Annotated in this window: 58 protein-coding genes, 1 pseudogene and 1 other annotated feature (2 of these 60 running past the window's edge); of the genes and pseudogenes, 29 read left to right on the forward strand and 30 right to left on the reverse strand. The window is 55.6% G+C overall.

Annotation, left to right across the window (positions count from 1 at the left end; translation table 11 throughout):
- From FHN83_RS25025 to pspA, 12 genes are all read right to left on the reverse strand, one after another.
- Positions 1–1,085 carry the beginning of a glycoside hydrolase family 65 protein gene (locus FHN83_RS25025; RefSeq protein WP_139565315.1) on the reverse strand. 1,195 nt of this gene lie to the left of the window's left edge, so 1,085 of the gene's 2,280 nt are visible here — the first part of the coding sequence; the start codon lies at positions 1,083–1,085; its stop codon lies off the left edge, out of view.
- The gene (locus FHN83_RS25030; RefSeq protein ID WP_139565316.1) at positions 1,079–2,137 is read right to left on the reverse strand and encodes a Gfo/Idh/MocA family protein; all 1,059 of its coding nucleotides are present in this window, start codon (positions 2,135–2,137) and stop codon (positions 1,079–1,081) included. The genes FHN83_RS25025 and FHN83_RS25030 overlap by 7 nt, the downstream gene beginning before the upstream one ends.
- An 11-nt stretch (positions 2,138–2,148) precedes the next feature.
- Complete coding sequence (locus tag FHN83_RS25035) at positions 2,149–2,937, reverse strand: sugar phosphate isomerase/epimerase family protein (protein ID WP_139565317.1); 789 nt, start codon at positions 2,935–2,937, stop codon at positions 2,149–2,151.
- Between the two features lie 17 nt (positions 2,938–2,954).
- Positions 2,955–4,007, reverse strand: a complete 1,053-nt coding sequence (locus tag FHN83_RS25040) for a zinc-dependent alcohol dehydrogenase (protein ID WP_139565318.1) — start codon at positions 4,005–4,007, stop codon at positions 2,955–2,957.
- 28 nt (positions 4,008–4,035) lie between these two features.
- Positions 4,036–4,878 (reverse strand): carbohydrate ABC transporter permease, encoded by an 843-nt coding sequence (locus FHN83_RS25045; RefSeq protein ID WP_032611132.1) that lies wholly within the window; start codon positions 4,876–4,878, stop codon positions 4,036–4,038.
- Positions 4,865–5,746 (reverse strand): carbohydrate ABC transporter permease, encoded by an 882-nt coding sequence (locus FHN83_RS25050; RefSeq protein WP_039031881.1) that lies wholly within the window; start codon positions 5,744–5,746, stop codon positions 4,865–4,867. The genes FHN83_RS25045 and FHN83_RS25050 overlap by 14 nt, the downstream gene beginning before the upstream one ends.
- A 20-nt stretch (positions 5,747–5,766) precedes the next feature.
- Positions 5,767–7,059 carry an ABC transporter substrate-binding protein gene (locus FHN83_RS25055; protein ID WP_139565319.1) on the reverse strand — a complete coding sequence of 431 codons (1,293 nt, stop codon included), beginning with the start codon at positions 7,057–7,059 and terminating at the stop codon, positions 5,767–5,769.
- 14 nt (positions 7,060–7,073) lie between these two features.
- Positions 7,074–8,771, reverse strand: coding sequence for a sugar phosphorylase (locus FHN83_RS25060; RefSeq protein ID WP_139565320.1), 1,698 nt, complete (start codon positions 8,769–8,771; stop codon positions 7,074–7,076).
- A 188-nt stretch (positions 8,772–8,959) separates the two neighbouring features.
- Entirely contained in the window at positions 8,960–9,181 is a 222-nt protein-coding gene (gene pspD / locus FHN83_RS25065) for a phage shock protein PspD (RefSeq protein ID WP_039031878.1), read from the reverse strand.
- 14 nt (positions 9,182–9,195) lie between these two features.
- Positions 9,196–9,552 (reverse strand): envelope stress response membrane protein PspC, encoded by a 357-nt coding sequence (gene pspC / locus FHN83_RS25070; protein ID WP_039031877.1) that lies wholly within the window; start codon positions 9,550–9,552, stop codon positions 9,196–9,198.
- Entirely contained in the window at positions 9,552–9,776 is a 225-nt protein-coding gene (pspB, locus tag FHN83_RS25075) for an envelope stress response membrane protein PspB (RefSeq protein WP_039031876.1), read from the reverse strand. The genes pspC and pspB overlap by 1 nt, the downstream gene beginning before the upstream one ends.
- A gap of 51 nt (positions 9,777–9,827) precedes the next feature.
- A complete protein-coding gene (gene pspA / locus FHN83_RS25080; protein WP_139565321.1) occupies positions 9,828–10,496 on the reverse strand; it encodes a phage shock protein PspA in 669 nt (222 codons plus the stop codon).
- Between the two features lie 167 nt (positions 10,497–10,663).
- Here pspA and pspF point away from each other — a divergent pair, with 167 nt between their 5' ends.
- The 10 genes from pspF to pdeR all read left to right on the forward strand — a co-directional run bounded on the left by pspF (position 10,664) and on the right by pdeR (position 23,408).
- Positions 10,664–11,638 (forward strand): phage shock protein operon transcriptional activator, encoded by a 975-nt coding sequence (gene pspF, locus FHN83_RS25085; protein ID WP_138369195.1) that lies wholly within the window; start codon positions 10,664–10,666, stop codon positions 11,636–11,638.
- Positions 11,639–11,726: 88 nt separating this feature from the next.
- Entirely contained in the window at positions 11,727–13,367 is a 1,641-nt protein-coding gene (gene sapA / locus FHN83_RS25090) for an ABC transporter substrate-binding protein SapA (RefSeq protein ID WP_139565322.1), read from the forward strand.
- The gene (gene sapB / locus FHN83_RS25095; RefSeq protein ID WP_039031872.1) at positions 13,364–14,329 is read left to right on the forward strand and encodes a putrescine export ABC transporter permease SapB; all 966 of its coding nucleotides are present in this window, start codon (positions 13,364–13,366) and stop codon (positions 14,327–14,329) included. Before sapA ends, sapB begins: the two co-directional genes overlap by 4 nt.
- Positions 14,316–15,206 (forward strand): putrescine export ABC transporter permease SapC, encoded by an 891-nt coding sequence (gene sapC, locus FHN83_RS25100; RefSeq protein WP_039031871.1) that lies wholly within the window; start codon positions 14,316–14,318, stop codon positions 15,204–15,206. Before sapB ends, sapC begins: the two co-directional genes overlap by 14 nt.
- Positions 15,206–16,198: a putrescine export ABC transporter ATP-binding protein SapD gene (sapD, locus tag FHN83_RS25105; RefSeq protein ID WP_039031870.1), complete on the forward strand. Its 993-nt coding sequence runs from the start codon at positions 15,206–15,208 to the stop codon at positions 16,196–16,198. Before sapC ends, sapD begins: the two co-directional genes overlap by 1 nt.
- Position 16,199: 1 nt before the next feature.
- Positions 16,200–17,006, forward strand: a complete 807-nt coding sequence (sapF, locus tag FHN83_RS25110) for a putrescine export ABC transporter ATP-binding protein SapF (protein WP_138369197.1) — start codon at positions 16,200–16,202, stop codon at positions 17,004–17,006.
- Between the two features lie 124 nt (positions 17,007–17,130).
- A complete protein-coding gene (gene fabI / locus FHN83_RS25115) occupies positions 17,131–17,919 on the forward strand; it encodes an enoyl-ACP reductase FabI (RefSeq protein WP_039031868.1) in 789 nt (262 codons plus the stop codon).
- A gap of 161 nt (positions 17,920–18,080) precedes the next feature.
- Positions 18,081–19,073, forward strand: coding sequence for a CMD domain-containing protein (locus FHN83_RS25120; RefSeq protein WP_139565323.1), 993 nt, complete (start codon positions 18,081–18,083; stop codon positions 19,071–19,073).
- 89 nt (positions 19,074–19,162) lie between these two features.
- Positions 19,163–21,097, forward strand: a complete 1,935-nt coding sequence (locus tag FHN83_RS25125) for an exoribonuclease II (protein ID WP_138369198.1) — start codon at positions 19,163–19,165, stop codon at positions 21,095–21,097.
- Positions 21,098–21,416: 319 nt separating this feature from the next.
- Positions 21,417–23,408, forward strand: coding sequence for a cyclic di-GMP phosphodiesterase (pdeR, locus tag FHN83_RS25130; protein ID WP_139565324.1), 1,992 nt, complete (start codon positions 21,417–21,419; stop codon positions 23,406–23,408).
- On the opposite strand, the gene FHN83_RS25135 is transcribed toward pdeR, so the two are convergent.
- Positions 23,405–24,274, reverse strand: a complete 870-nt coding sequence (locus tag FHN83_RS25135) for a crotonase/enoyl-CoA hydratase family protein (protein ID WP_139565325.1) — start codon at positions 24,272–24,274, stop codon at positions 23,405–23,407. The two genes, pdeR and FHN83_RS25135, sit on opposite strands and share 4 nt — an antisense overlap.
- Positions 24,275–24,466: 192 nt before the next feature.
- Between FHN83_RS25135 and FHN83_RS25140 the strand changes: the two genes are divergently transcribed.
- The 3 genes from FHN83_RS25140 (at position 24,467) to osmB (ending at position 25,956) form a co-directional block, all read left to right on the forward strand.
- On the forward strand, positions 24,467–24,649 hold the full coding sequence (locus FHN83_RS25140; RefSeq protein ID WP_072036731.1) for a hypothetical protein: 183 nt from the start codon (positions 24,467–24,469) through the stop codon (positions 24,647–24,649).
- A gap of 68 nt (positions 24,650–24,717) precedes the next feature.
- Positions 24,718–25,473, forward strand: a complete 756-nt coding sequence (locus tag FHN83_RS25145; RefSeq protein WP_039031863.1) for a DNA-binding transcriptional regulator YciT — start codon at positions 24,718–24,720, stop codon at positions 25,471–25,473.
- Positions 25,474–25,737: 264 nt separating this feature from the next.
- Positions 25,738–25,956, forward strand: coding sequence for an osmotically-inducible lipoprotein OsmB (gene osmB / locus FHN83_RS25150; protein ID WP_039031862.1), 219 nt, complete (start codon positions 25,738–25,740; stop codon positions 25,954–25,956).
- A gap of 117 nt (positions 25,957–26,073) precedes the next feature.
- Here osmB and yciH read toward each other — a convergent pair whose 3' ends face one another.
- From yciH to pgpB, 5 genes are all read right to left on the reverse strand, one after another.
- The gene (yciH, locus tag FHN83_RS25155; protein WP_039031861.1) at positions 26,074–26,400 is read right to left on the reverse strand and encodes a stress response translation initiation inhibitor YciH; all 327 of its coding nucleotides are present in this window, start codon (positions 26,398–26,400) and stop codon (positions 26,074–26,076) included.
- The gene (gene pyrF, locus FHN83_RS25160) at positions 26,400–27,137 is read right to left on the reverse strand and encodes an orotidine-5'-phosphate decarboxylase (protein ID WP_039031860.1); all 738 of its coding nucleotides are present in this window, start codon (positions 27,135–27,137) and stop codon (positions 26,400–26,402) included. The genes yciH and pyrF overlap by 1 nt, the downstream gene beginning before the upstream one ends.
- A 182-nt stretch (positions 27,138–27,319) precedes the next feature.
- Positions 27,320–28,489 carry a lipopolysaccharide assembly protein LapB gene (gene lapB, locus FHN83_RS25165; RefSeq protein WP_039031859.1) on the reverse strand — a complete coding sequence of 390 codons (1,170 nt, stop codon included), beginning with the start codon at positions 28,487–28,489 and terminating at the stop codon, positions 27,320–27,322.
- A gap of 6 nt (positions 28,490–28,495) precedes the next feature.
- The gene (locus tag FHN83_RS25170) at positions 28,496–28,804 is read right to left on the reverse strand and encodes a LapA family protein (protein WP_039031858.1); all 309 of its coding nucleotides are present in this window, start codon (positions 28,802–28,804) and stop codon (positions 28,496–28,498) included.
- A 151-nt stretch (positions 28,805–28,955) separates the two neighbouring features.
- The gene (gene pgpB, locus FHN83_RS25175) at positions 28,956–29,720 is read right to left on the reverse strand and encodes a phosphatidylglycerophosphatase B (RefSeq protein ID WP_139565326.1); all 765 of its coding nucleotides are present in this window, start codon (positions 29,718–29,720) and stop codon (positions 28,956–28,958) included.
- Positions 29,721–29,917: 197 nt separating this feature from the next.
- Between pgpB and ribA the strand changes: the two genes are divergently transcribed.
- The gene (gene ribA, locus FHN83_RS25180) at positions 29,918–30,508 is read left to right on the forward strand and encodes a GTP cyclohydrolase II (RefSeq protein ID WP_039031856.1); all 591 of its coding nucleotides are present in this window, start codon (positions 29,918–29,920) and stop codon (positions 30,506–30,508) included.
- 44 nt (positions 30,509–30,552) lie between these two features.
- Here ribA and acnA read toward each other — a convergent pair whose 3' ends face one another.
- From acnA to topA, 6 genes are all read right to left on the reverse strand, one after another.
- Positions 30,553–33,228 carry an aconitate hydratase AcnA gene (acnA, locus tag FHN83_RS25185; protein ID WP_039031855.1) on the reverse strand — a complete coding sequence of 892 codons (2,676 nt, stop codon included), beginning with the start codon at positions 33,226–33,228 and terminating at the stop codon, positions 30,553–30,555.
- Between the two features lie 155 nt (positions 33,229–33,383).
- Positions 33,384–33,485: a small membrane protein YmiC gene (gene ymiC, locus FHN83_RS28735; RefSeq protein WP_231568169.1), complete on the reverse strand. Its 102-nt coding sequence runs from the start codon at positions 33,483–33,485 to the stop codon at positions 33,384–33,386.
- Positions 33,486–33,610: 125 nt separating this feature from the next.
- The gene (locus FHN83_RS28335) at positions 33,611–33,781 is read right to left on the reverse strand and encodes a hypothetical protein (protein ID WP_072036729.1); all 171 of its coding nucleotides are present in this window, start codon (positions 33,779–33,781) and stop codon (positions 33,611–33,613) included.
- 2 nt (positions 33,782–33,783) lie between these two features.
- Positions 33,784–33,924 (reverse strand): YmiA family putative membrane protein, encoded by a 141-nt coding sequence (locus FHN83_RS25190; RefSeq protein WP_218015341.1) that lies wholly within the window; start codon positions 33,922–33,924, stop codon positions 33,784–33,786.
- 336 nt (positions 33,925–34,260) lie between these two features.
- Positions 34,261–35,235: an HTH-type transcriptional regulator CysB gene (cysB, locus tag FHN83_RS25195; RefSeq protein ID WP_032611190.1), complete on the reverse strand. Its 975-nt coding sequence runs from the start codon at positions 35,233–35,235 to the stop codon at positions 34,261–34,263.
- Between the two features lie 186 nt (positions 35,236–35,421).
- Positions 35,422–38,016 (reverse strand): type I DNA topoisomerase, encoded by a 2,595-nt coding sequence (topA, locus tag FHN83_RS25200; RefSeq protein WP_039031854.1) that lies wholly within the window; start codon positions 38,014–38,016, stop codon positions 35,422–35,424.
- A gap of 396 nt (positions 38,017–38,412) precedes the next feature.
- Between topA and FHN83_RS25205 the strand changes: the two genes are divergently transcribed.
- Positions 38,413–38,664, forward strand: coding sequence for a YciN family protein (locus FHN83_RS25205; protein WP_039031853.1), 252 nt, complete (start codon positions 38,413–38,415; stop codon positions 38,662–38,664).
- 35 nt (positions 38,665–38,699) lie between these two features.
- On the opposite strand, the gene sohB is transcribed toward FHN83_RS25205, so the two are convergent.
- Positions 38,700–39,746: a protease SohB gene (gene sohB, locus FHN83_RS25210; protein ID WP_138369204.1), complete on the reverse strand. Its 1,047-nt coding sequence runs from the start codon at positions 39,744–39,746 to the stop codon at positions 38,700–38,702.
- Positions 39,747–39,995: 249 nt separating this feature from the next.
- Here sohB and FHN83_RS25215 point away from each other — a divergent pair, with 249 nt between their 5' ends.
- Both FHN83_RS25215 and cobO read left to right on the forward strand, forming a co-directional pair.
- The gene (locus FHN83_RS25215; RefSeq protein WP_039031851.1) at positions 39,996–40,757 is read left to right on the forward strand and encodes a YciK family oxidoreductase; all 762 of its coding nucleotides are present in this window, start codon (positions 39,996–39,998) and stop codon (positions 40,755–40,757) included.
- Positions 40,754–41,344, forward strand: a complete 591-nt coding sequence (cobO, locus tag FHN83_RS25220) for a cob(I)yrinic acid a,c-diamide adenosyltransferase (protein WP_039031850.1) — start codon at positions 40,754–40,756, stop codon at positions 41,342–41,344. The genes FHN83_RS25215 and cobO overlap by 4 nt, the downstream gene beginning before the upstream one ends.
- A 32-nt stretch (positions 41,345–41,376) precedes the next feature.
- Here the strand turns inward: cobO and rluB are convergent, their stop codons facing one another.
- The 4 genes from rluB to rnm form a co-directional block, all read right to left on the reverse strand.
- Positions 41,377–42,252 (reverse strand): 23S rRNA pseudouridine(2605) synthase RluB, encoded by an 876-nt coding sequence (gene rluB, locus FHN83_RS25225; RefSeq protein WP_039030662.1) that lies wholly within the window; start codon positions 42,250–42,252, stop codon positions 41,377–41,379.
- Between the two features lie 357 nt (positions 42,253–42,609).
- The gene (locus FHN83_RS25230) at positions 42,610–42,978 is read right to left on the reverse strand and encodes a hypothetical protein (RefSeq protein WP_139565327.1); all 369 of its coding nucleotides are present in this window, start codon (positions 42,976–42,978) and stop codon (positions 42,610–42,612) included.
- Positions 42,979–43,215: 237 nt separating this feature from the next.
- A complete protein-coding gene (locus FHN83_RS25235; RefSeq protein ID WP_039030663.1) occupies positions 43,216–43,836 on the reverse strand; it encodes an L-threonylcarbamoyladenylate synthase in 621 nt (206 codons plus the stop codon).
- Entirely contained in the window at positions 43,833–44,729 is an 897-nt protein-coding gene (rnm, locus tag FHN83_RS25240; RefSeq protein ID WP_176556531.1) for an RNase RNM, read from the reverse strand. The genes FHN83_RS25235 and rnm overlap by 4 nt, the downstream gene beginning before the upstream one ends.
- 144 nt (positions 44,730–44,873) lie before the next feature.
- Positions 44,874–44,968 (forward strand) — a sequence feature (Trp leader region).
- A 24-nt stretch (positions 44,969–44,992) separates the two neighbouring features.
- Between rnm and FHN83_RS25245 the strand changes: the two genes are divergently transcribed.
- From FHN83_RS25245 to FHN83_RS25280, 8 genes are all read left to right on the forward strand, one after another.
- The gene (locus FHN83_RS25245) at positions 44,993–46,555 is read left to right on the forward strand and encodes an anthranilate synthase component 1 (protein ID WP_039030665.1); all 1,563 of its coding nucleotides are present in this window, start codon (positions 44,993–44,995) and stop codon (positions 46,553–46,555) included.
- Positions 46,555–48,150 (forward strand): bifunctional anthranilate synthase glutamate amidotransferase component TrpG/anthranilate phosphoribosyltransferase TrpD, encoded by a 1,596-nt coding sequence (trpD, locus tag FHN83_RS25250; RefSeq protein ID WP_139565329.1) that lies wholly within the window; start codon positions 46,555–46,557, stop codon positions 48,148–48,150. The genes FHN83_RS25245 and trpD overlap by 1 nt, the downstream gene beginning before the upstream one ends.
- A 3-nt stretch (positions 48,151–48,153) precedes the next feature.
- Positions 48,154–49,512, forward strand: coding sequence for a bifunctional indole-3-glycerol-phosphate synthase TrpC/phosphoribosylanthranilate isomerase TrpF (gene trpCF / locus FHN83_RS25255; RefSeq protein WP_139565330.1), 1,359 nt, complete (start codon positions 48,154–48,156; stop codon positions 49,510–49,512).
- A gap of 10 nt (positions 49,513–49,522) precedes the next feature.
- Complete coding sequence (trpB, locus tag FHN83_RS25260) at positions 49,523–50,716, forward strand: tryptophan synthase subunit beta (protein WP_139565331.1); 1,194 nt, start codon at positions 49,523–49,525, stop codon at positions 50,714–50,716.
- Positions 50,716–51,525, forward strand: coding sequence for a tryptophan synthase subunit alpha (trpA, locus tag FHN83_RS25265; RefSeq protein ID WP_139565332.1), 810 nt, complete (start codon positions 50,716–50,718; stop codon positions 51,523–51,525). Before trpB ends, trpA begins: the two co-directional genes overlap by 1 nt.
- 156 nt (positions 51,526–51,681) lie before the next feature.
- Positions 51,682–52,893 (forward strand): selenium metabolism membrane protein YedE/FdhT, encoded by a 1,212-nt coding sequence (gene yedE / locus FHN83_RS25270; RefSeq protein ID WP_039030670.1) that lies wholly within the window; start codon positions 51,682–51,684, stop codon positions 52,891–52,893.
- On the forward strand, positions 52,890–53,123 hold the full coding sequence (yedF, locus tag FHN83_RS25275; protein WP_039030671.1) for a sulfurtransferase-like selenium metabolism protein YedF: 234 nt from the start codon (positions 52,890–52,892) through the stop codon (positions 53,121–53,123). The genes yedE and yedF overlap by 4 nt, the downstream gene beginning before the upstream one ends.
- A gap of 102 nt (positions 53,124–53,225) precedes the next feature.
- The gene (locus FHN83_RS25280) at positions 53,226–53,498 is read left to right on the forward strand and encodes a DUF883 family protein (protein ID WP_052246198.1); all 273 of its coding nucleotides are present in this window, start codon (positions 53,226–53,228) and stop codon (positions 53,496–53,498) included.
- A gap of 32 nt (positions 53,499–53,530) precedes the next feature.
- Here FHN83_RS25280 and ompW read toward each other — a convergent pair whose 3' ends face one another.
- Complete coding sequence (gene ompW, locus FHN83_RS25285) at positions 53,531–54,163, reverse strand: outer membrane protein OmpW (protein ID WP_039030672.1); 633 nt, start codon at positions 54,161–54,163, stop codon at positions 53,531–53,533.
- 221 nt (positions 54,164–54,384) lie between these two features.
- Between ompW and FHN83_RS25290 the strand changes: the two are divergent.
- The 4 genes and pseudogenes from FHN83_RS25290 to yciA all read left to right on the forward strand — a co-directional run.
- Positions 54,385–54,477: pseudogene (locus FHN83_RS25290) on the forward strand (YkgJ family cysteine cluster protein); the annotation flags it as partial.
- 25 nt (positions 54,478–54,502) lie between these two features.
- Positions 54,503–55,246, forward strand: a complete 744-nt coding sequence (locus FHN83_RS25295; protein WP_039030673.1) for a YciC family protein — start codon at positions 54,503–54,505, stop codon at positions 55,244–55,246.
- Between the two features lie 56 nt (positions 55,247–55,302).
- Positions 55,303–55,842: a septation protein A gene (locus FHN83_RS25300; protein ID WP_039030674.1), complete on the forward strand. Its 540-nt coding sequence runs from the start codon at positions 55,303–55,305 to the stop codon at positions 55,840–55,842.
- A gap of 55 nt (positions 55,843–55,897) precedes the next feature.
- Positions 55,898–56,206, forward strand: partial view of an acyl-CoA thioester hydrolase YciA gene (gene yciA / locus FHN83_RS25305; protein WP_139565333.1) — the 5' portion only. It continues 87 nt past the right edge of the window; only the first 309 of its 396 coding nucleotides appear in the window; it begins with the start codon at positions 55,898–55,900; its stop codon lies beyond the right edge, outside the window.

Genomic DNA, 56,206 nt, shown 5'->3' on the forward strand with positions numbered 1-56,206 from the left:
CAGCGATAGCGCAGCAGGCTGCGGGCAACCTGCGGACGGGTAAAGAGATGGAACGGCAGCAGGAATATTTCGGTATCCCAGAAGACGTGCCCTTTATACCCTTCCCCGGTGAGCCCTTTGGCCGCAATACTGCTTCGCTCGTCATGGGCAGGCGTCATGGCGGTGAGATGCCAGACGGCATAGTCCAGCGCCCTCTGATCCCACTCCTGCGTCGAAGCCACCTCCACCCGGCTGTCGCGCCACACTTTCTCCCAGGCGCTGGCTGAACACGCCAGCAGTGTAGCGTATCCCTGTGACGCGCAGGCCTGGAGATCGGCCAGAGCATTACGGGCGAAAGTCTCCGTAGACAGCGCCCTGTCGCGTCGGTGAGTCACCCACACCAGTTTCTGCAGAGTGACAGTTTCCCCCGGCGAGGCGGTCAACGCATGATGCGCGGTGATGCGGCGATTTTTGGCGGTAAAGCTGCTGTCGCTGTCCTTTGAGAGACGACAACAGGCTGAGATCGCCACCTCTGCGGCACGATCCTGGGTTTCATACACCCCCTGCAGGTAGTGCTGGTCAAATACCCTGACCGAGATCTCATCCAGATGCTGCCTGCCGCTGTTGGTCTGGGTCGCATCGATGCCGGTTTTTAAAACAATCTGCGAGGACGCGTCCAGCGGGGTGATCGACAGTTGCATCGCCACCAGCGGTAGTGCATCCAGTGACACAAAGCGACGGCTTTCCAGACGATAGCGCCTGCCTTCAGGTGAGCGCCAGATCAGGCTGCGATGCAGTTCGCCGTTAGCAAAGGCCAGCTCGCGTTGCCAGCTCAGGATCTCCCCGGACAACAGGGTAAAATTCTTGCCATCCAGCTCAACTTCAATACCGGTAATATCCGGCAGATTAACCAGCTCGCAGGTCTCGTTACGCCCCGCGCGATGATACAGACCCGCAAGATACATCCCCCGGGTTTGCTGAGTGTATTCTTCTTCATGAGTGGCGCGAATGCCCATATAGCCGTTACCGCAGGCCATGATGGACGCGTATTTATTCAGGCTGTGTGGACAAAACGCCGGATCGGTTAAGAGAGACAGGTTCAGCATAACGTCACGCTTTCCCCTTTTTCCGCCGCTTCATACAGCGCAGCGACTAACTGCTGGATAACCAGCCCCTGCTCGGCATCGGCGATCATCACCGGCTCTCCCATCACGTGACGGACAAAGGCTTCCATGCTGCGTAAATGGCGCCGATCGTCAGCCTCTTCACGCTGGCTCAGGATATGTAAAACCCCCGCCTCGTCGTTATAAATGTGTGCCGGGAACAGCGTTGCTCCGGCTTTCTCACCGCAGAATGAGACATTCATGATCGACTGCTCGCGGATATTGAGCGCAAACGACGTGTCCAGACGCAGCACGCCGCCATTGCAGAACTCAATGGTGCCAAACAGGGCATCCTCCACGGTGAACTGAGCGGGATCCCACTCACCGAACTGGCCGCTGTTTTTACGGTTCCCCAGCTTCTGGAAACTGTGCGCCGTCACCCGTTTGACTGCCGGGAAACCCAGCACATACATTGCGGCATCAAGCATATGGATGCCGATATCGATCAGCGGCCCACCGCCCTGTAGCGATTTGTTGGTAAAAACGCCCCAGCCCGGCACACCGCAGCGGCGCAGCGCCTGCGCCGTGGTGAAGTAAATTTCACCGAATGTCCCGTTCAGCACCGCCTCGCGCAGCAGCTGCGTGTCGAGCGCAAAACGGTGGTGGAAATCATACGCCAGCACTTTTCCCGCTTTGCGCGATGCGATGCGCATCCGATCGGCCTGCTGCGGCGTCATGGCGGGCGGTTTTTCACACATCACATGGCATCCGGCCTCCAGCGCCGCCATGGCGTGTTCAAAGTGGAAGCGGTTCGGTGAACAGACGCTCACCACATCAGGCTTGACCTCCCGCAGCATCTCTTGCGCGTCCTGCCATGCCGAAGGGATAGCATGTCGCTGTGCAAACGCCTGAGCCTGTTCGAGGCGGCTGTCCATGACAGCCACCATCTGAACATCACTGCGGGTGGCGTAATACGAGGCATGCACTTTGTCTGCAACCTGCCCGGCGCCAATAATGGCGACACGCAGAGGCAAAGGTGTTGAAGCACTCATCACGCTGCTCATCCTTAGCATTCACGCAAATAATTGAGTGAGTCCTGATAAGCCCGGGCAGGATCGTCGGCACGCACACGGCATTCATAGACCACGTAACCCTGATAGTTGTCAGCGCGTAACTGATCGAACAGGGTGGCAAAGTCCAGGCTGCCGCTGCCCGGCTGATAACGATGGTTATCGGCAATGTGCACGTGGCCCAGCAGATCCCGGTTCTGGTGCAGGGCATCCGTTATCGCGTCTTCTTCAATGTTCATATGATAAAAATCGCCGATGATCTCAACGTGTTTGAGGGCGTTCTCTTCGATATAGCGACGCGCGTCGGCCAGGGTGTTGATCATGTGGTCCTGGTAGCGGTTCAGCGGCTCCAGATAGACGGTCGTCCCGGTGCGCGCCGCCACCTCATCCAGCCAGCGCAGCGAGGCGCTGACCGCTTTGCGATCGCCGTCGAGGCTGCGCGGTGAGGTCATCGGCGGCAGACGGAAGGTAAACATTCCCCAGGCGGCGGGCACGATAATCCCCTTCCCGCCCACCTCGGCGAGCGCTTCCAGAATACGTTCAATCTGCTGTAAACCGTTAAGGCGACGTTCTTCGATGAAGTCCCCGATCCAGCCGTCATAGCCGCCACAGGCCGTGGTCACGGGTAAGCCGGTGGCCTTGATGGCCGCTTTAACCTCGTCGAGATTATCCACCAGCAGCCTGCCGTCAATCTCATAGCCATCAAATCCCATGGCTTTGATGTACAGGAATTTTTCGAGGATCGTGGTCGGGAAAAAGGCCTGGTTTTGCGTTGCGATTTTCATTAATTGCTCTCCTTAGCTTAGAAAGTGACGCCCATTTTGATGCTCAGCTCCGGGTGCCGGTCGACATACTGCATGTAGCTCTCCGCGCTGGTCGTGAACGTCACCACCGGGTCGATCAGATCCTCGCAGTTGAGATAACCGTTCATCAGCAGTTCCCAGCAGGTCTCTTCGATACGCTTGCGGTCCCAGCGCGGATAATCCGGATTTGGCTCGCTGCATGCGCGGGAGAAAACGATCTTCGCATTATTGAAATGGGCTTCACGTCCTAAGTTGAACCCTTCTGCAAAGGGCTTCGCGAAGGCGACATAGGAGATCGTTCCACCGTAGGCCAGGCCACGCAGGGCAGACTGCAGCGCATCGGCATAGCCGCTGGTTTCGATAATGACGTCGGCCCCCTGCTTACCAGTCAGTTTTTTGATCTCCAGTCCGACATCAGTATTTAGCGGGCTCAGACAGTAATCCGCCCCGTTACGGCGGGCGATATCGCAGCGGTGTGCAACAGGATCGACCCCGATGACCACGGAAGCCCCGGCTTTTTTTGCCAGCTGGATGGCAATCTGGCCGATCGCGCCCAGACCGACCACCACCACGAAATCACCGACCCGCACGTTGGCATCGCGAACGCCACTCATGGCGAACTGCGCCGGGTCATAGCAGACGGCATTTTTCCACGAGGCGCCCTGCGGCATTTTGCGCAGCTTGTAGTTGTTGACGGCATTGACGATCACCGTCTCCTGTAACGGCCCGTAGCAGCAGACGCTGTCGCCGATCTGGTACGCCGTCACATCAGCACCGCATTCGACGATCTCGCCCACAATCATATTGCCCAACTGGAACTTGCCGAATTCGATCCCACGGGCTGCGCCTTCTTCACGCGGGGTAAACATCTGCCACTCCGCGTTGAACTCTTCATCAATAAAGGGGCTTGCCGCCCGAAAATCCACCACTTCGGTGCCGTGCTTCGGGGCACCAAAACGGGCGCGAATTTTTACTTCGTGTGCCGCAACCGGACGATCTTCATACTCCACCAGCGCTGCCACACGAGGCGCTGTCGCTACTAACTTTTTCATGACCTACTCCTTGATTAACCTGGCCGCCTCAGCCCTTAACGCCACCGGCGGTCAAACCACTTTTAATAAAACGTTCAGACAGCGCATACATGATCACCACCGGCAGTGCCGTCACCAGCGAGGCCGCCATCATCCGCCCCCAGATGTAATCCGGGGTGCTGAAGAGCGTGTTCAGCCCAACTGGCAGGGTGAAGTTGCTGGCGCTGGAGAGGAAAATGGAAGCAAACAGATAGTCGTTCCACGCCACCATGAAGCAGTAGACAAAGACCGAGACCAGCCCGGAAATGGCCAGCGGCACGGTGATGCGAAAGATGATTTGCAGCCGGTTGAGGCCATCCATCATCGCGGCTTCTTCTATCTCGTCCGGAATGGTGTCGAAATAGCTGCGCAGCATGAATACCGCCGTCGGCAATGTCTGGGTCACCATGGTAATGATCAGCGCCAGTTCGGTGTCATAGATGCCTAACGCGGTGATAATTTTGAACAGCGGCACCACCAGCAAAATGCCGGAGAACATATAGACGGTGTAAAAGCTCGCATTGATGGTCGCCCGGCCTTTGAAACGCAGTTTGGACAGGGCGTACGCGCCAAGCGTGCCGAGGAAAACGGCAATAACCGACGAGGTGAGCGACACCACCATGCTGTTGCGGAAGTAATCCACAAACGGGAAGATCAGCGGATTAAAGATGTCGACATAATGCTGCAGCGTCCACGCCTGCGGCAGAATGGTCGGGTGCAGCGATATCGCCTCCTTCGCGCTTTTGAATGAGGTCATCAGCATCACGAAGAACGGGAACAGCGTGATAATCAAAAACACCGCCAGTCCCAGATAAAAACCAATACGGCCCAGTACGCGTTTATTTGTTGCCATTGAGGTTTACCCTTTTTCTGGTCAGCAGAATGACGGCGAAGATGATCACAAACAGCACCACAGAAATAGCGGCGGCTTTCCCGAGGTCGTTGAAGGCAAAGGCGGTTTTGTAGAGATAAACGCCCAGAATATCGACCTTGGTGGTCAGCAGATACACATCCGCAAACATGTAGAACATCCAGATGGTTCGCAGGGTGATGACCGTGGCCAGCACCGGCATAATCGCCGGCAGCGTGACGATGCGAAACCTCTGCCAGGCGTTGGCTCCGTCCATCTCTGCCGCTTCGTACAACGACTTATCGATGGTCTGCAAAATCGCCAGGAACGAGATAAAGGCGTACGGGAAATAGCGCCAGATGGCGAACAGCACCACCAGCACAAAACTGCTGCCCGGGTTGTCGAACCACAGCGGGGCCTGGTCATAGAGATGCAGCAGATCCACCCCCAGGTAGTTCACAATGCCGTAGCCGTTGTTGAACATGTACTTCCAGGCGAACACCAGCGAGATCGACGGCGTCACGTAGGAGAGGATCACCAGGGAACGCGCCGTTTTGCGCAGGCGAAACTCCCGGTTAAAGAAGATGGCGACGGCCAGCCCCAACCCGGTACTCCCCAGCACCACCAGCGCCGTATACCAGAAGGTCATCCATAACGAGTGCCAGAAGGCCGGGTCACTCAGGATGCGGATGTAGTTATCCAGCCCGACAAACACGGCGCTCACCCGCGGATTTAACGGCAAGCGTAAGAAACTGATTTCAATGTTGGAAATCATTGGCCAGGCCACCAGGCCCCCCAGCAAAATCAGGCTGGGGGCCAACAGCAGCATGGCGAAAGGCATATCTGAACGACCAGAAAACAACGTCTTCATAATTCCCTTCCGCAGCGCGCCTATCGTTGTGGAATTAGGTCAGTCAGTCGCTTCTGACTGTTGCTTAACGTTGCGCTGAGGTCCTGTTGCCCCACCGTCACGTTATGCACCATAGAGCTGATGATGCCGGACCCCGTTACGTCGCCCATGCGGGTGAAGTTCTTGTCGCCCACCGCGCCAAACACCTGCACATTCGGGAACTGCGAGATCAGTTCGTAAGGCAGCTGGCCAAAGGCTTTAATCACCTCGTTGTTTTTCCAGGTATCGGTACCGACCACCAGCTTATTCACCGGCAGCGCGGCGCCCGGAGACATCATCACCCAGTCCGTGGCGTTTTGAGCCTGCTCCATCCAGATGACAAACTTCTCTGCCGCTTTGGTCTCTTCTTCGGCCTGTCCGGTGGTGATGGTCAGCGACGTGACCATGCCGTAGACGGCGGAAGATTTTTCAGTCGGCACGACAAACCCAAGGTTGGCGGGATCTCCATCTTTGTAGACCGCCGGAAGGATATAGGTGGAGTAAACGGCCATCGGCGCAGAGCCGTTCATAAAGGCGTCCTTGATCTCCATAACGTCGTTCGAGCCCGGCATGGTTGTTGCTGCCAGACGTTTATAAAACGCCAGCGCGTTGGACATTTCCGGTGTATCGATTTCGACATCGCCTTTGGCATTAAACACGTTTGCACCACCCGAGAGGGCAAACTGCGAGAACGCTTGCTCCGTCATGACGCTTTCCGCGGTTGGCAGGGCGATGCCGTAATGTTTTTTGGCCGGATCGTTGAGCTTCTGGCTGGCTTTCAGCAACTCTTCCCAGTTATGTGGCTCCTCAATGCCCGCAGCCGCGAGGACATCTTTGTGATACCAGACGCCGGACAGCCAGGCGCTGATGGGCACCCCTGTCCAGGCTTCGCCGTCTTCCGTGCGCACCACCCGCAGGATGCCGTCGTAGAAAGTGTTTTCGCCCACGGCTTTAATGGCTTCGCCGATCGCCACGCGATCCAGCAACTGCTCCTTGTCCATGACCTTGGCGTAATCATGGCTGACTTCGATCACTTCAGGCAGCGCGCCGGTACGAGCCAGGGTAATCACCTTGGTGTTGTAGGCATCCTCTTCCACCGGGACCTGTTTCACCCTGATGGATGGATTCTCTTTTTCGAATTTCTCAATCAGTTTGGTGATAACTGCCTGACGCTCCTGTTCCACCGACGAGTGCATAAACTCGATGGTGACCGACGTTTTTTTATCTTCCTTGCAGCCTGTTAACAGGGCGCACGAAACCAGTGCTGATATCAGCACAATCCTGGGCATTTTCATTTTTAAGGTCCTTTTTAGTTTTCTTTAATCCACATGACCTGCCATGGATTAAGGGTCAGAGTAGTACCGTTAATAGCGTTTCCGGCGATCAATTCCCTGCCGGTATTAATATCTGTATAAAGGTTTTGATATTGATTGCTGAAGTTAAACAAGGCCGTAATGCGCTCGCCGTTCGTTGCGGTGCGAATAATCTTAAAAATATGCTCACCGACGGTTTCAAACATTGCTTCACTGTCCGGATGGAATGCTTTTTCCGCCCGGCGCAGCGCGATTAACTCGCTTAATTTATGATATATACCATGTCGGATATTATTATGATCAACGAGCTCGCCGTCGATTTCCCCGGCAACGTATTTTCTGCGGTTAATCGCCCTGTTATATCCCAGACGCTCAACTCCGCCATAATCATTACGTGAACCAAGAATACTCTGAATATAGATTGCCGGAACGCCAGGGAAACTTAATAGCACAGCGTGCGCCAGTATAAATCGGGCTATGCGTTGATGATTGTCACTCTCCTTATGGCTTAGCGCATCGAGATAAGTGACATTTATTTCATACGGGCTTCGCGTGCCATCAGGATTATTTTTCCAGTTAACCAATGCACCTTCATTCTGGAGTAGTTCTACCAGAGAGAGAATTTCGGTCTCAGGTAAGATACCGCGTAGCGGATTGAGACCTATGCCGTCGTGCGACGCCAAAAAGTTGAACCAGGTAGTTTGCTGCGAAGGCAGCTTCAGCGATGCCGCCCACTCGCAAAGAGCCCGGACATCCTGACGATGAACGGCATGCAGGACAAGCGGAGGTAATGAGAACTGATACACCATCTGCGCTTCATTTTCGCCATCACCAAAGTAAGAGATGTTGTCTTTGTGCGGTACGTTGGTCTCGGTGATCAGCACCGTGCCCGGCGCTACCCTGTCAGAAATGGCGCGGAAAAGCTGGATAAGACGGTGGGTATTCTCAAGATGAATGCAGCTTGTGCCTGGTATCTTCCACATAAACCCGACAGCATCCAGACGGATATAGCTCGCCCCTTCAACAAGGTAATGAAGCAGCACATCCACCATTGCGATCAGCACCTGAGGCGAGGCGAAATTGAGATCGACCTGGTCCTCGCTGAAGGTGGTCCACAGGTGTCGGACGGTTCCGTCATGAAGGGTGAAAGGCGTCAACAGCGGCAATGCCCGGGGGCGCGTGACAGCCGACAGGTCGGTTTCAGGATCGACTGAAATAAAGAAATCTTCATAGCCAGGCGTTTGATTAAGATAATTTGCAAACCACTGACTTTTTGCCGACATATGGTTGCACACGAAATCAAACATTAAATTAGTTGACTGCTTTAATTCAGCAATATCATTCCATGTTCCAGTTTCAGGGGCGACGGCGTGATAATCAATCACGGAAAAACCATCGTCAGAAGACCAGGGATAAAAAGGCAGAAGATGGACATGAGAAAAGGAACGAGCCAGCCACTCATTATAAAATTGGGTAAATACCGGCAGTGCTCCCTTCCCTTTCGCAGTGAACTGATCGGCATAGGTAATCAGGACAACATCTTTTTCATCCCAACCCGTTTTACGCTTTTCAGTAATTACAGAGCAAGCTTTTTCGATTTTCTCAAACAGCACAGCCAGGTGCGCTTCAGAAAAAGAACCCCCGTAAACCAAACTGATTAAATCGTTAATTTTAGTGTTCACATTGTTTTCCATGGTAGCGGTCCCACGGAATGGCAATCTACTCCCATGAAAAATGTCTGTCAACGGACCAGCAGGCAGAAAAAGAGGTTCGCAAACCAGCTCAGCGCATTAATGTGAACTGCCGCAAATAAAGAGGGAAAAACGGTGAAAAGCGTTACAAGTCCTTTCCGGATTAAGGAAAGGACTCATTCAATGGGGGATCAGGAGAAATAACGGCGGGAAACGCGGGTCGCGAGCTTCTTCAGTAACGGTTCCAGCGCGACGGCCAGCAACATTCTTACCGGCTTACGGGCGACCGATTTAATTGCCCAGCCCGCTACGCCCGCCGGGCCGTAACGCAGTGCGGTCAGTAATACCAGTTTCCCTGCGATTTTCATGCCCGGCTTAACGCGCTGCCCGGCCTGTTGCCAGCGTTGGTTCATATCAGGTCTCTCAGTTAAAGCTGACGAAAACGGCTTCGCAGCGTAAAGGTGTCCGAGGTGACGTACCGCTCCATTTCCCGCAGGCGCTTTTCGCCTGCCGACAGTTCGGCATCCACCGCATCCAGTAATTCACTGCTGGTGGGGGCATTTTCATCGCTCATCGCGCCGTCCGGCATCGGGTCCAGCACGAAGGATAAGATGATATAGGCCACCAGGGTAATAAAGGCCAGGCCAAAAAAAATGGAGAGCACCGTCACCACGCGTACCAGTTTCACCGGCACGTCGAGGTAATGCGCCAGCCCGGCACAGACGCCGCGTACCATCCCCTGCTGGGGTATACGCCATAATTTTTTATTCAGGTTCAGAGCCATTAGCGATCCCTCCAGTTCGGATGTTCCGCATCCAGGATCGCTTCCAGCGCCTGAATACGTTCGCGCATTTTATTTGCGTCCTGAGTTAATTGCGCCAGGCGCTGGTGTTCGCTTTGCGACAGCTCTCCCCGGGAAGAACGGTTACTGTAGTGCAGCCACAACCAGATCGGCAGGACAAACAGCACGAAAATGGTCAGCGGAATGGCAAGAAAAAGCGCGCTCATGTCTACTCCTTGTTTTATGAGTGGCGGCGCCAGCAGGCGCCGCAGTCGTTATTATTGATTGTCTTGTTTCATTCTGGCCTTCAGTGCGGCCAGTTGCTCGCTGATTTCATCATCCGCTTTCAGATCGGCAAACTGCTGATCCAGCGTTTTCTGTTTGCCAAAGCTGTGGCTTTCCGCCTCGGCTTCCATCTGATCGATACGGCGTTCAAAGGACTCGAAGCGGGCCATCGCTTCGTCAATCTTGCCGCTGTCGAGCTGACGGCGCACGTCGCGCGAAGAGTTGGCGGCCTGGTGACGCAGCGTCAGGGCCTGCTGACGGGCACGGGTTTCGCTCAGCTTGTTCTCCAGCTCCGCAATCTCTTTCTTCATGCGAGTGAGCGTTTCATCCACCAGGGTCACTTCCTGCTCCAGGGTAGCGACGATATCGGTCAGCTTCTGTTTTTCGATCAGCGCAGAGCGGGCCAGATCGTCTTTATCTTTGCGCAGCGCCAGCTCCGCTTTTTCCTGCCATTCGGCCTGCTGGGCGTTCGCCTGCTCAATACGGCGCGTCAGCTGTTTCTTTTCGGCCAGCGCCCGGGCAGAGGTAGAGCGCACTTCGACCAGCGTATCTTCCATCTCCTGAATCATCAGACGGACCAGCTTCTGCGGATCTTCCGCCTTTTCCAGCAGCGAGTTGATGTTGGCGTTCACGATGTCGGCAAAACGAGAAAAAATACCCATAATTGAATCCTCACATTTTCTGTTATCGGGCTGAGCCCTGCTGTTTAGCTAATACAATTCCCGTGCCAGTTTTTTATCTTGTTGATTTTACGCAAGGTGATTGCTTTTTCGCCCATTCCGCCCTACTCTCGCTTAGTGAATCACACCAATAAGTGGTTAATTTCATCATGGCTGAATTCAAAGACACATTACTGGGGGAAGCCAACAGCTTTCTCGAAGTGCTGGAGCAGGTCTCCAGGCTGGCGCCGCTGAATAAGCCAGTGCTGATTATCGGCGAGCGTGGCACGGGTAAAGAGCTGATTGCCAACCGCCTTCATTACCTCTCCGGGCGCTGGGATGGACCCTTTATCTCCCTGAACTGCGCCGCGCTGAATGAAAATTTGCTCGATACCGAACTCTTTGGCCACGAGGCGGGGGCCTTTACCGGCGCGCAGCGTCGCCATCCCGGCCGCTTTGAACGCGCCGATGGCGGCACGCTGTTCCTGGATGAGCTGGCGACCGCCCCGATGCTGGTGCAGGAAAAATTGCTGCGGGTCATTGAGTATGGCGAACTGGAGCGCGTGGGCGGCAGCCAGCCGCTGCAGGTAAACGTGCGCCTGGTGTGCGCCACTAACGCCAACCTGCCGGAGATGGTCGAGCAGGACAGGTTCCGTGCCGACCTGCTGGATCGGCTGGCGTTTGACGTTGTAAACCTGCCGCCGCTGCGCGAACGGCGCAGCGATATCATGCTGCTGGCCGAGCAGTTTGCCATTCAGATGTGCCGCGAGCTGGGTCTGCCGCTGTTTCCCGGCTTCAGCCAGCACGCCCGGGAAACGCTGCTGGACTACCGCTGGCCGGGCAATATTCGTGAGCTGAAAAACGTGGTTGAGCGCTCCGTCTACCGCCACGGCAGCAGCGAAACCGAGCTGGATGAGATTGTGATCGATCCTTTTCATCGTCCCGCGCGGTCGCCTGTCAGTAAACCTCAATCTGCAAGCCCCACTCTGCCGCTGGATTTGCGACTGTTCCAGCAGGAACAGGAGAAGCAGTTGCTGGAACAGAGCCTGCGCGAGGCGAAATTTAATCAGAAACGCGCGGCTGAACTGCTGGGCCTGACCTACCATCAGTTAAGGGCATTGCTCAAAAAGCATCAGATGCGCTGAGATATTCAGCACTTATCCGCAGACATTTTTACGAAGCAGGTGTAAGTGCGATACACTTTGCAGATCGTCACTAAAAACCTTAAAAATTATGCGTCTGGTTTTCTCATCCCTGATTGCGCTCGGTCTGCTCAGTAGCCAGGCCTTTGCCGCGCCTGAGCAGGCGGATAGCGCGGATATTCGCGACAGCGGCTTTGTCTACTGCGTAAGTGGGCAGGTCAATACCTTCAATCCGCAAAAAGCGAGCAGCGGCCTGATCGTCGACACCCTCGCCGCCCAGCTCTATGACCGCCTGCTGGATGTGGATCCTTATACCTATCGTCTGGTGCCGGAGCTGGCTGAAAGCTGGGAAGTGCTGGACAGCGGTGCCACGTACCGTTTTCGTCTGCGCGATGACGTCAGCTTCCAGACCACACCGTGGTTTAAGCCCACCCGCAAACTCAATGCGGATGATGTGGTTTTCACCTTCCAGCGCATTTTTAACCGCAACCATCCGTGGCACTACGTTAATGGCGGCAACTTCCCCTACTTCGACAGCCTGCAGTTTGCCGACACGGTGAAGAACGTGCGCAAACTGGATAACCGAACGGTGGAGTTCACCCTGGCGCGCCCGGACGCCTCTTTCCTGTGGCATCTGGCGACGCACTACGCCTCGGTGATGTCTTCTGAGTACGCCACCCAGTTGACCCTGCAGGATAAAATGGAGCTGATGGACCGCCAGTCGGTAGGCACCGGGCCATTCCAGGTTGAGGAGTACCGGGCCGGGCAGTACGTGCGTCTGGCGCGCCATGAGAAATTCTGGCGCGGCACGCCACTGATGCCGCAGGTGGTGGTGGATTTAGGCTCCGGCGGAACCGGACGTCTGTCGAAACTGCTCACCGGCGAATGCGATGTTCTGGCATGGCCCGCCGCCAGCCAGCTCACCATCCTGCGCGACGATCCGCGCCTGCGTCTGACCCTGCGCCCGGGCATGAATATCGCCTATCTGGCCTTCAACACTAACAAGCCGCCGCTGAACAACCCGGCCGTTCGCCACGCCCTGGCGCTGGCGATCAATAACCAGCGCCTGATGCAGTCCATTTATTACGGTACCGCCGAAACTGCCGCCTCAATCTTGCCCCGCGCCTCGTGGGCTTACGATAGCGAGGCTAAAATTACTGAATACAATCCGGATAAATCACGCGAACAGCTGAAGGCGCTGGGGGCTGAAAACCTCACCCTGCAGCTGTGGGTACCCACCAGCTCCCAGGCCTGGAACCCCAGCCCGCTGAAAACCGCCGAGCTGCTGCAGGCAGACCTCGCGCAGGTGGGGGTCAAGGTCGTGATTATCCCGGTAGAAGGCCGTTTTCAGGAGGCGCGCCTGATGGACATGAACCATGATTTGACCCTGACAGGCTGGGCGACAGACAGTAACGACCCGGACAGTTTCTTCCGTCCGCTGCTGAGCTGTGCGGCGATTGATTCCCAGACCAACTACGCCCACTGGTGCAACCGCGAGTTTGACGACATCCTGCGTAAAGCGCTGTCGACCCAGCAGCTGGCGGCGCGCATCGATGCCTATGATGAAGCGCAAATTATTCTCGCCAAAGAGCTGCCGGTGCTGCCGCTGGCCTCGTCCCTGCGGCTGCAGGCTTATCGCTACGATATCAAAGGCCTGGTGCTCAGCCCGTTTGGTAATGCTTCCTTTGCCGGGGTTTCCCGCGTGAACCAGGAAGAGGTGAAAAAACCGTGATTATTTTTACCTTACGTCGGCTGCTGTTGCTGCTGATCACCCTGCTCTTCCTGACCTTTGTCGGTTTCAGTCTGAGCTACTTTACCCCTCACGCGCCGCTCCAGGGTGCTTCGCTGTGGAATGCGTGGTGGTTCTGGTTTGAAGGGGTGCTGCACTGGGACTTCGGCGTCTCCAGCATTAACGGCCAGCCCATCGCCGAGCAGCTGAAAGAAGTGTTCCCCGCCACCATGGAGTTGTGCATCCTGGCCTTTGGCTTTGCGCTGGTCGTGGGGATCCCTGTCGGAATGCTCGCCGGGATCACCCGCAACAAGTGGCAGGACAAGCTGATCAGCGCGTTCGCCCTGCTCGGGTTTTCGGTTCCCGTCTTCTGGCTGGCGCTGCTGCTGACCCTCTTTTTCTCGCTGACGCTGGGCTGGCTGCCGGTGTCCGGGCGTTTTGACCTGCTGTACGCGGTGAAAACCGTGACCGGATTCGCCATTATTGACGCCTGGCTCTCAGATTCGGTCTGGCGGCATGAGATGATCATCAGCGCCGTGCGCCACATGGTGTTACCGGTGCTGGCGCTCGCCGTGGCACCGACCACGGAGGTGATCCGCCTGATGCGCATCAGCACCAGCGAAGTCTTTGATCAAAACTATGTCAAAGCTGCCGCCACGCGCGGGTTGTCGCGGTTTACCATTTTACGTCGCCACGTGTTGCATAATGCCCTGCCGCCGGTGATCCCGCGTCTTGGCCTGCAATTTTCCACCATGCTGACGCTGGCGATGATCACCGAGATGGTCTTCAGCTGGCCCGGCCTCGGTCGCTGGCTGATCAACGCCATTCGCCAGCAGGACTATGCCGCGATCTCCGCGGGCGTAATGGTGATTGGCGCGCTGGTGATCATCGTTAATGTGATATCCGATATTCTGGGCGCTATGGCTAACCCGCTGAAACATAAGGAATGGTATGCCTTACGATAGCGTATACAGTGAAAAGCGCACGCCCGGTGCGTTGCGCACCGTGTGGCGTAACTTCTATGGCGACACCACGGCGATGATCGGCCTGTACGGCTGCGGCGGCCTCGCGCTGCTGTGCATCCTCGGTTCCTGGTTTGCGCCCTACGGCATCGACCAGCAGTTCCTCGGCTATCAGCTGCTGCCGCCGTCCTGGTCACGCTACGGCGAAGTCTCCTTTTTCCTCGGCACCGACGACCTCGGGCGCGATGTGTTAAGCCGTCTGCTGAGCGGTGCCGCGCCGACGGTGGGCGGCGCCTTTGTGGTCACGCTGGCCGCCACGCTGTGTGGTCTGCTGTTGGGCATTGTTGCCGGCGCGACCCACGGTCTGCGCTCGGCGGTGACGAACCATATTCTTGATACGCTGCTATCGATCCCCTCGCTGCTGCTGGCGATTATCGTGGTGGCTTTTGCCGGACCGCACCTGACCCACGCCATGTTTGCGGTGTGGCTGGCGCTGCTGCCGCGCATGGTGCGTTCGGTCTACAGCCTGGTGCATGATGAGTTGGAAAAAGAGTACGTGGTGGCCGCCCGTCTCGATGGCGCTACCACCCTGAATATTCTGTGGTTCGCGGTGCTGCCCAATATCGCCTCCGGGATGGTCACGGAAATTACCCGCGCCCTGTCGATGGCGATCCTCGATATCGCTGCCCTCGGTTTTCTCGATCTTGGCGCACAGCTGCCCTCTCCGGAATGGGGCGCAATGCTGGGCGACGCGCTGGAACTGATCTACGTAGCGCCCTGGACGGTGATGCTGCCGGGTGCGGCAATTATGATTAGCGTATTACTGGTGAACCTGCTTGGCGACGGGATCCGTCGCGCCATTGTGGCGGGGGTGGAATAATGCCGTTACTGGATATTCGCAATCTGACGATTGAATTTAAAACCGGCGAAGGCTGGGTCAAAGCGGTCGATCGCGTCAGCATTACCCTGAGCGAGGGCGAGATCCGCGGGCTGGTGGGCGAATCGGGGTCGGGCAAGAGCCTGATTGCGAAAGCGATCTGCGGCGTGGCGAAAGATAACTGGCGCGTCACCGCCGACCGTATGCGTTTCGATGATATCGACCTGCTGCGCCTTTCCGCTCGCGAGCGGCGTAAGCTGGTAGGTCACAACGTGTCGATGATTTTCCAGGAGCCGCAATCCTGTCTCGATCCGTCGGAGCGGGTAGGCAAGCAGCTGATGCAGAACATCCCCGGCTGGACCTATAAGGGCCGCTGGTGGCAGCGTTTTGGCTGGCGCAAACGCCGGGCCATCGAGCTGTTACACCGGGTGGGGATTAAGGATCATAAAGACGCCATGCGCAGCTTCCCGTATGAGCTGACCGACGGTGAGTGTCAGAAAGTGATGATCGCCATTGCGCTGGCCAACCAGCCGCGCCTGCTGATCGCCGACGAACCGACCAACGCCATGGAGCCCACCACCCAGGCGCAAATTTTCCGCCTGCTCACCCGGCTTAACCAGAACAACAACACCACCATTTTGCTGATCAGCCATGATCTGCAGATGCTGAGCAAATGGGCGGACAAGATTGACGTGATGTACTGCGGACAGACCGTAGAGACCGCCGGCAGTGAAGACCTGATCACCACACCGCATCACCCTTATACCCAGGCGCTGATCCGTGCTATCCCCGATTTTGGCAGCTCCATGCCGCATAAAAGCCGCCTGAATACTCTGCCGGGCGCTATTCCGCTGCTGGAGCACCTGCCGATTGGCTGTCGTCTGGGACCGCGCTGTCCGTATGCTCAGCGTAAATGCATTGAAACCCCGCGCCTGGCCGGGGCAAGGAACCATCTGTATGCCTGCCATTTCCCGCTGAACATGGAGAGAGAGTGACATGGTCGAAACCCTGCTGGAAGTGCGCAATCTGAGTAAGACCTTTCGCTATCGCACCGGCTTATTCCACCGTCAGACCGTCGAAGCGGTTAAGCCGCTGAGCTTTACCCTGCGCGAAAAGCAGACTCTGGCGATCATTGGTGAGAATGGCTCCGGGAAATCAACGCTGGCGAAAATGCTGGCCGGGATGATCGAGCCTTCCGATGGTGAAGTGCTGATTGACGACCATCTGCTGAAATTTGGCGATTACTCGTTCCGCAGCCAGCGGATCAGGATGATTTTTCAGGATCCGTCCACGTCGCTGAACCCGCGCCAGCGTATCTCGCAGATCCTCGATTTTCCGCTGCGTCTGAATACCGACCTTGAGCCGGAGGCGCGGCGTAAACAGATTATCGAGACCCTGCGAATGGTTGGGCTGCTGCCCGATCACGTCAGCTATTATCCGCACATGCTGGCACCGGGACAGAAACAGCGTCTGGGTCTGGCCCGCGCGCTGATCCTGCGTCCAAAAGTGATCATCGCCGACGAAGCGCTGGCCTCGCTGGATATGTCGATGCGTTCACAGTTAATCAACCTGATGCTGGAATTGCAGGAAAAACAGGGTATCTCGTATATCTACGTGACCCAGCATCTGGGAATGATGAAGCACATCAGCGATCAGGTGCTGGTGATGCATGAAGGCTCGGTAGTGGAGCGCGGCAGTACCGCCTCGGTGCTGGCCGCACCGCTTCACGATTTGACCAAACGTTTAATTGCCGGCCATTTTGGTGAAGCCTTAACCGCCGATGCCTGGCGAAAAGATCGCTGACCCGCCCCGTGTGGAGTGGTCGGATTAACACTGTACGCGACACATGCTATTATCGCCGCGTTTTAACGACGGTTGTCCAAACAGATGACGGCCGCCACAACAATGAATATAAGGATTAAGAGCTATGGGTTTTCTTTCCGGTAAGCGTATTCTGGTGACTGGCGTTGCCAGCAAACTGTCCATCGCATACGGCATCGCACAGGCTATGCATCGCGAAGGCGCTGAGCTGGCATTCACCTACCAGAACGACAAGCTGAAAGGCCGCGTAGAAGAGTTTGCCGCGCAGCTGGGTTCCAGCATTGTTCTGGAATGCGACGTTGCACAAGATGAAAGCATCGATGGCATGTTCGCTGAGCTGGCAAAAACCTGGCCGAAATTTGACGGTTTCGTTCACTCCATCGGCTTTGCACCGGGCGACCAGCTGGACGGCGACTACGTGAACGCAGTCACCCGTGAAGGCTTTAAAATCGCACACGACATCAGCTCCTACAGCTTTGTAGCGATGGCAAAATCCTGCCGCTCCATGCTGAACCCAGGCGCTGCCCTGCTGACCCTGTCCTACCTGGGTGCTGAGCGCGCAATCCCTAACTACAACGTGATGGGTCTGGCGAAAGCCTCTCTGGAAGCCAACGTACGCTACATGGCGAACGCGATGGGTCCAGAAGGCGTGCGCGTAAACGGTATCTCTGCGGGTCCAATCCGTACTCTGGCTGCTTCCGGCATCAAAGACTTCCGTAAAATGCTGGCACACTGCGAAGCGGTTACCCCAATCCGTCGCACCGTGACCATCGAAGACGTGGGTAACTCCGCGGCATTCCTGTGCTCTGACCTCTCTGCTGGCATCTCCGGCGAAGTGGTTCACGTTGACGGCGGTTTCAACATCGCTGCAATGAACGAGCTGGAAATCAAATAAGTTCGTAACCTTCCCGCTCCGGCGGGAAGGTTTGCCTCCCATCCCGCCACCGCTTTCCCCTCGTTATTCCGTTCCGCTATTTGTTATCACCTAACAATATTTTTCCGCTTATCCAGCTTACGCCAGGATATTGATCGCTATTATGAGATCAAGGAACGCACATGGAACAACGCCGTATTTCTGGCAAAGGCCACTGGTATCATGAGACCCAGTCCAGTAGCAGCCCGACGGAAGTCCTGCCTTTGGTTCCCGAAGCCGCTCAGGTCGCAGATCGCTTTTTGCTGAACCTCGTTTTACCAGCGACGCTGCTTGCCGCCTGTGAACGCTGGTTAACCCCGGCCCGGACGCTGTGCGACCTCTTTTTCCCGCGTACCCTGACGGTTACCCGACTGCGCACGTTGAGCGCGTATGACCGTTTCAGCACCGCCCTGACCGTGGCGCAGGTCTGCGGCGTGCAGCGTCTGTGTAACCACTACGCCGCCCTCCTCGCCCCGCTCCCCGGCCCCGACTCCTCCCGTGAAAGCAATCGCCGCCTCGCCCAAATCACTCAGTATGCCCGCCAGCTTGCCAGCTCGCCGGACGTGATCGACAGCAAAGCGCAGCAGGGGCTCGATGAAGTGGGCCTGACGGTGTATGACATTGTCACCATCAACCAGATTATCGGCTTTGTCGGCTTTCAGGCGCGCGTGGTGGCAGTCTTTCAGGCTCTGCTCGGCCACCCTGTTCGCTGGCTGCCGGGACACCACATTCAGCCTCATGCCCTGCCCGACGATAACACTTTGAATACATGGCAGCCCGCCGTACCGGGGGTCGAGCGATGTCAGGCCAGCCCAGAGCAGCTGGCGTCCCTTGAACGCTGGCAGGAGGAGCCGCTACTGCAGCAGCTTACACCGGTGTTGTGTCATGAACCGGCAATCCTCGATCAAACAGGTGAAATTCTGGTCAGTGGCATTCACGCAGAATATGAAAACGACGAGTCGGTAAAGCGTGCCGTAGAACAACTGGCTCGATCGCCGGACCAGTTTAGCGCCGCGCAGTTTACCCCGCTGACGAATGACGGGCAGCCGCCGGTACAGGCCATCAACCTGCTTACCTGGAGCGCTTTTTGCGGCTGGCTGAACCGTCTGAAAATCGCCATCGGCAGGGGCGAATAACCACACTAATGACCTAAAGAGCGCTTGCTGTAACAGTGAGATTCGCGTAAAACTGTCAGCCGCTCATATGGCTACGAAAATAGATCACTATGCTCCAGGACAACCCGCTGCTAGCGCAGCTTAAACAGCAACTGCATTCCCAGACGCCACGCGCTGAAGGGGTCGTAAAAGCCACGGAAAAAGGCTTTGGCTTCCTTGAAGTCGATGCGCAGAAAAGTTACTTCATTCCGCCTCCGCAGATGAAGAAGGTGATGCACGGCGATCGTATTACGGCCGTGATCCATAGCGAAAAGGATCGTGAATCCGCCGAGCCTGAAGAATTAATTGAACCCTTCCTGACCCGTTTTGTGGGTAAGGTACTGAGAAAAGATGACCGTCTGTCCATCGTTCCGGACCATCCCCTGCTGAAAGACGCCATCCCCTGCCGCGCTGAGCGTGGCGTGACCCATGATTTCAAAGAAGGTGACTGGGCCGTGGCAGAAATGCGCCGTCATCCTCTGAAGGGCGATCGCGGTTTTTATGCTGAACTGACCCAGTTTATTACCTTCGGCGAAGACCATTTCGTGCCGTGGTGGGTCACTCTCGCACGCCATAACCTCGAAAAAGAGGCCCCGGAGGGCGCAGCGACAGAGATGCTGGACGAAGGTCTGGAGCGTCGCGATCTGACCGCCCTCAATTTTGTCACCATCGACAGCGCCAGCACCGAAGATATGGACGATGCGCTGTATGTTGAAGAGCAGGCTGACGGCAAACTGCTGTTAACCGTAGCGATTGCCGATCCTACGGCCTGGATCGCTGAAGGTACACCGCTTGATAACGCGGCCAAAATCCGTGCCTTTACCAACTATCTGCCGGGCTTCAACATCCCAATGCTGCCGCGTGAACTGTCTGATAATTTATGCTCGCTGCGCGCCAACGAAGTGCGCCCGGTCCTGGCCTGCCGCATGACCATCGCTGCCGACGGCACGATTGAAGAGAACATCGAGTTCTTTGCCGCGCTTATCGAATCGAAAGCCAAGCTGGTATATGACGAGGTCTCTGACTGGCTGGAAAACAGCGGCACCTGGCAGCCAGAATCTGATGCTATTGCCGAACAGATCCGCCTGCTGCAGCGCGTCTGCCTGAGCCGCAGCGAATGGCGTAAAACCCATGCGCTGGTGTTCAAGGATCGTCCTGACTACCGCTTCATTCTCGGTGAAAAAGGCGAAGTGCTGGATATCGTTGCTGAACCACGTCGCATCGCTAACCGTATCGTTGAAGAGTCGATGATTGCGGCCAATATCTGTGCGGCCCGCGTCCTGCGCGACAAGCTTGGATTTGGCATCTATAACGTGCACACCGGTTTTGATCCCGCCAACAGCGAAGCGCTGGCGGCCCTGCTGAAAACGCACGATGTGCATGTGGATCCGCAGGAAGTCCTGACCCTGAATGGTTTCTGTAAACTGCGCCGTGAACTGGATGCTCAGCCGTCTGGTTTCCTCGACAGCCGCATCCGTCGTTTCCAGTCCTTCGCTGAGATCAGCACCGAGCCAGGCCCGCACTTTGGCCTGGGTCTGGAAGCCTACGCTACCTGGACGTCGCCGATTCGTAAGTATGGCGATATGGTTAACCACCGCCTGCTAAAAGCGATCGTCAAAGGCGAAACCATTGCCCGTCCGCAGGACGACGCTACCGTGCAGATGGCCGAGCGTCGTCGCCTTAACCGCATGGCGGAACGTGATGTCGGTGACTGGCTGTATGCCCGCTTCCTGAAAGACAAAGCCGGAACCGACACCCGTTTTGCCGCTGAGATCATCGATATCAGCCGTGGCGGCATGCGCGTACGTCTGGTGGATAACGGCGCCGTGGCCTTCATTCCAGCGCCGTTCCTGCACGCCGTGCGTGACGAACTGGTCTGCAGCCAGGAAAATGGCACCGTGCAGATCAAAGGTGAAGTGGCGTATAAAGTGACCGAAGTTATCGACGTGACTATCGCTGAAGTGCGCATGGAAACACGCAGCGTTATCGCCCGCCCTGCTGTCTGATTGTTGTCTGCTTGAAGGTCGGTTCACTCATTGCGGGTGAGCCGATTTTTTTTTGTATTAACCTCACATTCATCATTTTTCCTTACCATTCTCCCCCACAAATTCCGAAAAGCGATCACACTTATTAGCGATAATCTGTTGAACTTCATAAGGTGTGACCGGAATATTCATTCGTCTGTATCCTTTTTTGCTAATCTCGTTCTAATATAAGAATACTGGGAAAAAACAATAAGTTTAGCTCGGGATTACCGCTATTTTAACGCGATTAAACCGACTGGAAATGCACGATGTGTGCAATTAAGTGCGCCTGGGAGAGAGCATGATTGACGATCTGGAGCAAAATTTGCTGTTTCGTTACATGGGCACCCACAGTCCCTGGTGGCGACTGACGGCGGACAGCAATGCGCTCCATCTTGCGGCCAGCGAAAGCGCCGAGACCACTCAGGTGGTGGCGCTGACTGACGAGCAGGCCGACAGTATTCGCCAGATGACGGTGATCACCTCCAGCATCACCATGACGCTCTCCCTGTACGGAACTGATGTGCCGGTGCACCTCGTGGGCCGTAAAACCACTAAAAAAGAGTGGGCCGGCACCGCCTCCGCCTGGAATGACACCCCCTCCGTCGCCCGGGATCTGGCCCAGGGTTTATCCTTTGCCGAACAGGTGGTTTCTGAGGCCAACTCAGTGATTGTTATCCTCGATCGGCACGGCAATATTCAACGCTTTAACCGTCTGAGCGAAGAATACACCGGGATGAAAGAGCACGAGGTCATTGGCCAGAACGTCTTTAAACTCTTTATGAGCCGCAGCGAAGCAGCTGCCTCCCGCCGCAATATCAGCGGTTTTTTTCGTGACGGCAGTTCTTATGAAGTAGAGCGCTGGATCAAGACCCGCAAAGGGCAACGGTTATTTCTGTTTCGTAATAAATTTGTGCACAGCGGCAGCGGGAAAAACGAAATTTTTCTTATCTGTTCAGGTACGGATATCACCGAAGAGCGCCGCGCGCAGGAACGCCTTCGGGTGCTCGCCAACACCGACACCATTACCGGCCTGCCAAACCGTAACGCCATCCACGATATGATCAGCGAAGCCATCGACACCCGTGGCGATGGCCAGGTCGGCGTGGTCTACCTCGATCTCGATAATTTCAAAAAAGTGAATGACGCCTACGGGCATATGTTTGGCGATCAGCTTTTGCAGGCGGTGGCGCTGGCGATCCTCAGTTGCCTGGAGGATGGGCAGGTGCTGGCGCGTCTCGGCGGCGATGAGTTTATCGTGCTGGCAACCGGCACGTCGCAGGGAGCACTCGAAGCCATGGCTTCGCGGATCCTCACCCGACTGCGTCAGCCCTTCCGGATTGGTTTAATCGAAGTCTATACCGGCTGTTCGCTGGGTATTTCCCTCGCCCCACAGCACGGCACCGATCGCGAAAGTGTGATCCGCAATGCCGATACCGCGATGTATACCGCAAAAGAGAACGGGCGCGGCACGTTCTGCGTCTTCTCGCCGGAGATGAATCAGCGGGTCTTTGAATATCTGTGGCTGGACACCAATCTGCGCAAAGCGCTGGATAATGACCAACTGGTGATCCACTACCAGCCTAAAATTACCTGGCGCGGCGAGGTGAGAACCCTCGAAGCGCTGGTTCGCTGGCAGTCGCCGGAGCGCGGGCTGATCCCGCCCCTGGAGTTTATCTCCTACGCCGAGGAATCCGGGCTCATCGTTCCCCTGGGGCGCTGGGTGATGCTCGATGTGGTGCGTCAGGTTGCCAAATGGCGCGACAAAGGTATTAACCTGCGCGTGGCGGTTAACGTCTCGGCCCGCCAGCTGGCGGATCAGACGATTTTCAGCGATCTGAAGCAGGCCTTAAAGGATCTGAATTTTGAGTACTGCCCGATTGATGTCGAGCTGACCGAAAGTTGTCTGATTGAAAACGAAGAGCTGGCGCTGTCGGTGATCCAGCAGTTCAGCAAGCTGGGAGCGCAGATCCACCTTGATGATTTCGGGACAGGTTATTCGTCCCTGTCGCAGCTGGCGCGTTTCCCCATCGATGCCATTAAGCTCGACCAGGCGTTTGTCCGGGATATCCATAAGCAGTCGGTATCGCAGTCGCTGGTACGCGCGATTGTTGCGGTCGCTCAGGCGCTGAATTTGCAGGTGATAGCTGAAGGGGTGGAGAGCGCGAAAGAAGACGCCTTTCTGACCAAGAACGGCGTCAACGAACGACAGGGTTTTCTGTTTGCTAAGCCCATGCCCGCTGTCGCATTCGAGCGATGGTTTAAACGTTATCAGGCACGCAACGCGCGTTAACTGGCTTTACGCAGGCCCGATGCGGTGTGGCGATCCTGCAGCAGAACCAGCCGCTGCATGTAGGCCACATCCTTCGGTTGCAGGCAGAATGCCGCATCCACCCAGTCTTCGGTGATATCCATCAATTCGCTGCGCGGCAGCTGCAGGACGCGCTGACGGGCGCGCAGCATCGCTCTGACGCCATTCATTTTGGGTTGTAACGTGTCGATGAAGGTGCGCGTCGCCACGTAGCCCTGGCCGGGTTCAAACAGCACGTCCACCAACCCGTGTTGCTCGTGCCATTCCGCGGTGTGCGACTCCCCTTTATAGATAAGCTCCTCCGCCAGCTTCATGCCTGAGCGGCGCGCGACCAGCGAGTAGCCTCCCATTCCAGGGAAGAGGTTAAAGGCGATCTCCGGGAAACCTAAGCGTGCATCCCGCTGCGCCAGTAAAAAGTGGTGCGCCAGCGCGGCCTCAAAGCCTCCGCCCAGCGCACTGCCCTCCACCATCGACAGGGTGATCGCCCCGGTATCAAAGCCCCGCGACGCAGCGTGGACGCAGTCCACACAGGCGCGGGCATAGGCCCGAAGCGCTTCCCGGCGACCATTCTCAATACAGTCGACAAAGAAGCGTAAATCGCCCCCGGTGTTGTACATATCGGGCACCAGCGAACCTGTCACCCAGAAATCAACCTCAAACCCGGACTGTCGTACCAGCCACGACAGGTTCATGATCTCCTCTATCAGCGCATGATTGAAGCATGGCCGCGGCTGGGCCCGTAACATCATCCATACGGTACGTCTCTCTTCCTCGTAATAACCGGCGAGTTGGGTGAATCGTACAGAATCAGTGAACAGTTTACAGGTAGCCTGATTGATAATTGTCATAGTCCAATTCCTCATAGAAAAAAGCGCTTTGCGCGCAGAATTAGACTAAGCCACTACTAAAATCCTCTGTATAAAAAAGCATGAAAATATCACTACCATTAATGTGCTTTCGTTAGCACACTTTTTCCCTTCTCTTTTGCCTTCAATTTCTGCATCATTGAATTTATTCACTTTTCATTTAGGGATGAGATTATGTCTGATATCGATGCACTAAAAGTTGCGCAACGTATTGATACTGTGCTGGATATTCTGGTAGCAGGCGATGTGAACTCTGCTCTTCGTAATCTCGAGATATTAAAATCAGAATTACTGACCCTCGCAGGCGAGCAGAAAGACCCCGCTGCAGTACCGCCAAAATCACCGTGGGAAGTTTGACGATCGCATTGCCTCTCGTGTTTATGTCAGTTTTCAACTAACGGCTATGCCGTTTTAATATGGATGCTATGAATTCCCGACAACAAATAATATTACAGATGGTGATCGACACAGGGCGTGTAAGCGTCGTTGATCTGGCCAAAGCGACCGGCGTATCTGAAGTCACCATCCGCCAGGATCTCAATCTTCTGGAAAAAATGAGTTACCTCCGTCGCGCCCACGGCTACGCCGTGCCGCTGGACAGCGAAGATGTCGAGACGCGTATGATGAACAATTACGCGCTGAAACGTGAGCTGGCGGAGTTCGCCGCTTCTCTGGTGAATAATGGCGAAACGGTGTTTATCGAGAACGGCAGCTGTAATGCCCTGCTCGCCCGCACGCTGGCTGAACAGAAAGAGGAAGTCACCATCGTGACGGTGAGCAGCTATATTGCTCATCTGCTCAAGGAGACGCGCAGCGAAGTCATTTTGCTGGGCGGCATCTACCAGAAAAAAAGCGAAAGTATGGTTGGCCCACTTACGCGTCAGTATGTTCAGCAGGTCCATTTCAGCAAGGCCTTTATCGGCATCGACGGCTGGCAGCCTGATACCGGCTTTACCGGCCGGGACATGATGCGCTCAGACGTGGTGAATGCGGTGCTGGAAAAAGGTGGTGAGACTATTGTGCTGACCGACAGCTCTAAATTTGGTGCGGTTCACCCTTACACGATGGGCCCGGTCTCCCGTTTCAGTCGGGTGATCACCGACGAAGGCATTAAAGAGGCGCACACCACCAAACTGCAACATGACGGCCTGGTGGTCGATATCGTCAAAAAACCTGCCTGAAGCCGTTTCAACGCCCGAGAATTCGGGCGTCATTCTCCCGCCCTTCGCTCTGAGACTATTCCGAGCAATCCTTTAAGACTATTTACCTGTCGGATCAGTGATAAAGACGTAAAATTATTGTTAGCGATATAACAGGAAGTAACTATCACTTGCGTGATCTTGTAACGCCTGCGCGAACAAGTTTCATGGAAAACGGCTTGAGGGGTATTGGTTTCCACTTAAGCGAAATAATTTCCGTGGATCAATATTTCAGGAGAATGAATTATGACTTTTAACAGCAAAAAATTATCCGCTGCTATGCTGGCCGTGACGCTGGCGTTTTCCCTGAGCGCTTGCTCTAACTGGAGCAAACAAAGCCGTAACACCGCCATTGGTGCGGGTGCAGGCGCAATCGGTGGTTCAGTCCTGACCGACGGAAGCGCGCTGGGTACCCTGGGTGGTGCCGCGGTTGGTGGGATTATCGGTCACGAGGTGAGCAAGTAAATAATATACCGATTGCCACCGCAGTCGTTTGATAATGCCCTGTTATTTCTGGCTTTATCTGAATATAAGAATATTAAGCCACGGCTCAGGCCGTGGCTTATTTGTTTCTGTAGCCTGTTAACCGCCAGCTAATTTTACTTTCATGCCTTTGGCTTCCAGCAGGGATTTAATCAGATCCCGCTTGTCGCCCTGAATCTCAATTACGCCATCTTTAACCGACCCACCGCATCCGCATTTTTTCTTTAGCTCAGCGGCAATTTGCGCCAGGGTCGCATCGTCGGCATCAATTCCGGTGACCAGACATACGCCCTTCCCTTTCCGCCCGCTGGTCTGGCGTTGTATACGCACAATGCCATCGCCTTTTGGTCGTTCGGCTACTTCTTTTGGTTCATCGATACGCCCGGTATCCGTTGAATAGACCAGGCGGCTGTTTGTATCGCGCATTACGCCCCCTTATGAAGTGATGCGTTGATAGCTTTCAGGGTTTGCGCCGGATCCGCAGACTGGGTTACCGGTCGTCCAATAACCATATAGTCCACACCCGCCGCCAGCGCCTGTTCCGGGGTCATAATGCGACGCTGATCGCCAGCGTCGCTCCCCGCAGGACGGATGCCCGGCGTAACCAGCTTGAAGTCCTGGCCGATAGCGCTCTTAAAGCGAACCGCTTCCTGGGCAGAACAGACAACACCGTCGAGCCCGCAGCTGTGCGTCAGGCGCGCCAGGCGCTCGGCATGTTCTGCCGGTGACAGCGTGATGCCCAGATCCAGCAGATCGCTGGCTTCCATGCTGGTGAGTACCGTGACGGCAATCAGCAAGGGGGCATCTTTCCCGAATGGCACCAGTGCTTCGCGGGCCGCAGTCATCATGCGCGCGCCACCGGAAGCGTGGACGTTAACCATCCAGACGCCCAGTTCGGCTGCAGCCGCTACCGCGTGAGCCGTGGTATTTGGAATATCGTGGAATTTAAGGTCAAGAAAGACATCAAAACCGCGCTGCTGCATATCGCGAACAATTTGTGGGCCAAAGAGCGTGAACATCTCTTTACCGATTTTCAGGCGACAGTCGCGCGGGTCAATGCGATCAACGAACGCTAACGCATTGTCGCGATTGTTGTAATCCAGAGCGACAACAACAGGAGATTCAGTAACTACGCGGGAAGAAGATGAAGCTGCAGACGTCATGACCGGACCTTCTCGTCGATGGGCGCCGCATCGGCGCGGGAATGATAAACGGCGTGCATTCTACCTGCGCATCACAAAAATTAACAGGTTCCATTTTTAATCCTGCCAGACTACAGCGCGCACGGGCCAATGGATAAAAACGCGGTCAGTATGTTGTAACTAATATTGGGCTTTTTTAAAAATTACTGCCCATCGAGGCCGCGAATTGGCTTGATGGTGGACCAGGCACGGCAGGACGGACAGTGCCAGTACAGCGTATAGGCTGTAAATCCACACTTCTGGCAGCGATAGCGCGGCTTGCTGCGCACCTGCTCACCAACCATGTCGCGCAGTACCATCAGGCTCTCTTTGGCGCGCCCCTCTTCCGCATCATTCAGATGGTAATCCATCAGCTTATGGAAGACGCGCATGGTCGGATGGCGCTGCAGCTGGCGGGTAATATACACCTGTGCCGTGTCGCTGCCTTCGTGTTCCTGGACCACATCCGCCAGCATCAGCTCAGCGGCGGCACCGGTGTTCTCTTCCACGCAGCGACGCAGGAAAGCCACCCACTCTTCGGCCATACCCAGTTGCTGATAGCAGGTTTGCAGCATCTCAAGCGTTTCACTGACCAGCTCTTTATCCTGATCGATAACCCGGAGAAGGCTCTCCACCGCTTTCTGGTAATCCCCTTTCGCCATGTAGACGCGCCCCATCATGATGGAGACGCGCGCGCTGCTGCGATCGGCGGTAGCGCCTTTCCGGAGCAGCGCCATCGCCTTGTCCATGTCTTCGTTGCCCATCTGCTGCAGGGCCAGTTCACAGTAGAAGTGGGCGATTTCAACGCGCTGTTTGTCTTTACCGAGTTTCACCAGACGTTCAGCAACGTCGATGGCTTTCTGCCATTCGCTGGTAGCCTGATAGATCTGCAGGAGCTGTTGCAGGGCGCTGATGCGAAAATCGGTCTCATCTACCAGCTGTTTAAACATCTCTTCGGCGCGATCGTATAACCCGGCGGCCATATAGTCGCGGCCAAGCTGCTGTACGGCCAGCAGACGCTGCTCATAGGTTAATGAGGCGCTTTCCATTAAGGTCTGGTGAATGCGGATGGCGCGGTCAACTTCGCCGCGGGAACGGAACAGATTACCGAGAGTCAGGTGGGCCTCAACGGTACCGGTATCCTCTTTCAGCATCTCGAGGAACAGGTCTACCGCTTTATCCTGTTGGTTACTCAGGAGGAAGTTAACCCCGGCGACATAATCGCGTGAAAGGCGGTTCGCTTCATCCTGTTTATTTTGTTGCGCACTTCTGCGGCCCATATACCAGCCATAGGCTGCGGCTACAGGCAAAAGCAGAAACAACAACTCCAGCATCTTAGATTATTCCTTCGCTACCGGCACACCTGAACTTACCGGTACGTCGGTCGGAGGCGCAATTTGGTTTTCAAGACGTTTAATTTTACGTTCGGCACGGGCAAGCGTTACCCGAACTTTAAGCCAGAACAGACCACAAATCAGCCAGCCGATTGCAAATCCTGCAGCGAACAGTACCGCCAGGAGGCTGGAAATTCGATACTCGCCTTGCGCCAGCAGATAATTAAACGTTACCTGTTGATCGTTTTGCGCGCCCAATGTGACGGAAATGACAAAAATCGCCAACACCAGTAAGAAAATGAGTAAATATTTCACATTACTTCCCGTTATGTGGTTTGAGCGAATAAAGAGTGTTCAACATAGCGTAACCAGCCTTATAAACTACCATTTTCATGACGAGGGCGAAACGGAAAAAGCGTCGCGCCACGTTAAGATCTGCGGCTAAATATGAGAATTTCAACCTCAGTCAGCTTTCTTGCTCTCTGTCGGCGATTTCCCGTTTCTCTTCTGCCGGAGGCGTGAGCGGACCACAGAATCGCTGGGCAAGCCAGGTTGCACAGGTGATGAGCAGCCATGAAATCAGGGTCGCCACCACCAGATCCCGCGGCCAGTGCATGCCAAGCAGCAAGCGGCTTCCCATCACGCCCGTTGCCCAGACCAGCAGTACGATGATGGTCACCGTGCGCCGCCGCGGCCACAGCAGACCTACTCCCAGCAGTGCCCAGCTTGCAGCAAACATGGTATGCCCGGACGGGAAGGCAAACCCGGTCTCTTTCTGCCAGTGTTTACGTAAAAAAGCGGGAATAGTCTGTTGTTCAGCAAGCTGTTCTTTGACCAGCTCACCGCGCGCTTTACGCTTTAAATTGTAGAAGTCGTTCACCGGGACATGGTGAGTTTTTTCCATCCAGACCACGAAAGGACGCGGCTCCTGAACCCGATCCTTGACCCAGGATTTTACGCCCTGACCGATAAGAATGACTCCTGCCAGGATGGCAAAGAGCATGATGGCGGCTCGCAGACGAAAACGCAGGCACCACAAAAACCAGGCGCAAAGAAGTGTGTGGGTGATAATCCCCCAGGGTTGGGTAACCGTCTCCGTTACCCAGAACAGCGCTTTCAACCATCCGCTATTCGCGCCTGGCTGCCACTGCCAGCCCGATATCCATAAAGCCACAGGCATAATAAGCAATATCCCTGCGCCAACCGCCGTGCGGCGGGCTATTGAAAGCATGTCGTCTCCTTTTTTCGATAAGCCTCACAATCATAACCGAAAAATTACAGCTGCGTAAAAATGTCGGATTGTGCGTTTAACGTTCGTTAAGCCGGGCGTGATTAGGTGAACCCGCGCAGCTTGTGGCAAAATAAGACAATACCGACAGCCAAACAGGCGACAGACACAAGGCGTGTCAGCATTTTCTGGAGAATCACATGCAGCTTAAACGTGTGGCAGAAGCCAATCTGCCAACCCCATGGGGCGATTTCCTGATGGTGGGCTTTGAAGAACTGGCAACCGGGCAGGATCACGTGGCGTTAGTGTTCGGCGATACGTCCGGGCAGACGCCAGTCCTGGCCCGCGTTCATTCCGAGTGTCTTACGGGTGATGCCCTGTTTAGCCTGCGCTGCGATTGTGGTTTTCAACTGGAAGCCGCCCTGTCGCATATTGCGGAAGAAGGCCGGGGCATCCTGCTGTATCACCGCCAGGAGGGCCGTAACATCGGTCTGCTCAATAAGATCCGCGCGTATGCGTTGCAGGATCAGGGCTACGATACCGTTGAAGCAAACCACCAGCTGGGCTTTGCTGCCGACGAACGCGATTTCACCCTGTGCGCGGATATGTTCAAGCTGCTTGGCGTGGACGAAGTACGTCTGCTGACCAACAACCCGCGTAAGGTTGAGATCCTGACCGAAGCCGGTATCAATATCGTCGAACGTGTACCGCTGATTGTGGGCCGTAACCCGAAAAACGAACACTATCTGGATACCAAAGCGGCGAAGCTTGGACATCTGCTCAACAAATAACATCAACAGCCCGGCAGCGTATGCGTGCCGGGCTGGTTTTCTTTTTAAGTCAGCATATTACGAATGACATAGTGCAAAATGCCGTCGTTCTGGTAGTAAGTGAGTTCTGTTGCGGTATCAATACGGCAGCGGCAGTCAACAACTTCGGTTTGCCCATCGGCTCGCGTCAGCTTGACCGGTACCGTTGCACCAGGCGTCAGATTTTGCAGGTCCGCAATATCAATCCGCTCCTCGCCTGTCAGCTCCAGCGTTTTACGTGATGCCCCCTGCGGGAACTCCAGCGGTAAAATCCCCATGCCAATCAGGTTTGAACGGTGGATACGCTCGAATGATTCGGCGATCACCACCCGTACGCCGAGCAGTCGTGGTCCTTTCGCCGCCCAGTCGCGGCTTGAGCCGGAGCCGTACTCTTTCCCGGCTATCACCGCCAGCGGGGTGCCTTCCTGCTGATACTTCATCGCCGCATCGTAGATGGAGATCACTTCTGTTCCAGGCAGATGACGGGTCATCCCGCCTTCCACGCCCGGCACCATCTCGTTGCGAATACGGATATTGGCGAAGGTACCGCGCATCATCACCTCGTGGTTGCCACGACGCGAACCGTAGGAGTTGAAGTCACGACGCTCCACGCCACGGCCCTGGAGATAACGCCCTGCCGGGCTATCGGCTTTAATACTGCCCGCCGGGGAGATGTGGTCGGTGGTTACCGAGTCGCCGAGAATGGCCAGCACGCGCGCGCCGTGAATATCTTCCAGCGGTTTGGGCTGTGCCAGCATGTCATCAAAGAAGGGTGACAGACGAATATAGGTGGAATCATCCTGCCAGCTGTAGGTGTCTGACCGCGCCACCTCGATGGTTTTCCACTCCGGCGTGCCTTCAAACACTTCGGCGTACTCTTTGCGGAACATGTCGGTAGAGACTTTTTCAACCGCAAGGGCAATCTCCTGCGCCGACGGCCAGATATCTTTCAGATAGACCGGATCGCCTTTACGATCGTGTCCCAGCGGATCGGTTGCCAGATTGATGTTCATATTGCCCGCCAGAGCATAAGCTACCACTAGCGGCGGAGAGGCCAGCCAGTTAGTTTTTACCAGCGGGTGAATACGTCCTTCAAAGTTGCGGTTGCCCGAGAGCACCGCCCCTACCGTCAGGTCGCCCTGCTTGATTGCCGTCTCGATAGGATCCGGTAGCGGCCCGGAGTTACCAATACAGGTTGTACAGCCGTAGCCTACCAGGTTAAAGCCCAGCTCATCCAGATAAGGCGTCAGGCGGGCCTGCGCCAGATAATCGGAGACGACTTTGGATCCCGGTGCCAGCGAGGCCTTGACCCACGGCTGGCGTTTCAGGCCAAGCGTAACGGCTTTTTTCGCCAGCAACCCAGCCGCCATCAGCACGCTGGGGTTCGAGGTGTTGGTGCAGGAGGTAATGGCCGCGATGACGACCGCGCCGTCCGGAAGCTGATACTGGTGACCATTCATCACGTAATCAATAGGCCGCCTGTCTTTCTGCGCGGTGTTAACTTCCAGTTCATTGCTGGCAGCAAAGGCTTTGGGCACATCCGCCAGGGCCACGCGGTCCTGAGGACGTTTTGGCCCGGCGAGACTGGCTTCAACTTCGCCCATATCCAGCGCCAGCGTGCTGGTGAACACCGGTTCATCGCCCGTATTACGCCACATACCCTGCGCTTTGGCATAGGCTTCCACCAGCGCGACCTGCTCGCTGCTGCGTCCGCTGAGGCGCATATACTCCAGCGTCACACCATCGATCGGGAAGAAACCGCAGGTGGCGCCGTATTCGGGAGCCATATTGGCGATAGTGGCCCGGTCCGCCAGCGGCAGGGAGTCGAGCCCGTCGCCGTAGAATTCCACAAATTTACCCACCACGCCGTGCTTACGCAGCATCTGGGTGACGGTGAGCACCAGGTCGGTGGCGGTGATCCCCTCGCTCAGCTTGCCGGTCAGCTTGAAGCCGACTACGTCCGGGATCAGCATGGAGACCGGCTGGCCAAGCATTGCCGCTTCGGCCTCGATCCCCCCTACTCCCCACCCCAGTACGCCAAGGCCATTGATCATGGTGGTGTGTGAATCGGTACCGACCAGCGTATCCGGGTAGGCCACCCACTCTTTATCCTGCAATTCACTCCATACCGCTTTGCCGAGATACTCCAGGTTGACCTGGTGGCAGATGCCGGTGCCGGGTGGGACGACGCTGAAGCGGCTGAACGCCTGCTGGCCCCACTTCAGGAACACATAGCGCTCGTGGTTACGCTCCATCTCAAGCCGTACGTTCTCTTCGAAGGCATCATCATCGCCAAAATGGTCCACGGTCACCGAGTGATCGATAACCAGATCGACCGGAGAGAGCGGGTTCACTTTAGCGGTATCGCCGCCAAGGCGCTTGACCGCTTCACGCATCGCCGCCAGATCGACCACCGCCGGAACGCCGGTAAAATCCTGCATCAGCACCCTGGCGGGACGATAGGCTATCTCCCGGTCGGCATGGGCGCTCTGCAACCATCCGGCCAGGGCATGAATATCTTCAGCCGTAACAGAGACTTCATCCTGCCAGCGCAGGAGATTTTCCAGTAACACTTTAAGCGACTTGGGTAAGCGCGCGATATCCCCAAGTTCCTTTGCGGCCAGCGGCAGGCTGTAGTAGTGATAGGTTTTGTTCTCAGCCTGCAATGTGTCCTTACTGGCTTCGCGTAGGGTTAACGACATAAGCTCCTCCTTAATTACCGGGATTGCGATACCTTGACTTTGATCAGGGCCGTAATTAAAGATAACACATCGTCACCGTAACGATTTGATAACAACTCAAATAGACAAATTCGGCGGGAAAACAAAAAGCCCCGCCGGAGCGAGGCTTTCGTCATTCACTGGAGGGTGAGCCAGATCAGCTGGCACCAGAAGAGGATCGAGAGGGAAAACGCGGCCATCCACGACCAGTATTTAGCTCCGGATATATTATTCATCATTGCGACACCACGCTTTATTTATTCTTTGACAGCTGAGTTTGCCTCAGTTCGATATTGCTGATGTGTATTTATTAAAGAGTACAAAAGCGCATCAGATTATTATCACGCTACGCTGATAATACGAATTATTGTTTTTTGGCTTCGTCTTCTGCGAACAAATCAATAAAGGCTTGCTGCTGCGGTGACAACTTCCAGGACGCCGGAACGTTACCTGTAGCGTCATTACGGACTTTGCGACGCGTGTCACGCTGCTGACACACAGGCTTAACTGCTTCACTACGCCCCTGAACCGCCATAATTAACCCCAGAATTTCCAGACCAGAAACGCCACCACGACCCAAAACAACGTGGAACCCAGAAACACCGCCAGCCAGGCTTTACGCTTAAGTCCTGGGTCCCTTTGCGGCTCGTGACTTCCTGACGGCATTGCTAACCTCATACAATCGATTTCGCTTATCATTTTGATACCAAACAATTGGTATAAGTAATCTTGACTGAGATAAATCCTAAAGAAACTTTAGTCGAAGATCCAGCGAATTTACGAATCCTGTAGCGTCAAATATTTAATCTTTTGAGCGGAAATATATAAATGAAACGTGGAATTTGCGTAGCGGTTAATTATTTTCTATTTTTGTCAGCTTTGCTGAGCAGTTTCAGGAAAAAAAAACGCCGTAACCCCATGGTTAATGAAGCATGAGAGAAAACTGGAGGGGATTTTAATTCAGAACGACAACTGAGAAGGGTATCTTTCCCGAGGGAAAGATACCGAAGGTTATTATTTTTCCGGCAGCTTGATATCTTTAAACATCGCTTCGATATCTTCGTTCGAACGTAGCGCCACCGCGGTATCGACCACGTCGCGGGTCAGATGTGGTGCGAATCGTTGAATAAAATCATACATATAGCTACGCAGGAAGGTGCTGCGACGGAAACCGATTTTGGTGGTGCTGTGGCCGAACACCCCCTGGGTATCCAGTCGCACTAAATCGGGATCGGCGACAGGATCCACCGCCATGCTGGCAATAACCCCTACCCCCAGGCCAAGACGCACGTAGGTTTTGATCACATCGGCGTCAGTCGCGGTAAAGACAATCCTTGGCGTCAGCCCTGCGCGGTTGAAGGCGGTATCCAGCTCCGAACGGCCCGTAAAACCGAAGGTGTAAGTCACCAGCGGATACTGCGCCAGCTCTTCAATGGATACCGAAGTTTTCGCCGCCAGCGGATGCTCCGGCGTCACCACTATCGAGCGGTTCCAGTGATAGCAAGGCAGCATCACCAGATCGTCATACAGATGCAGCGCTTCGGTGGCGATAGCGAAGTCCGCGTTGCCCTTGGATACCGCCTCGGCGATTTGCGTCGGCGAGCCCTGATGCATATGCAACGACACGCGAGGATAGCGCTCGATAAACCCTTTGATAACGCCGGGCAGAGCGTAGCGCGCCTGGGTGTGGGTGGTGGCGATATACAGCGAGCCTTTATCCGGCCAGGTGTGCTCCCCGGCAACGGATTTAATGGCATCGACCTTCGACAGCACTTCGCGGGCGATACGAATAATCTCCTGCCCGGCAGGCGTAACCTGGGTAAGGTGTTTACCGCTGCGGGCGAAAATCTGGATCCCCAGTTCATCTTCAAGCATACGGACCTGCTTGCTGATGCCGGGTTGCGAAGTATAGAGACCTTCTGCGGTGGAGGAGACGTTAAGGTTGTGGTTGACCACCTCAACGATATAGCGGAGCTGCTGTAGTTTCATGCCAGACCATCCGATTTAGCGTACACGGGCAATCGCTTAAGACGATTTGATAATAAGAAAAGGGTTAACTATAACCACTATATCACTTATATCTTTGCTGTATAGTCCGTAACAAAAAATAATAACCGGGCAATAAAAAAGGGCCGGAACCCCGGCCCTTTAAAGGTAACTTACAGTAAATTAAGGTTATTTCTTACCTTCAACCCATTTACCGTCAACATAAAATGCTGACCAACCTGTCGCTTTACCGTCTTTTTCAGCAGCAACATATTGCTGCTTAGTTTTACGGCTAAAGCGCACAACGGTCTTATTACCCTCTGGATCCTGCTGAGGAGCATCGGCCAGATAGCGCAGTTTTTCTGCCAGACGATCGCGGAAGCGATAAAGCTCTTCGACCAGTGGCGCACGCGTTTCACGAGATTTCGGGAAGGTGTTCGCCGCCAGGAAGACGCCCGCAGCGCCATCACGCAGAACAAAGTAGGCATCGGACTTTTCACACGGCAGTTCCGGCAGCGGAACCGGATCTTCCTTCGGCGGTGCCACTTCACCATTACGCAGGATCTTACGCGTGTTTTTGCAGTCGTCGTTGGTGCAGGCCATGTACTTACCAAAACGCCCCATCTTCAGGTGCATTTCAGAACCACACTTCTCACACTCCACAATCGGACCGTCATAGCCCTTGATGCGGAACTCGCCCTCTTCGATCTCGTAGCCGTCGCAGGTCGGGTTGTTACCACAGACATGCAGCTTACGTTTCGGATCGATCAGGTAGCTGTCCATCGCCGTGCCGCATTTGGTGCAGCGACGTTTGGCGCGTAGGGCGTTGGTTTCCGCATCGTCGCCTTCCAGCACGTTCAGCACTTCGTTTTCCGGCACCAGGTTGATGGTGGTTTTGCAGCGCTCTTTAGGCGATAACGCATAGCCTGAGCAACCGAGGAACACACCGGTGGTGGCGGTACGAATACCCATCTTACGGCCGCAGGTCGGGCAGTCGATGCTGGTCAGCACCATCTGGTTCGGCTGCATGCCACCCTCTTCAGGGTCTTTTTCCGCTTTGTCCAGTTGCTTTGTAAAGTCGCTGAAGAAGCTGTCCAGCACCTTCTTCCACTCGGCTTCGTGGTTAGCCACCTGGTCAAGGCTGTTTTCCATCTGCGCGGTAAAATCGTAGTTCATCAGCTCGCGGAAGTTATCTTCCAGGCGATCGGTGACGATTTCCCCCATTTTCTCAGCATAGAAACGACGGTTTTCGGTCCGCACATAGCCGCGATCCTGAATGGTCGAAATGATCGACGCATAGGTAGACGGGCGACCGATACCGCGTTTTTCCAGCTCTTTCACCAACGAGGCTTCGCTGAAGCGTGCCGGCGGCTTGGTGAAGTGCTGTGCCGGGGTCAGCTCAACAAGGGTGAGTTCATCCCCGGTGTTGACCGCTGGCAGGGTTTTATCTTCATCACCCTTACGCAGCGCAGGCATCACTTTGGTCCAGCCGTCGAAACGCAGGATACGTCCACGCGCTTTCAGGCGGAAATCACCGGCCCCCACGGTCAGGGTGGTGGAGTCATACTGCGCAGGCGTCATCTGACAGGCAACGAACTGGCGCCAGATCAGCTGATAGAGTTTCTGCGCGTCGGCTTCCATATCCTTCAGGGATTCCGCCAGCACAGCGACGTCGGAAGGACGAATGGCTTCGTGCGCTTCCTGCGAGTTCTCTTTGCTGTTGTACTGATTTGCGCTCTCAGGCAGGTATTTCTTACCGAAGTTATCGCCAATGTAATCACGCACCATGTTAACGGCGTCCTGGCTCAGGTTGGTTGAGTCAGTACGCATATAGGTGATGTAACCCGCCTCATACAGACGCTGAGCCATCATCATGGTTTTTTTCACGCCATAGCCCAGACGGGTGCTGGCCGCCTGCTGCAGCGTGGAAGTAATAAACGGTGCGCCGGGCTTGCTGCTGGTCGGTTTGTCTTCACGATCCAGTACCTGATAGCGGGCTTTTTCCAGCATCGCCACCGCGGCCATAGTCTGATCGCGGTTTTCAGGGCGGAACGGTTTATCGTTCTGATGGGAGACTTCCAGCGGCAACGTATCGCCGCCTGGCGTCGTTACGCTGGCGTCAATTTCCCAGAACTCTTCCGGCACAAACGCTTTGATTTCGCGTTCCCGTTCAACCACCAGACGTACGGCAACAGATTGCACGCGGCCAGCTGAAAGACCACGCGCAATCTTTTTCCACAGCAGTGGAGAGACCATATAGCCCACGACGCGGTCCATAAAGCGGCGCGCCTGCTGGGCGTTAACGCGATCGATATTCAGCTCGCCCGGCTTTTCAAACGCCTGGCGGATCGCGTTTTTGGTAATTTCGTTAAACACCACGCGGCTATAGCGTGTGTCATCGCCACCGATCACTTCCCGCAGGTGCCATGCAATGGCCTCCCCTTCGCGGTCAAGGTCGGTTGCGAGATAGATATGGTCGGCTTTTTCCGCCAGCTGTTTCAGCTCGGAGACGACTTTCTCTTTACCCGGCAGTACTTCGTACTGTGCCTGCCAGTTATCCCATGGGTTAACCCCCATGCGATTTACGAGCGCGCTACGTTCATCCTTTTTAGGCTTTTTGGCCCCTTTGGTGGAGGTAGAGTCGGCGCTCTTCTTGGCTGAGCCACTGGTCGGCAGATCGCGGATGTGACCGACGCTGGACTTAACCACGTAGTCACTACCCAGATACTTATTGATCGTTTTGGCTTTTGCCGGGGACTCAACGATAACGAGAGCTTTACCCATATTCACCTTTACCTAATTTGTTTCTTCCAGGAATACGTCGCGTGAGTTCACCTTCCACTGGCGACGAGACAGTTATATAGCGACGCCATCAGTGGATATCAACCCTCTTTTCAGTTCAGTCGCAAAAACGACGTCACACAAGCGGTTGAGATAACGCGCTTTTTCTCGCTTCAGTGTGACTGCACGACGAGACTTAGGTCGAATGTCAAGCAAATCTGTTGCCAGAATGACGAAAGCGCACACTCTACCTGATAAAATCCGTTACGCAACTTTATTAGCATGCAAAAGCAAATCACGCCAGCGCTGTCCGTCTTGCCCGACAAGCGCCAAAATGGGGAAAATTTGCTCCCGGGACCGCTGCGGCGTAGACTAATAACACTGTTTAAGGAGTGGATAATGCAGCAAACTACCCAACCAATTGACCGCGTAACCTTGCTTGCTGAAGCAAATAAACTCATTCGTGAACATGACGACACCATGGCAGGAATCGAAGCCACAGGCGTAGAGCAGCGCAATGGTGTGCTGGTGTTCAGCGGGGAATACTTCCTGGACGAGCAGGGTCTGCCGACCCCGCGCAGCACGGCAGTATTTAACATGTTTAAATACCTGGCCCATGTGCTCTCCGAAAAGTACCACCTGGTTGATTGATGCGAAAACGCGAGGCAAATGCCTCGCGTTTTTATTCAGAGCAGCGGTTTTTGCCCGCGCTGCAACCAGCGCAGCAGCAGACGATCCGCGCTTTCAGCGGCGCTATTGGTAAAGCGATCCATCAGCTTTTTACGACGCATATAGCGCACGCCAACCAGTTCGCGCCCTTCCATCAGAGATAGCAGCAGATCGTCGCTGGTGCCCACCTGATCCACCAGCCCCTTGTCCAGCGCCTGGGTACCGTACCAGTGCTCGCCGGTGGCGACCTGGTCGATATCCAGTGAGGGTCGCATCTCTTTCACGAACCCTTTAAAGAGCTGGTGGGTATCATTGAGATCTTCACGGAACTTCTGTCGCCCCTCTTCGGTGTTTTCACCCAGCAGAGTCAGCGTGCGTTTGTACTGGCCTGCCGTATGAAGCTCCACATCAATATCTTTATTTTTCAGGAAACGATTGAAGTTCGGGATCTGTGCTACCACGCCAATCGAACCAATAATAGAGAAAGGCGCCGCGACAATTTTATCGGCCACGCAGGCCATCATGTAGCCTCCGCTGGCAGCGACTTTATCCACCGCGACCGTCAGCGGGATCTGCTTATCGCGCAGTCGTTGCAGCTGGGAAGAAGCCAGTCCGTAACCATGCACCACCCCACCCGGGCTTTCGAGACGCAGAACAACCTGGTCTTCAGCTCTTGCCACCGCCAGCACCGCTGTCACTTCTTCACGCAGAGATGACACTTCATGGGCATCCATGCTGCCTTTAAAATCCAGCACATAAACGCGCGGTTTCGGCACTTCAGGGCGATGCTCCTGTTTTGCTTTCTGCTTTGCCGCTTTCGCTTCAAGCTTGTGTTTTTTCTTCTGCGCTTTGTGCCACAGCTTCTGCTCATGAGCATCAAGCAGCGCTACTGACATCTCTTCCTTCATATCCGTGTACTGCTCGCTTAAGCGGGTAATGCGCAACTCGCCGCGCTGGCGTTTGCGCTGCGTCAGGTTAACAATCAGAACGGCGATCACCGCAATGGCAATCACCACCGTCGCAATTTTGGCCAGAAATAATCCGTACTCAGAAAGTAATTCCACGCGTCCACCTTGGTTTAACCACTTGTTTTCTCACTCAGTGTACAACAGCCTTCAGCAGGCGTCTCTCAGCTGACGATACCCTTGCGAGCCGTCTTCAGAAATGTTTATTTGTGGATGAAATATTTGCAAATTGTTAATTTTACAGCGAACTCACCGGTAGACTGATTGTAATCAGCCGCGCTTTCGGGCATAAAGCCGAAAAGAGACCGCACAGCATGGGCCGCGCCAACGCGCGCCAGAGGAGTGACCTTGCACTATCAACCTAAAAAAGATCTTCTGCAAAACCGTATTATTCTGGTCACGGGAGCCAGCGACGGCATTGGCCGCGAGGCGGCATTGACCTATGCCCGCCACGGTGCGCGCCTTATCCTGCTGGGTCGTAATGAAGATAAGCTGCGCGATGTTGCTCAGGCTATCGCCAGTGAAGGCGGAGCCCCCACCCGCGAGTACATTCTCGACCTGTTAACCTGCACCCCGGAGAGCTGCCGGGAGCTTGCCGGGCGTATCGCCACCGAGTATCCGCGTCTGGACGGCGTGCTCCACAATGCGGGCCTGCTTGGCGAAGTCCGCCCAATGGATGAGCAAAACCCGGAGATCTGGCAGCAGGTCATGCAGGTGAACGTTAACGGCACCTTTTTCCTTACCCAGGCGCTCCTTCCTTTATTACTGCAGTCCGATTCCGGCTCGCTGGTCTTTACTTCGTCAAGCGTCGGACGCCAGGGCCGGGCAAACTGGGGCGCGTATGCCGCCTCGAAATTTGCCACCGAAGGGATGATGCAGGTGCTGGCTGAGGAGTATCAGAGCCGCCATCTGCGCGTGAACTGCATCAACCCCGGCGGGACGCGTACCAGCATGCGCGCCAGCGCGTTCCCGAGCGAAGATCCGCTTAAACTAAAAACCCCCGCCGATATCATGCCGCTCTATCTGTGGCTGATGGGCGACGACAGCCGCCGGAAAACCGGCATGACCTTTGATGCCCAACCCGGCCGTAAACCAGGAATATCGCAATGAGTGATGAACGTCATCAACAGCGCCAGCAGCGCCTTAAAGAACAGGTTGATGCCCGTGTTGCCGCAGCTCAGGATGAGCGCGGGATTATTATCGTCTTTACCGGCAACGGCAAAGGCAAAACCACAGCAGCTTTTGGCACGGCAACGCGCGCCGTCGGTCACGGTCAAAAGGTGGGCGTCATTCAGTTCATTAAGGGCGAGTGGCCAAACGGCGAGCGTAATCTGCTGGAACCGCATGGGGTGGAGTTTCAGGTCATGGCCACCGGCTTTACCTGGGATACTCAGAACCGCGAAACGGACACTGCGGCCTGTCTGGCCGTCTGGGAGCATGCGAAGCGTATGCTGGCGGACCCAACGCTGAATATGGTTCTGCTGGATGAGATCACCTATATGGTGGCCTACGACTATTTACCGTTGCAGGAGGTGGTTGAGGCGCTGAACAGTCGTCCGGCACACCAGACGGTGATTATCACCGGGCGCGGCTGTCATCGGGATATTATGGAGATGGCGGATACGGTTAGCGAGTTACGACCGGTCAAACACGCCTTCGATGCAGGCGTTAAAGCGCAAATCGGCATCGACTATTAACAAAAAACCCGGCGTTGCCGGGTTTTTTATTTTTAGCCGTTGTTGTTACGGCTGCCAGAGCGGCGATTGCTGCTGACCTGGCTATGACGTTTAACCGCCCGACGGATCTGGTTCGCTTTCATGCGACGACGATCTTTCTCCACCGCCACTTTCGAAGTGGTTTCCGGGGTCAGTTCCACCAGCTCACGCAGATAGTTGGTCTGGGTTAAATCCAGCTCCGTATAGCCGCCACGTGGCAGGCCCTTCGGCAGAAGGATGTCACCGTAACGGACACGGATCAGACGGCTAACCTGCACGCCAACGGCTTCCCACAGACGACGCACCTCGCGGTTACGACCTTCGGTCAGGGTCACGTTGTACCACTGGTTAATGCCTTCGCCACCGGTGAATTTGATGGTTTTAAACGCTGCCGGGCCATCTTCAAGCTGCACGCCGCGCGACAGTTCACGGATCTTATTGTCGTCAACTTCCCCGAACACGCGGACCGCGTATTCACGTTCCACTTCACGGCTTGGGTGCATCAGACGGTTTGCCAGTTCACCATCGGTAGTGAACAGCAGCAGACCGCAGGTGTTTACGTCCAGACGACCTACCGCGATCCAGCGCGCGCCGCGCAGTTTTGGCAGGCGGTCAAACACGGTTGGACGACCTTCCGGATCGTTGCGGGTGCAGAGTTCACCTTCCGGCTTGTAGTAAGCCAGCACGCGGCAAATCTGCTCGGCAGACTCTTTCACGGAGATCAGGTGGCCGTCGATACGAATTTTCAGGCCGGGTACGATGTCAACACGATCGCCCAGGGTGGCGATTTTACCGTCCACGCTGACACGACCTGCTGCGATAATGGTTTCGATTTCACGGCGTGAGCCGTGGCCGGCGCGGGCCAGCACTTTCTGTAATTTCTCGCTCATTGAGCTTCCTTCAGGTGTCGCCTTCACAGGCGTCTGGTGTACTTTATAAAACAATGAGTTAAGCTCAACCAGAACCTAACTCAATGATCTGTAACTCTTTCACAGCACACATAATGGCAGACAATACGTCTCGCCCAGTGATTCATGGCCGCACATATTACATGAATTTTAGACTAAATGATTCAACAAGTTTTACGCGGCAGATTTCTTGTGCTGATGACCTGAAGTAAGCCCAACGAGCGGGCTATCAGTTTGCGTCAGGCCGTCGGGCGTTCATTCCAGGCATCGGTAAACTGGATGTTGCCGTCTACACTGCACCGCCATTTTCTTAACCCACATACAGGGAGGGTTGGCATTCTATTTCCTCCTTAATTTTTTGATTAACTTCATTGTTAAAATATAGACAGGAATTGCTATTGATAGCATCACAGACAAATCTATATCGAAAAAAGCTTCATACAAGGATTCTGCGTCTTCACTTCCATAGAAGAACAACGCCCATTTTGTTGCAAAATCTTCATTAATATATAACTCTGCGTATGGGAGACTGTGACCTACACACATCAACAAAAAAACGAAATAAATAAATTTACCTATTTTACGCGCAATGTTTTTTATTATAGCCACCGCCGAGCACCTCCCCCGTCCGCGCTCCATCAAGGAACGCATTTTTCCAGGTGCGATGCGGACTGGTTTTGCAACAGCCATACACATTGAAAGGCGCATAATCCGCCCCGTTCAGAATGAGTGTCCCCTGTAACGCCACAGATTATCCCTCTATCTATAAATAAGTGTTCGTTTAACGTACAACCACTTATTCAGGCAAGCTGAGATGATTCCGGCAAAAGAATACTTTTCAGATAATAATAAGATTTTAAATACAGAAGGAAATAAGCGAAGCGTTACTATCAGGGCCATTATATTTGCTAATAAGATGGCCCCAGAGGACAGGAAATTACGCTATTACAGGAAAGGCTTAACGTCCCCCACGCCTTCACGCAGCACGACCGGCGCATCTTCCGTTAAATCAATTACCGTGGTCGGTTGCTGGCCGAGATAGCCGCCGTGAATAATCAACTCCACCTGCTTCTCGAGGCGGTCTTTGATCTCATCCGGATCGGATTCGGTAAATTCGCTGCCCGGCAGCATCAGCGAGGTGGAGAGCATCGGCTCGCCGAGGGTTTCAAGCAGCGCCTGGGCAATCGGGTTCGACGGCACGCGCATCCCGATGGTTTTGCGTTTTTCCTGCAGCAGGCGGCGCGGCACCTCTTTCGTCCCTTTAAGGATGAAGGTGTAGTTGCCCGGCGTGTTGTTTTTGATCAACCGAAACGCGACATTATCCACGTAGGAGTAGGTGGATAACTCAGAGAGATCGCGGCACATCAGGGTAAAGTTATGCCCGTTCGGGATGTGGCGGATCCGGCAGATACGCTCCATCGCGGTTTTATCTTCGATCTTACAGCCCAGCGCGTAACCGGAATCGGTTGGATAGACGATAACCCCGCCCTTACGCACGATCTCCACGGCCTGATTAATCAAACGCGGCTGCGGATTGTCAGGATGGATATAAAAAAATTGGCTCATACTACCCTCTCTTCAATTGGCGTTGGCTGCTCCCAGAGTTGCCACACCGGCTCGACGCCAGCAGGTAACCAGAGCTTGCGTCCCAGCTCTATCCAGGGACAAGGCTGATGAAAATCAGAGCCCTGGGAGGCAAGGAGTCCATACTGGCGGGCATATTCAGCCAGCTGACTGCGCTCGTTGGGTGCCTGCTGACACTGGGCGACTTCCATCGCATCTCCGCCGTGTTCGGCAAAGTAAGCCAGCAGACGTTTCAGCCATTTGGCGGAGAGGTTATACCGCCCCGGATGGGCCAGTACTGCCTTGCCGCCAGAATGATGAATGACATCAATAGCTTGTTCTATTGTACACCACTGGGGAGGAACGTATCCGGTTTTCCCGCGGGCGAGGTATTTTTTAAACACATCCGCAATGTTATTTGCCTTACCGGCTTCCACCAGAAAACGGGCAAAGTGGGCGCGGGTCACCGCCCCGTCTTTCGCCAGCCGCATGGCCCCTTCCCAGGCGCCGGGAATATGGGCTTTCTCCAGGCGTTCGGCGATCATCTCGGCCCGCAGCACGCGCCGCGTCTTTTGTTGGTCCAGAAACGCGCGCATCGCCGGGTTTTCGATATCGATGTTTAACCCGACGATATGAATCTCATGATTTTCCCAGACGGTGGATATTTCCACGCCGGTTATCAGGGTCAGGGGCAATCCGCTGCGGGTAATTTCTGCCCGCGCGGCTGCAATGGCCTCGGTGGTATCGTGATCGGTAATGGCCAGCGTGCCCACTCGCATCTCATGGGCGCGATGGACAAGCTCTTCAGGCGTAAGCAGGCCGTCAGAGGCCTGCGTGTGGCTGTGTAAATCATAAATCACTGCGTAATTCGTGTCGCTCAAAGCGGCTCCCGTCACTGCTCGTCAATATCTGCGCGGCCATAATAACGGTATGTGGTGAAATTCTGAAATCGGGGGGTTGACAATAAGCCATCGAACTAGTTAACTAGTACGCAAGTTCACTCAACGAGGTATCTGAAAATGACCGCACATTTTACTCTGCACAGCTGGTGGCGCACTTCCTGATTAACGGGCAGTGTCGTACGTCTGCGTCATGCATTCAGATACCTGGCCCGCCACTGAGCGGGCTTTTTTATGAACAGAATAAAGAGAACAACATAATGCAAACAGCCAAACCGAACCTCGAACTGCTGACCCGCGAGGCGGCGTATCGCCACAACCCCACCGCCCTGTTCCATCAGGTGTGCGGCGCGCGTCCCGCCACTCTGCTGCTGGAGTCTGCGGATATCGACAGTAAAGACGATCTGAAAAGTCTGCTGCTGGTCGACAGCGCCCTGCGCATCACCGCTTTGGGCGATACCGTCACCCTGCAGGCGCTTTCTGAAAACGGTGCGGCCCTGCTGTCGCTGCTGGATGATGTTCTGCCAGCTGGCATTGAGAATGAACATCGCCCTGACCAGCGCATCCTGCACTTCCCGCCGGTCAGCCAGCTGCTGGATGAAGATGCCCGTCTCTGTTCTCTGTCGGTGTTTGATGCCTTCCGCCTGCTGCAAAACCTGGTCAATGTGCCTGAAAGCGAGCGCGAAGCGATGTTCTTTGGTGGGCTGTTTGCTTACGACCTGGTGGCCGGTTTTGAAGATCTCCCTGAGCTTGAGCAGGGAAACCGCTGCCCGGACTACTGCTTCTATCTGGCGGAAACCTTACTGGTGATCGACCACCAGAAAAAGTACACCCGTATTCAGGCCAGCCTGTTCACCCCGATTCTGGCGGAGAAGCAGCGTCTGGAGCAGCGCATTGCCCAGCTGCAGGCGCAGATGGATGAAGCCCCACCGGAGCTGCCGGTGCAGCGCGTGGAGCAGATGCGTTGCGACGTCAGCCAGACCGACGATGAGTACGGCGTGGTGGTCCGTCAGATGCAGAAAGCCATTCGCGCCGGCGAGATTTTCCAGGTAGTGCCGTCCCGTCGCTTCTCCCTGCCCTGCCCGTCCCCGCTGGCGGCCTATGACGTGCTGAAGAAGAGCAACCCGAGCCCGTACATGTTCTTTATGCAGGATAACGATTTTACCCTGTTCGGCGCCTCGCCGGAGAGCTCCCTGAAGTACGACGCCACCAGCCGTCAGATTGAAATCTATCCTATTGCCGGTACCCGCCCGCGCGGTCGTCGTGCCGACGGTTCGTTGGATCGCGACCTCGACAGCCGCATCGAGCTGGAGATGCGCACCGACCAGAAAGAGATGTCAGAACACCTGATGCTGGTTGACCTGGCACGTAACGACCTGGCGCGCATCTGCACCCCGGGCAGCCGTTACGTCGCCGACTTGACCAAAGTGGACCGTTACTCCTTCGTGATGCATCTGGTTTCCCGCGTGGTGGGCGAACTGCGTCAGGATCTGGACGTGCTGCACGCCTACCGCGCCTGCATGAACATGGGCACCCTGAGCGGCGCGCCGAAAGTTCGCGCCATGCAGCTGATTGCCCAGGCCGAAGGCCGTCGTCGCGGCAGCTACGGCGGTGCGGTGGGCTACTTTACCGCCCACGGCGATCTGGATACCTGCATCGTGATCCGCTCCGCCTACGTCGAAGAGGGGATCGCCACCGTCCAGGCGGGCGCGGGCATCGTTCTCGACTCTGTTCCGCAGTCTGAAGCTGACGAAACCCGTAACAAGGCCCGCGCAGTACTGCGCGCCATTGCGACTGCCCATCACGCACAGGAGATTTTCTGATGGCTGACATTCTGCTGCTCGATAATATCGACTCCTTTACCTATAACCTGGCGGATCAGCTGCGTGCTAACGGTCACAACGTGGTGATTTACCGTAACCATGTTCCGGCTCAGACCTTAATCGACCGTCTGGCCACCATGCAAAACCCGGTGCTGATGCTCTCCCCGGGGCCGGGCGCGCCAAGTGAAGCGGGCTGTATGCCGGAGCTGTTGACCCGTCTGCGCGGCAAACTGCCGATCATCGGGATCTGCCTGGGCCATCAGGCGATTGTTGAGGCCTACGGCGGTTACGTCGGCCAGGCGGGAGAGATCCTGCACGGTAAAGCCTCCAGCATTGAACATGACGGTCAGGCGATGTTTGCCGGGCTGATGAACCCGCTGCCGGTGGCGCGCTATCACTCGCTGGTGGGCAGCAACATCCCGGCGGGCCTGACCATTAACGCCCATTACAACGGGATGGTGATGGCCGTGCGTCACGATGCGGACCGGGTTTGCGGCATGCAGTTCCACCCGGAATCCATTCTGACCTCCCAGGGCGCTCGCCTGCTGGAGCAGACCCTTAACTGGGCGCTGCAGAAACTGGAGCAGACCAACAGCCTGCAGCCAATCCTGGAAAAACTCTATCAGGCGCAGACCCTGAGCCAGCAGGAGAGCCACCAGCTGTTCTCCGCCGTGGTACGCGGCGAGCTGAAACCCGAGCGGCTGGCCGCCGCGCTGGTAAGCATGAAAGTGCGTGGTGAACAGCCCCAGGAGATTGCCGGTGCCGCCACCGCCCTGCTGGAAAACGCCGCCCCGTTCCCGCGCCCGGACTATCTGTTCGCGGATATCGTCGGCACCGGCGGTGACGGCAGCAACAGCATCAACATCTCCACCGCCAGCGCCTTTGTCGCTGCAGCCTGCGGGTTGAAGGTGGCAAAGCACGGTAACCGCAGCGTCTCCAGCCGTTCCGGCTCGTCGGATCTGCTGGCCGCCTTCGGTATCAATCTGGATATGAACGCGGAGAAATCCCGCGATGCGCTGGATGAGCTGGGCGTCTGCTTCCTGTTCGCGCCGAAGTATCACACCGGATTCCGCCATGCGATGCCGGTGCGTCAGCAGCTGAAAACCCGCACCCTGTTTAACGTGCTCGGGCCGCTGATCAACCCGGCGCACCCGCCGCTGGCGCTGATTGGCGTCTACAGCCCGGAACTGGTGCTGCCGATTGCCGAAACCCTGCGCGTGCTGGGTTATCAGCGGGCGGCGGTGGTGCACAGCGGCGGGATGGATGAAGTCTCCCTGCATGCACCGACCCTGGTGGCCGAACTGAACAACGGTGAGATCAAAAGCTACCAGCTTGAAGCGGCCGACTTTGGCTTAACGCCGTATCACCAGGAACAGCTGGCAGGCGGCACCCCGGAAGAAAACCGTGACATTCTGACCCGCCTGTTACAAGGTAAAGGTGAGCCAGCGCATGAGGCCGCTGTTGCCGCCAACGTCGCCATGCTGATGCGTCTGCACGGCGAAGAAGATTTACAGGTCAACGCGCAGAAAGTGATTGAAGTGTTGCGCTCTGGCGCAGCCTACGACCGGGTTACCGCATTAGCGGCAAGAGGATAAACAATGCAGACCGTATTAGCGAAAATCGTTGCCGATAAGGCCATCTGGGTTGAAGCGCGGAAACAGCAGCAGCCGCTCGCCAGTTTCCAGAATGACGTGGTGCCGAGCAGCCGTCGTTTTTATGATGCCCTGCAGGGCGCGCGCACCGCATTTATCCTTGAGTGCAAAAAGGCCTCGCCGTCAAAAGGGGAGATCCGCGACGATTTCGACCCGGCGAAGATCGCCGCCATCTATAAGCACCACGCTTCGGCGATTTCGGTGCTGACCGATGAGAAATATTTCCAGGGAAGTTTTGATTTTCTGCCCATCGTCAGCGGCATCGCGCCGCAGCCGATTTTGTGCAAAGACTTTATTATCGACCCGTATCAGATCTGGCTGGCGCGTTTTTATCAGGCCGATGCCTGCCTGCTGATGCTCTCGGTGCTTGATGACGAGCAGTACCGCCAGCTCGCTGCGGTGGCGCACAGCCTGAAGATGGGCGTGCTGACCGAAGTGAGCAACGAAGAGGAGCTGGAGCGTGCTATCGCGCTTGAGGCCAAAGTCGTCGGCATCAACAACCGCGACCTGCGCGATCTCTCCATCGACCTGAACCGCACCCGCCAGCTGGCGCCACGTCTGGGCGCAGGCGTGACGGTCATCAGCGAGTCCGGCATCAACAATTATGCCCAGGTTCGCGAGCTGAGCCATTTCGCCAACGGCTTCCTGATTGGTTCGGCGATGATGGAGCAGGACGATCTCAGCGCGGCGGTACGTCGCGTGTTGCTGGGTGAAAATAAGGTCTGCGGCCTGACGCGCCCGCAGGATGCCGCAGCGGCTTATGAAGCAGGCGCGATTTATGGCGGGCTGATCTTTGTTGATGCCTCCCCGCGCAATGTGTGCGTTTCGCAGGCGCGCGAGGTAATCGCTGCAGCCCCGTTGCAGTACGTGGGCGTGTTCCGTAATGCCGCGATCGACAGGGTGGCAGAGGTTGCAGACCAGCTCTCCCTCACCGCCGTTCAGCTGCACGGTAGCGAGGACCAGAGCTATATCGATGCCCTACGCCAGACGCTGAAACCGCAGGTGCAAATCTGGAAAGCCCTGAGCGTGGCGGACAACCTGCCGCCGCGCACGCTCAATCATGTTGATAAATATGTTCTGGATAACGGCCAGGGCGGAACCGGGCAGCGTTTTGACTGGTCGCTGCTTAACGGTGAGAAGCTGGATAACGTCCTGCTCGCCGGTGGTTTAAGCCCGGACAACTGCGTTGAAGCCGCCAAAGCAGGCTGCGCAGGTCTCGATTTTAATTCAGGCGTTGAGTCGCAGCCGGGCATAAAAGATGCCAGCAAACTGGCTTCGGTGTTCAAAACGCTGCGTGCATATTAAGGAAGAGAAGATGACCACATTATTAAACCCCTATTTTGGTGAGTTCGGCGGCATGTATGTGCCGCAGATCCTGATGCCCGCCCTGCGCCAGCTGGAAGAAGCCTTTGTCAGTGCACAAAAAGATCCGCTCTTCCAGGCTGAGTTTACCGACCTGCTGAAAAACTACGCCGGTCGTCCAACGGCCCTGACCAAATGCCGTAACCTGACGGCGGGCACCAACACTACGCTGTATCTGAAGCGTGAGGATCTGCTCCACGGCGGCGCGCATAAAACCAACCAGGTGTTAGGCCAGGCATTGCTGGCAAAACGGATGGGTAAAACCGAAATCATCGCCGAAACTGGTGCCGGACAGCACGGTGTGGCGTCGGCGCTGGCCAGCGCCCTGCTCGGTCTGAAATGCCGTATCTACATGGGGGCAAAAGACGTTGAGCGTCAGTCACCTAACGTCTTCCGTATGCGTCTGATGGGCGCGGAAGTGATCCCGGTGTACAGCGGCTCGGCCACCCTGAAAGATGCCTGTAACGAAGCGCTACGCGACTGGTCCGGTAACTATGAAAACGCGCACTATATGCTGGGCACCGCTGCGGGTCCGCACCCGTTCCCGACCATCGTGCGTGAATTCCAGCGCATGATCGGGGAAGAGACCAAAGCGCAGATCCTTGAAAAAGAGGGGCGTCTGCCGGATGCGGTGATTGCCTGCGTGGGCGGCGGCTCAAACGCCATCGGCATGTTTGCCGATTTCATCGATGACACCAGCGTGGGGCTGATTGGCGTTGAGCCTGCCGGTCACGGCATCGAAACCGGTGAACACGGCGCACCGCTGAAGCACGGTCGCGTGGGCATCTACTTCGGCATGAAAGCGCCGATGATGCAGACTGACGAAGGCCAGATCGAAGAGTCGTACTCTATCTCTGCCGGACTGGACTTCCCGTCCGTCGGACCACAGCACGCCTATCTGAACAGCATTGGTCGCGCCGAGTACGTCTCTATTACCGATGACGAAGCGCTGGAAGCGTTCAAAACCCTGTGCCGTAAGGAGGGGATCATCCCGGCGCTGGAGTCCTCCCACGCCCTGGCCCATGCCCTGAAAATGATCCAGGACAACCCGGAAAAAGAGCAACTGCTGGTGGTGAACCTTTCCGGTCGCGGTGATAAAGACATCTTCACCGTTCACGATATTCTGAAAGCACGAGGGGAAATTTGATGGAACGTTACGATAACGTGTTTGCTGAACTCAAGGCCCGCAAGGAAGGCGCGTTTGTTCCCTTCGTAACGCTGGGCGACCCCTCTCCTGAGCAGTCGCTGAAGATTATCGACGCCCTGGTTGAGGCGGGTGCCGACGCGCTGGAGCTGGGCATTCCCTTCTCCGATCCGCTGGCCGATGGCCCGACCATCCAGAGTGCCACCCTGCGCGCCTTTGCCGCAGGCGTAACACCCACCCAGTGCTTCGAGATGCTGGCGTCCATTCGTCAGAAATACCCGGCTATTCCCATTGGCCTGCTGATGTACGCCAACCTGGTCTTTAACCGTGGGATCGACGAATTTTACGCCGAGTGCGCCCGCGTGGGCGTGGATTCGGTGCTGGTCGCCGATGTGCCGGTTGAGGAGTCTGCACCGTTCCGCCAGGCGGCGATGCGTCATAACGTCGCGCCGATCTTTATCTGTCCGCCAAACGCCGACGACGAACTGCTGCGCCAGATTGCGTCCCACGGTCGCGGATATACCTATCTGCTGTCGCGTGCTGGCGTAACGGGTGCGGAAAACAAAGCCGCCCTGCCGCTGCACCATCTGGTGGAAAAACTGGCGGAATACAACGCCGCACCGCCGCTGCAGGGCTTTGGCATTTCGGCACCTGAGCAGGTTACTGCCGCACTGGGTGCCGGAGCTGCCGGGGCTATTTCCGGTTCAGCGATTGTCAAAATTATCGAGAACAACGTCGATAAGCCCGAGCAGATGTTGAGCGAGCTGAAATCCTTCGTCAGTGCCATGAAAGCAGCCACCCGTCCGCAATAATGGAATCGCCGTCTGGTTTTGCCAGACGGCTTCATGCATAAATTGATCCCTTCGAGCTTTAACGCATTTAACACTTCCCAAAATAGTTTCCCGGCGTATTATCCCCCCGTCTTATAAGTCTTCCTCCTTAATCCTTCTGAGTTCAGAGGTTTAACTATGTCATGGCACCACTTTAAGCAGGCTTATTTAATTAAGTTCTGGTCACCTGTTCCTGCGGTTATCGCTGCGGGGATCCTCTCCACCTACTATTTCGGCATTACCGGCACCTTCTGGGCGGTCACCGGCGAATTTACCCGCTGGGGCGGACAACTGCTGCAGCTGGCTGGCGTTCACACCCAAGAGTGGGGTTATTACAAACTGATTCACCTTGAAGGTACTCCGCTCACCCGCATCGACGGCATGATGATAATCGGCATGTTCGGCGGCTGTTTTGCTGCAGCGCTGTGGGCAAACAACGTCAAGCTGCGCATGCCGCACAGCCGGATCCGCATCGCCCAGGCGGTTATCGGGGGCATTATCGCCGGGTTTGGCGCGCGTCTGGCGATGGGCTGCAACCTGGCCGCCTTCTTCACCGGGATCCCGCAGTTCTCCCTGCACGCCTGGTTCTTTGCTCTGGCCACCGCCGTGGGCTCGTACTTTGGCGCGCGCTTTACCCTGCTGCCCCTGTTCCGAATTCCCGTCAAAATGCAAAAAGTGAGCGCCGCTTCGCCGTTAACCCAGAAACCGGATCAGGCGCGCCGTCGTTTTCGCCTCGGGATGCTGGTCTTCTTCGGCATGCTGGCCTGGGCGCTCTGTACCGCACTCAATCAGCCTAAGCTAGGTCTGGCGATGCTGTTCGGCGTCGGCTTTGGCCTGCTGATTGAACGGGCGCAGATCTGCTTTACCTCGGCGTTTCGCGACATGTGGATCACCGGCCGTACCATGATGGCGAAAGCGATCATTGCCGGGATGGCGGTGAGCGCCATCGGGATCTTCAGCTACGTCCAGCTGGGCGTTGAGCCGAAGATCATGTGGGCTGGACCGAATGCCGTCATCGGCGGACTGCTGTTTGGCTTCGGGATTGTGCTGGCAGGCGGGTGTGAAACCGGCTGGATGTATCGCGCGGTCGAAGGCCAGGTGCACTACTGGTGGGTCGGTCTCGGTAACGTCATTGGCTCCACCCTGCTGGCCTATTACTGGGATGATTTATCGCCCGCGCTGGCGACGAACTGGGATAAGGTGAACCTTCTCAACACCTTTGGTCCACTGGGGGGACTGCTGGTGACCTACCTTTTGCTGATGATCGCCTTTTTACTGGTGCTGGCGCAGGAAAAGCGCTTTTTCCGTCGCGCTGCCGTGAAAACTGAAATCCGTGAGGAAGCCGCATGAAAGAGATCGTACCCGACTACCGCCTCGATATGGTGGGTGAACCCTGCCCTTACCCGGCTGTCGCCACTCTTGAGGCGATGCCGCAGTTGAAGAAAGGCGAGATCCTGGAGGTGGTGAGCGACTGTCCGCAGTCCATCAACAACATCCCGCTCGATGCGAAAAACCACGGCTATACCGTGCTGGATATTCAGCAGGATGGGCCGACTATCCGCTATCTGATCCAGAAGTAATGTCAGGGTGGTGACAGGCCACCCCTTTAAGTATTAATCCCATTTTATTCAGCATCTCCCCGTGGCGTCTATGCTTTACATTGACTACAAAAGGAGATCGTTATGTCAGACCATAATCTTGATAATGATGCACAATATGCTGGTGAAAAGGCCAAGAACAAGCTGGATGAAGCGGCCGGTGCTGCACAGCAGCAGTTTGGTGAATTTGTTGATTCACCAAAACATCAGTTGAAGGGTGCCGGACGTAAATATGCTGCACAGGCCAGCGACGTGGTGACTGAGGTTACCGACGCGGTGAAAAATAATCCGCTTACCGGCCTCATTGCCGCAGGTGCGGTGGGTATTGTCCTTGGCCTGTTGTTGGGTCGTAAATAAAAGACAGAAGGCCCTTCGGGGCCTTCTTTACGTCAGAAGCGATATCCCGCCGAGAACATAAACACCCAAGGATCCAGACGGGTGCTGATACTTTGTTGCTCCCCACCTGCTTTGAAACGGACGTCGGTATCAATATCCATGTACCAGACCGAGGCGTTAATTAACCAGTCGCGGTTAATCAGATAGTCCAGCCCCACCTGTCCCGCCATACCCCAGGAATCCTTCAGGCTCAGGTCAGAGAGACCCGCCGCTTTACCGGTGTCGTTAAACTTCTCATCAAAGAAGGTGGTGTAGTTGACCCCGGCACCCACATAGGGGCGAACCTTGCTCCCGGCATCGCCGAAATACCACTGCGCCATCAGGGTGGGCGGCAGATGGTGAACCGTGGCGATATCTCCGGTTGGGCCCGTCCCTACCCGGTGACGAAACGGCGTGGCCGCCAGCAGTTCAACGCCGACGTTGTCGGTGGCCATCCAGGTGAAGGTCATCCCGGCCTGGGTATTGTTACTGACGTTAAAACCGCCTAAACCCAGAACATTTTCCGAGCCTTCCGTAGGACGTACCGTGGCGGTCCCCAGGCGGAAGAAGAACTCACCTGCTTCATGGGCAATTGCACTGCCGGAAAGCGTACCCAGAATCAGTGCTGCGAGCGCTGCTTTTTTCATATCCATTCCCTCGTTATGGTTTTATTGGCGACGGGAATATACCTACAAATGATTAATCATGATCCAATCGGGATCACATTGAATTCAGAGATTTAACATTCATTGATCTAAATTAATTTTTTCGGTCGCGGGCAAAAATTGGTAGTGGCCGCCTGGATCAATTTTGCTTTTTCAGGCAAACAGAGCACAGTGCGATAACAACCGTGCAAAATTACAGCGGGGGATTACGGGCGCTTTACAAAGATATGCTTTTCCATACAAGGCTTGATACTGCCACCGTACAGTTATCCAGGGTACAATTGCCCGCTAATTAACACCTGCAATACTCAAGGAGAGTGCATGTCTATCACGGCGAAGTCTGTCTACCGTGACACGGGGAATTTTTTCCGCAATCAGTTCCTTACCTTTTTACTGATTGCCTTGTTGTGCGCATTTATCACGGTGGTACTTGGTCATGCCTTTTCGCCGAGTGAGGAGCAGATTGCCAGCCTGAGCGAAGGCGATCAGATTGCCAGCAGCGTCGGGCTGTTTGAGATGGTGCAGAACATGACCCCTGAGCAGCAGCAGATCCTGTTGCGGGCTTCGGCGGCCTCGACCTTTTCAGGCTTAATCGGTAATGCCATTCTCGCCGGCGGCGTGCTGCTGATGATCCAGCTGGTGTCTGCCGGACAGCGCGTCAGCGCTCTACGGGCCATTGGGGCCAGCGCGCCGCTGCTGCCAAAACTGTTTATCCTGATCTTTTTAACCACCATGCTGGTGCAGTTAGGGATTATGCTGGTGGTAGTGCCGGGCGTGCTGCTGGCCATCGTGCTTGCCTTCGCGCCCGTGATGGTAGTACAGGACCGCATGGGGATTTTTGTCGCCATGCGTAGCAGCATCCGGCTGGCATGGTCTAATATGCGTCTGGTTGCCCCGGCGGTGATGAGTTGGCTGCTGGCTAAAACCCTGCTGCTGCTGTTTGCACCGAATCTTGCCGTTCTGACGCCTAACGTCGGTGCTGTGGTGGCAAATACGCTGAGCAATCTGATCTCCGCAGTCCTGCTCGTCTATTTGTTCCGCCTGTACACGTTAATCCGCCAGTAATTTTTCTGATGGCCTGAGCATCACGCGCAGGCCATCGCTGATGATGGAATAGAAGAATGAAGCAGTTTCTTGATTTTTTACCCCTGGTTGTCTTTTTTGCCTTCTACAAGCTGTATGACATTTACGCGGCCACTACTGCCCTGATCGTCGCCACCGCGGTGGTGCTGATTTACAGCTGGGTGCGCTACCGCAAGGTGGAAAAGATGGCCCTGATCACCTTCGTGCTGGTGGCCTTCTTTGGCGGACTGACGGTCTTTTTCCACAACGACGAGTTCATCAAGTGGAAAGTGACCGTCATCTACGTGCTGTTTGCCGGTGCGCTGCTGTTCAGCCAGTGGGTCATGAAAAAGCCCCTTATTCAGCGCATGCTGGGTAAAGAGCTGGCGCTCCCGCAGGTCGTCTGGTCACGTCTGAATATCGCCTGGGCGGTGTTCTTTATTCTTTGCGGCCTGGCGAATATCTATATCGCCTTCTGGTTGCCACAGAATATCTGGGTCAACTTCAAAGTGTTCGGGCTGACCGCACTGACGCTGATTTTCACCCTGCTGAGCGGCATCTACATCTATCGTCATATGCCGCAGGATGATAAGAACTGATCTTCCGGCCAGCACAACTCACGCGCTGGCCACATCGTTACAAGCAGAGAAAAGAATGACTACACAAGAAGCCCCTCAGGGTGAACTGGTTTTACGCACACTTGCAATGCCCGCCGACACCAATGCGAACGGCGATATTTTTGGCGGCTGGTTGATGTCGCAGATGGATATGGGCGGGGCCATTCTTGCTAAAGAGATTGCACACGGCCGCGTGGTGACGGTCCGGGTCGACGGGATGACCTTTTTACGCCCTGTGGCCGTGGGAGATGTGGTCTGCTGCTACGCGCGCTGCGTGAAGCGTGGGAATACCTCGGTGTCGATAAATATCGAGGTGTGGGTGAAGAAGGTCTCTTCAGAACCTATC

Origin of the sequence: Leclercia adecarboxylata, from assembly GCF_006171285.1 — a bacterium.
GTDB lineage: Bacteria > Pseudomonadota > Gammaproteobacteria > Enterobacterales > Enterobacteriaceae > Enterobacter > Enterobacter barmai.

Excerpts from the sequence above, each read along its gene's own strand:
- FHN83_RS25035 (WP_139565317.1), bottom strand. The coding sequence starts at position 2,937 with ATGAAAATCGCAACGCAAAACCAGGCCTTTTTCCCGACCACGATCCTC.
- FHN83_RS25040 (WP_139565318.1), bottom strand. The coding sequence starts at position 4,007 with ATGAAAAAGTTAGTAGCGACAGCGCCTCGTGTGGCAGCGCTGGTGGAG.
- FHN83_RS25045 (WP_032611132.1), bottom strand. The coding sequence starts at position 4,878 with ATGGCAACAAATAAACGCGTACTGGGCCGTATTGGTTTTTATCTGGGA.
- FHN83_RS25050 (WP_039031881.1), bottom strand. The coding sequence starts at position 5,746 with ATGAAGACGTTGTTTTCTGGTCGTTCAGATATGCCTTTCGCCATGCTG.
- FHN83_RS25055 (WP_139565319.1), bottom strand. The coding sequence starts at position 7,059 with ATGAAAATGCCCAGGATTGTGCTGATATCAGCACTGGTTTCGTGCGCC.
- FHN83_RS25060 (WP_139565320.1), bottom strand. The coding sequence starts at position 8,771 with ATGGAAAACAATGTGAACACTAAAATTAACGATTTAATCAGTTTGGTT.
- pspD (WP_039031878.1), bottom strand. The coding sequence starts at position 9,181 with ATGAACCAACGCTGGCAACAGGCCGGGCAGCGCGTTAAGCCGGGCATG.
- pspC (WP_039031877.1), bottom strand. The coding sequence starts at position 9,552 with ATGGCTCTGAACCTGAATAAAAAATTATGGCGTATACCCCAGCAGGGG.
- pspB (WP_039031876.1), bottom strand. The coding sequence starts at position 9,776 with ATGAGCGCGCTTTTTCTTGCCATTCCGCTGACCATTTTCGTGCTGTTT.
- pspA (WP_139565321.1), bottom strand. The coding sequence starts at position 10,496 with ATGGGTATTTTTTCTCGTTTTGCCGACATCGTGAACGCCAACATCAAC.
- pspF (WP_138369195.1), top strand. The coding sequence starts at position 10,664 with ATGGCTGAATTCAAAGACACATTACTGGGGGAAGCCAACAGCTTTCTC.
- sapA (WP_139565322.1), top strand. The coding sequence starts at position 11,727 with ATGCGTCTGGTTTTCTCATCCCTGATTGCGCTCGGTCTGCTCAGTAGC.
- sapC (WP_039031871.1), top strand. The coding sequence starts at position 14,316 with ATGCCTTACGATAGCGTATACAGTGAAAAGCGCACGCCCGGTGCGTTG.
- sapD (WP_039031870.1), top strand. The coding sequence starts at position 15,206 with ATGCCGTTACTGGATATTCGCAATCTGACGATTGAATTTAAAACCGGC.
- sapF (WP_138369197.1), top strand. The coding sequence starts at position 16,200 with ATGGTCGAAACCCTGCTGGAAGTGCGCAATCTGAGTAAGACCTTTCGC.
- fabI (WP_039031868.1), top strand. The coding sequence starts at position 17,131 with ATGGGTTTTCTTTCCGGTAAGCGTATTCTGGTGACTGGCGTTGCCAGC.
- FHN83_RS25120 (WP_139565323.1), top strand. The coding sequence starts at position 18,081 with ATGGAACAACGCCGTATTTCTGGCAAAGGCCACTGGTATCATGAGACC.
- FHN83_RS25125 (WP_138369198.1), top strand. The coding sequence starts at position 19,163 with ATGCTCCAGGACAACCCGCTGCTAGCGCAGCTTAAACAGCAACTGCAT.
- pdeR (WP_139565324.1), top strand. The coding sequence starts at position 21,417 with ATGATTGACGATCTGGAGCAAAATTTGCTGTTTCGTTACATGGGCACC.
- FHN83_RS25135 (WP_139565325.1), bottom strand. The coding sequence starts at position 24,274 with ATGACAATTATCAATCAGGCTACCTGTAAACTGTTCACTGATTCTGTA.
- FHN83_RS25140 (WP_072036731.1), top strand. The coding sequence starts at position 24,467 with ATGTCTGATATCGATGCACTAAAAGTTGCGCAACGTATTGATACTGTG.
- FHN83_RS25145 (WP_039031863.1), top strand. The coding sequence starts at position 24,718 with ATGAATTCCCGACAACAAATAATATTACAGATGGTGATCGACACAGGG.
- osmB (WP_039031862.1), top strand. The coding sequence starts at position 25,738 with ATGACTTTTAACAGCAAAAAATTATCCGCTGCTATGCTGGCCGTGACG.
- yciH (WP_039031861.1), bottom strand. The coding sequence starts at position 26,400 with ATGCGCGATACAAACAGCCGCCTGGTCTATTCAACGGATACCGGGCGT.
- pyrF (WP_039031860.1), bottom strand. The coding sequence starts at position 27,137 with ATGACGTCTGCAGCTTCATCTTCTTCCCGCGTAGTTACTGAATCTCCT.
- lapB (WP_039031859.1), bottom strand. The coding sequence starts at position 28,489 with ATGCTGGAGTTGTTGTTTCTGCTTTTGCCTGTAGCCGCAGCCTATGGC.
- pgpB (WP_139565326.1), bottom strand. The coding sequence starts at position 29,720 with ATGCTTTCAATAGCCCGCCGCACGGCGGTTGGCGCAGGGATATTGCTT.
- ribA (WP_039031856.1), top strand. The coding sequence starts at position 29,918 with ATGCAGCTTAAACGTGTGGCAGAAGCCAATCTGCCAACCCCATGGGGC.
- acnA (WP_039031855.1), bottom strand. The coding sequence starts at position 33,228 with ATGTCGTTAACCCTACGCGAAGCCAGTAAGGACACATTGCAGGCTGAG.
- ymiC (WP_231568169.1), bottom strand. The coding sequence starts at position 33,485 with ATGATGAATAATATATCCGGAGCTAAATACTGGTCGTGGATGGCCGCG.
- FHN83_RS28335 (WP_072036729.1), bottom strand. The coding sequence starts at position 33,781 with ATGGCGGTTCAGGGGCGTAGTGAAGCAGTTAAGCCTGTGTGTCAGCAG.
- FHN83_RS25190 (WP_218015341.1), bottom strand. The coding sequence starts at position 33,924 with ATGAGGTTAGCAATGCCGTCAGGAAGTCACGAGCCGCAAAGGGACCCA.
- cysB (WP_032611190.1), bottom strand. The coding sequence starts at position 35,235 with ATGAAACTACAGCAGCTCCGCTATATCGTTGAGGTGGTCAACCACAAC.
- topA (WP_039031854.1), bottom strand. The coding sequence starts at position 38,016 with ATGGGTAAAGCTCTCGTTATCGTTGAGTCCCCGGCAAAAGCCAAAACG.
- FHN83_RS25205 (WP_039031853.1), top strand. The coding sequence starts at position 38,413 with ATGCAGCAAACTACCCAACCAATTGACCGCGTAACCTTGCTTGCTGAA.
- cobO (WP_039031850.1), top strand. The coding sequence starts at position 40,754 with ATGAGTGATGAACGTCATCAACAGCGCCAGCAGCGCCTTAAAGAACAG.
- rluB (WP_039030662.1), bottom strand. The coding sequence starts at position 42,252 with ATGAGCGAGAAATTACAGAAAGTGCTGGCCCGCGCCGGCCACGGCTCA.
- FHN83_RS25230 (WP_139565327.1), bottom strand. The coding sequence starts at position 42,978 with ATGCGCCTTTCAATGTGTATGGCTGTTGCAAAACCAGTCCGCATCGCA.
- FHN83_RS25235 (WP_039030663.1), bottom strand. The coding sequence starts at position 43,836 with ATGAGCCAATTTTTTTATATCCATCCTGACAATCCGCAGCCGCGTTTG.
- FHN83_RS25245 (WP_039030665.1), top strand. The coding sequence starts at position 44,993 with ATGCAAACAGCCAAACCGAACCTCGAACTGCTGACCCGCGAGGCGGCG.
- trpD (WP_139565329.1), top strand. The coding sequence starts at position 46,555 with ATGGCTGACATTCTGCTGCTCGATAATATCGACTCCTTTACCTATAAC.
- trpCF (WP_139565330.1), top strand. The coding sequence starts at position 48,154 with ATGCAGACCGTATTAGCGAAAATCGTTGCCGATAAGGCCATCTGGGTT.
- trpB (WP_139565331.1), top strand. The coding sequence starts at position 49,523 with ATGACCACATTATTAAACCCCTATTTTGGTGAGTTCGGCGGCATGTAT.
- trpA (WP_139565332.1), top strand. The coding sequence starts at position 50,716 with ATGGAACGTTACGATAACGTGTTTGCTGAACTCAAGGCCCGCAAGGAA.
- yedE (WP_039030670.1), top strand. The coding sequence starts at position 51,682 with ATGTCATGGCACCACTTTAAGCAGGCTTATTTAATTAAGTTCTGGTCA.
- yedF (WP_039030671.1), top strand. The coding sequence starts at position 52,890 with ATGAAAGAGATCGTACCCGACTACCGCCTCGATATGGTGGGTGAACCC.
- FHN83_RS25280 (WP_052246198.1), top strand. The coding sequence starts at position 53,226 with ATGTCAGACCATAATCTTGATAATGATGCACAATATGCTGGTGAAAAG.
- ompW (WP_039030672.1), bottom strand. The coding sequence starts at position 54,163 with ATGAAAAAAGCAGCGCTCGCAGCACTGATTCTGGGTACGCTTTCCGGC.
- FHN83_RS25295 (WP_039030673.1), top strand. The coding sequence starts at position 54,503 with ATGTCTATCACGGCGAAGTCTGTCTACCGTGACACGGGGAATTTTTTC.
- FHN83_RS25300 (WP_039030674.1), top strand. The coding sequence starts at position 55,303 with ATGAAGCAGTTTCTTGATTTTTTACCCCTGGTTGTCTTTTTTGCCTTC.